Origin of the sequence: Pseudomonas sp. NDM (assembly GCF_003105095.1) — a bacterium.
In the GTDB taxonomy this organism is placed as follows: Bacteria; Pseudomonadota; Gammaproteobacteria; order Pseudomonadales; family Pseudomonadaceae; genus Aquipseudomonas; species Aquipseudomonas moraviensis_A.
Genome location: NZ_QETJ01000010.1, coordinates 1 through 57,671 on the forward strand (window position 1 = coordinate 1; position 57,671 = coordinate 57,671).

40 protein-coding genes and 4 pseudogenes (1 of these 44 running past the window's edge) are annotated in these 57,671 nt (G+C 57.2%); 26 read left to right on the forward strand and 18 right to left on the reverse strand.

The annotated features are described in order from the left end of the window. Positions 1-81: 81 nt before the first annotated feature. On the reverse strand, positions 82-567 hold the full coding sequence (locus tag DCO47_RS04415) for a YajQ family cyclic di-GMP-binding protein (protein WP_042607296.1): 486 nt from the start codon (positions 565-567) through the stop codon (positions 82-84). A gap of 140 nt (positions 568-707) precedes the next feature. Here DCO47_RS04415 and DCO47_RS04420 point away from each other — a divergent pair, with 140 nt between their 5' ends. The 3 genes from DCO47_RS04420 to DCO47_RS04430 are packed head-to-tail and all read left to right on the forward strand — an operon-like array spanning position 708 to position 4,295. Continuing rightward, positions 708-1,625: a putative 2-dehydropantoate 2-reductase gene (locus DCO47_RS04420; protein ID WP_116657555.1), complete on the forward strand. Its 918-nt coding sequence runs from the start codon at positions 708-710 to the stop codon at positions 1,623-1,625. 45 nt (positions 1,626-1,670) lie between these two features. Further along, positions 1,671-3,707, forward strand: a complete 2,037-nt coding sequence (locus tag DCO47_RS04425; RefSeq protein WP_042607298.1) for a HAMP domain-containing sensor histidine kinase — start codon at positions 1,671-1,673, stop codon at positions 3,705-3,707. Positions 3,708-3,710: 3 nt separating this feature from the next. Further along, positions 3,711-4,295, forward strand: coding sequence for a cob(I)yrinic acid a,c-diamide adenosyltransferase (locus tag DCO47_RS04430; protein WP_065616722.1), 585 nt, complete (start codon positions 3,711-3,713; stop codon positions 4,293-4,295). 111 nt (positions 4,296-4,406) lie between these two features. Here the strand turns inward: DCO47_RS04430 and DCO47_RS04435 are convergent, their stop codons facing one another. The 4 genes from DCO47_RS04435 to secA all read right to left on the reverse strand — a co-directional run bounded on the left by DCO47_RS04435 (position 4,407) and on the right by secA (position 10,224). Further along, positions 4,407-5,354, reverse strand: a complete 948-nt coding sequence (locus DCO47_RS04435; protein ID WP_116657556.1) for a Nudix family hydrolase — start codon at positions 5,352-5,354, stop codon at positions 4,407-4,409. Then, positions 5,351-5,983: a glutathione S-transferase family protein gene (locus tag DCO47_RS04440; RefSeq protein ID WP_083353445.1), complete on the reverse strand. Its 633-nt coding sequence runs from the start codon at positions 5,981-5,983 to the stop codon at positions 5,351-5,353. Before DCO47_RS04440 ends, DCO47_RS04435 begins: the two co-directional genes overlap by 4 nt. Before the next feature lie 159 nt (positions 5,984-6,142). Next, a complete protein-coding gene (gene argJ / locus DCO47_RS04445; RefSeq protein WP_065616720.1) occupies positions 6,143-7,360 on the reverse strand; it encodes a bifunctional glutamate N-acetyltransferase/amino-acid acetyltransferase ArgJ in 1,218 nt (405 codons plus the stop codon). Between the two features lie 122 nt (positions 7,361-7,482). Beyond that, positions 7,483-10,224, reverse strand: a complete 2,742-nt coding sequence (gene secA, locus DCO47_RS04450; protein ID WP_042607303.1) for a preprotein translocase subunit SecA — start codon at positions 10,222-10,224, stop codon at positions 7,483-7,485. Positions 10,225-10,531: 307 nt separating this feature from the next. Here secA and DCO47_RS04455 point away from each other — a divergent pair, with 307 nt between their 5' ends. Beyond that, positions 10,532-10,987 (forward strand): DUF721 domain-containing protein, encoded by a 456-nt coding sequence (locus DCO47_RS04455; protein WP_042607304.1) that lies wholly within the window; start codon positions 10,532-10,534, stop codon positions 10,985-10,987. A gap of 90 nt (positions 10,988-11,077) precedes the next feature. Here DCO47_RS04455 and DCO47_RS04460 read toward each other — a convergent pair whose 3' ends face one another. Further along, the gene (locus DCO47_RS04460; protein WP_116657584.1) at positions 11,078-12,562 is read right to left on the reverse strand and encodes a helicase HerA-like domain-containing protein; all 1,485 of its coding nucleotides are present in this window, start codon (positions 12,560-12,562) and stop codon (positions 11,078-11,080) included. A 186-nt stretch (positions 12,563-12,748) separates the two neighbouring features. On the opposite strand from DCO47_RS04460, the gene DCO47_RS04465 reads away from it, so the two are divergent. From DCO47_RS04465 to DCO47_RS04485, 4 genes are all read left to right on the forward strand, one after another. Continuing rightward, complete coding sequence (locus tag DCO47_RS04465) at positions 12,749-14,638, forward strand: methyl-accepting chemotaxis protein (protein ID WP_083353447.1); 1,890 nt, start codon at positions 12,749-12,751, stop codon at positions 14,636-14,638. Positions 14,639-14,926: 288 nt separating this feature from the next. Then, on the forward strand, positions 14,927-16,018 hold the full coding sequence (locus DCO47_RS04475) for a glycosyltransferase family 1 protein (protein WP_173867404.1): 1,092 nt from the start codon (positions 14,927-14,929) through the stop codon (positions 16,016-16,018). Positions 16,019-16,022: 4 nt separating this feature from the next. Next, a complete protein-coding gene (locus tag DCO47_RS04480) occupies positions 16,023-16,781 on the forward strand; it encodes a DUF2334 domain-containing protein (protein ID WP_371919858.1) in 759 nt (252 codons plus the stop codon). Then, complete coding sequence (locus DCO47_RS04485) at positions 16,778-17,776, forward strand: lysylphosphatidylglycerol synthase transmembrane domain-containing protein (protein ID WP_116657559.1); 999 nt, start codon at positions 16,778-16,780, stop codon at positions 17,774-17,776. Before DCO47_RS04480 ends, DCO47_RS04485 begins: the two co-directional genes overlap by 4 nt. Before the next feature lie 240 nt (positions 17,777-18,016). On the opposite strand, the gene purU is transcribed toward DCO47_RS04485, so the two are convergent. Then, positions 18,017-18,865: a formyltetrahydrofolate deformylase gene (gene purU, locus DCO47_RS04490; protein ID WP_016773477.1), complete on the reverse strand. Its 849-nt coding sequence runs from the start codon at positions 18,863-18,865 to the stop codon at positions 18,017-18,019. Positions 18,866-19,201: 336 nt separating this feature from the next. Between purU and mvaT the strand changes: the two genes are divergently transcribed. Then, on the forward strand, positions 19,202-19,579 hold the full coding sequence (gene mvaT / locus DCO47_RS04495; protein WP_016773476.1) for a histone-like nucleoid-structuring protein MvaT: 378 nt from the start codon (positions 19,202-19,204) through the stop codon (positions 19,577-19,579). Positions 19,580-19,676: 97 nt separating this feature from the next. Here mvaT and sbcB read toward each other — a convergent pair whose 3' ends face one another. After that, entirely contained in the window at positions 19,677-21,107 is a 1,431-nt protein-coding gene (gene sbcB / locus DCO47_RS04500) for an exodeoxyribonuclease I (RefSeq protein WP_116657560.1), read from the reverse strand. Positions 21,108-21,374: 267 nt separating this feature from the next. Here sbcB and DCO47_RS04505 point away from each other — a divergent pair, with 267 nt between their 5' ends. The 12 genes and pseudogenes from DCO47_RS04505 to DCO47_RS04560 all read left to right on the forward strand — a co-directional run bounded on the left by DCO47_RS04505 (position 21,375) and on the right by DCO47_RS04560 (position 34,566). Further along, entirely contained in the window at positions 21,375-22,091 is a 717-nt protein-coding gene (locus tag DCO47_RS04505; protein ID WP_042607310.1) for an RDD family protein, read from the forward strand. Next, complete coding sequence (locus DCO47_RS04510; RefSeq protein ID WP_116657585.1) at positions 22,088-23,065, forward strand: stage II sporulation protein M; 978 nt, start codon at positions 22,088-22,090, stop codon at positions 23,063-23,065. Before DCO47_RS04505 ends, DCO47_RS04510 begins: the two co-directional genes overlap by 4 nt. Further along, entirely contained in the window at positions 23,052-24,590 is a 1,539-nt protein-coding gene (locus tag DCO47_RS04515; protein ID WP_116657561.1) for a DUF4129 domain-containing protein, read from the forward strand. Before DCO47_RS04510 ends, DCO47_RS04515 begins: the two co-directional genes overlap by 14 nt. Next, positions 24,587-25,750, forward strand: coding sequence for a DUF4350 domain-containing protein (locus tag DCO47_RS04520; protein ID WP_064365037.1), 1,164 nt, complete (start codon positions 24,587-24,589; stop codon positions 25,748-25,750). The genes DCO47_RS04515 and DCO47_RS04520 overlap by 4 nt, the downstream gene beginning before the upstream one ends. Positions 25,751-25,910: 160 nt before the next feature. Continuing rightward, positions 25,911-27,059, forward strand: coding sequence for a site-specific integrase (locus tag DCO47_RS04525; protein ID WP_116657562.1), 1,149 nt, complete (start codon positions 25,911-25,913; stop codon positions 27,057-27,059). Beyond that, positions 27,059-28,738, forward strand: a pseudogene (locus DCO47_RS04530) (hypothetical protein). Before DCO47_RS04525 ends, DCO47_RS04530 begins: the two are co-directional and overlap by 1 nt. Continuing rightward, entirely contained in the window at positions 28,735-30,633 is a 1,899-nt protein-coding gene (locus DCO47_RS04535; protein ID WP_116657563.1) for an integrase, read from the forward strand. Before DCO47_RS04530 ends, DCO47_RS04535 begins: the two are co-directional and overlap by 4 nt. After that, the gene (locus tag DCO47_RS04540; RefSeq protein WP_116657564.1) at positions 30,630-31,052 is read left to right on the forward strand and encodes a TetR family transcriptional regulator; all 423 of its coding nucleotides are present in this window, start codon (positions 30,630-30,632) and stop codon (positions 31,050-31,052) included. Before DCO47_RS04535 ends, DCO47_RS04540 begins: the two co-directional genes overlap by 4 nt. Before the next feature lie 225 nt (positions 31,053-31,277). Next, positions 31,278-31,452, forward strand: a pseudogene (locus DCO47_RS04545) (inositol monophosphatase family protein); the annotation flags it as partial. A gap of 664 nt (positions 31,453-32,116) precedes the next feature. Then, on the forward strand, positions 32,117-32,848 hold the full coding sequence (locus DCO47_RS04550; RefSeq protein WP_116657565.1) for a hypothetical protein: 732 nt from the start codon (positions 32,117-32,119) through the stop codon (positions 32,846-32,848). Positions 32,849-33,089: 241 nt separating this feature from the next. Then, a complete protein-coding gene (locus DCO47_RS04555) occupies positions 33,090-33,443 on the forward strand; it encodes a hypothetical protein (RefSeq protein WP_116657586.1) in 354 nt (117 codons plus the stop codon). A 310-nt stretch (positions 33,444-33,753) separates the two neighbouring features. Next, complete coding sequence (locus tag DCO47_RS04560) at positions 33,754-34,566, forward strand: hypothetical protein (protein ID WP_116657566.1); 813 nt, start codon at positions 33,754-33,756, stop codon at positions 34,564-34,566. Positions 34,567-35,427: 861 nt separating this feature from the next. Here the strand turns inward: DCO47_RS04560 and DCO47_RS26895 are convergent. From DCO47_RS26895 to DCO47_RS04590, 6 genes are all read right to left on the reverse strand, one after another. Further along, a complete protein-coding gene (locus tag DCO47_RS26895) occupies positions 35,428-36,066 on the reverse strand; it encodes a hypothetical protein (RefSeq protein ID WP_133247392.1) in 639 nt (212 codons plus the stop codon). 49 nt (positions 36,067-36,115) lie between these two features. Continuing rightward, entirely contained in the window at positions 36,116-36,478 is a 363-nt protein-coding gene (locus DCO47_RS04565) for a DUF6173 family protein (RefSeq protein ID WP_116657567.1), read from the reverse strand. 98 nt (positions 36,479-36,576) lie between these two features. Continuing rightward, complete coding sequence (locus tag DCO47_RS04570; RefSeq protein ID WP_116657568.1) at positions 36,577-37,179, reverse strand: hypothetical protein; 603 nt, start codon at positions 37,177-37,179, stop codon at positions 36,577-36,579. Positions 37,180-38,516: 1,337 nt separating this feature from the next. Further along, positions 38,517-39,608 (reverse strand): hypothetical protein, encoded by a 1,092-nt coding sequence (locus DCO47_RS04580; protein ID WP_116657569.1) that lies wholly within the window; start codon positions 39,606-39,608, stop codon positions 38,517-38,519. Positions 39,609-40,211: 603 nt separating this feature from the next. Next, the gene (locus DCO47_RS04585; RefSeq protein WP_256590083.1) at positions 40,212-41,588 is read right to left on the reverse strand and encodes a multidrug DMT transporter permease; all 1,377 of its coding nucleotides are present in this window, start codon (positions 41,586-41,588) and stop codon (positions 40,212-40,214) included. Positions 41,589-41,653: 65 nt separating this feature from the next. After that, positions 41,654-46,075, reverse strand: coding sequence for an ATP-binding protein (locus DCO47_RS04590; RefSeq protein WP_116657571.1), 4,422 nt, complete (start codon positions 46,073-46,075; stop codon positions 41,654-41,656). Between DCO47_RS04590 and DCO47_RS04595 the strand changes: the two genes are divergently transcribed. Then, complete coding sequence (locus DCO47_RS04595) at positions 46,074-46,370, forward strand: hypothetical protein (RefSeq protein ID WP_116657572.1); 297 nt, start codon at positions 46,074-46,076, stop codon at positions 46,368-46,370. The two genes, DCO47_RS04590 and DCO47_RS04595, sit on opposite strands and share 2 nt — an antisense overlap. Here the strand turns inward: DCO47_RS04595 and DCO47_RS04600 are convergent. The 3 genes from DCO47_RS04600 to DCO47_RS04610 form a co-directional block, all read right to left on the reverse strand. Next, positions 46,348-50,166 (reverse strand): hypothetical protein, encoded by a 3,819-nt coding sequence (locus DCO47_RS04600; RefSeq protein WP_116657573.1) that lies wholly within the window; start codon positions 50,164-50,166, stop codon positions 46,348-46,350. The genes DCO47_RS04595 and DCO47_RS04600 overlap by 23 nt on opposite strands. 201 nt (positions 50,167-50,367) lie before the next feature. Continuing rightward, positions 50,368-52,611: a hypothetical protein gene (locus DCO47_RS04605; RefSeq protein WP_116657574.1), complete on the reverse strand. Its 2,244-nt coding sequence runs from the start codon at positions 52,609-52,611 to the stop codon at positions 50,368-50,370. Between the two features lie 58 nt (positions 52,612-52,669). Next, positions 52,670-53,527, reverse strand: coding sequence for a HEPN domain-containing protein (locus DCO47_RS04610; RefSeq protein ID WP_116657575.1), 858 nt, complete (start codon positions 53,525-53,527; stop codon positions 52,670-52,672). A 336-nt stretch (positions 53,528-53,863) separates the two neighbouring features. Between DCO47_RS04610 and DCO47_RS27210 the strand changes: the two are divergent. The 4 genes and pseudogenes from DCO47_RS27210 to DCO47_RS04625 form a co-directional block, all read left to right on the forward strand. Further along, positions 53,864-53,947, forward strand: a pseudogene (locus DCO47_RS27210) (transposase); the annotation flags it as partial. 49 nt (positions 53,948-53,996) lie between these two features. After that, a pseudogene (locus DCO47_RS26995) lies at positions 53,997-54,332 on the forward strand (integrase core domain-containing protein); the annotation flags it as partial. A 302-nt stretch (positions 54,333-54,634) separates the two neighbouring features. After that, on the forward strand, positions 54,635-55,636 hold the full coding sequence (locus tag DCO47_RS04620) for a MoxR family ATPase (RefSeq protein ID WP_042607313.1): 1,002 nt from the start codon (positions 54,635-54,637) through the stop codon (positions 55,634-55,636). After that, on the forward strand, positions 55,633-56,964 hold the full coding sequence (locus DCO47_RS04625) for a DUF58 domain-containing protein (RefSeq protein ID WP_116657576.1): 1,332 nt from the start codon (positions 55,633-55,635) through the stop codon (positions 56,962-56,964). The genes DCO47_RS04620 and DCO47_RS04625 overlap by 4 nt, the downstream gene beginning before the upstream one ends. On the opposite strand, the gene DCO47_RS04630 is transcribed toward DCO47_RS04625, so the two are convergent. After that, positions 56,965-57,671 carry the final stretch of a hypothetical protein gene (locus DCO47_RS04630; protein WP_116657577.1) on the reverse strand. It continues 3,334 nt past the right edge of the window, so only the last 707 of its 4,041 coding nucleotides appear in the window; its start codon lies beyond the right edge, outside the window — the gene reads right to left on this strand; its stop codon occupies positions 56,965-56,967.

Below are 57,671 nucleotides of genomic sequence, written 5' to 3' on the forward strand. Positions count from 1 at the left end.
GCGGTGTGTCAGTCAACTCATCGCTGAATGAAACACCGCATTCGCGAGCAGGCTCGCTCCCACACAGCATTCAGACCAGGCTTAGTCGCGGAAGTTGTTGAACTGCAGCGGCATGCCGAATTCCTTCGCACGCAGTGCCGCGATGGCTTCCTGGAGGTCGTCGCGCTTCTTGCCGGTGACACGCACCTGCTCGCCCTGAATGGCGGCCTGCACTTTCAGTTTGGCCTCCTTGATGTGGCCGACGATTTTCTTCGCAAGTTCTTTGTCGATGCCTTCCTTGAGGATGGCGTCCTGCTTCATCAGTTTGCCGGAAGCGTAAGCCTCCTTGACCTCGAGGCACTGCACGTCGATCTTGCGCTTGGTCAGCGCCAGCTTGAGGATTTCGATCATCGCTTCGAGCTGGAAAGCGGCTTCGGCGGTGAGGCTGACGGTCAGGTCTTTTTCCTTGAACTCGAAGCTGCCTTTGCCTTTCAGGTCATAACGACGATCGAGTTCCTTCACGGCGTTCTCGACCGCGTTGGTAAGTTCGTGTTTGTCCAGTTCGGATACCACGTCGAACGACGGCATGTAATCTCTCCAATAAAAAGGCGCGCTCGATGTGGATGGAGCGCGCTTGGCTTGCGGTTAAAATCGGGCTCATTATAACGGGTCTTTTCCTACCGATACGGCGAGCCGCACATGCCTGCAAGCAATCGAGCAAAAAACTGATGTCGACCATCTGGCATGTCTTGGGCGCCGGCAGTCTCGGCACACTCTGGGCGACACGGCTGGCCCGCGCCGGATTGGCCGTGCGACTGATCCTGCGCGACCCGTCACGCTTGCGCAGCTATGCAGCTGGTGGCGGATTAACCCTGGTAGAAAACGGACAAGCTCATACCTATGCAGTTCCCGGCGAAACCCCGGACAGCCCCGAGCCGATTCGCCGTCTGCTGGTCGCGTGCAAGGCCTATGACGCCGAAGAGGCCGTCGCCCGCCTCGCTTCACGCCTCGCTCCGGATGCCGAATTGATCCTCCTGCAAAACGGTCTGGGCAGTCAGGACGCCGTGGCCGCGCGCCTGCCGCAAGCGCGCTGCATCAGCGCGTCCAGCACCGAGGGCGCGTTTCGCGATGGCGATTGGCGGGTGGTGTTCGCCGGCCACGGTTTCAACTGGCTGGGCGATATCGGCAATCCGCTGGCACCGGTCTGGCTCGACGATCTGCAAGCGGCAAATATTCCCCATGAATGGAGCGCCGACATCCTCACTCGGCTGTGGCGCAAACTGGCGCTGAACTGCGCGATCAACCCGCTGACCGTGCTCCACGACTGCCGTAACGGCGGCCTGACAGCGCATCACTGCGAGGTCGCTACGCTCTGCGCCGAACTGACTGAACTGCTCGAACGCTGTGGTCAGCCGACAGCGGCAGACAATCTGCAAGCGGAGGTCGAGCGGGTGATCCACGCCACCGCCGCCAATTACTCTTCGATGTATCAGGACGTCGCCAACCAGCGCCGCACCGAAATCAGCTATCTATTGGGCCACGCGTGCAAAGTCGCTGAGCGCCATCAGTTGAACCTGCCGCACCTGCACCAGTTGCAGCAACGTCTGGTCGCTCATCTGCGCAACCGTGGATTGCCCAGCGACTGAGCAGCCGCTAGGCTGACGGCTTGTTCCCCTGCTGCGATAAACCCGATGCCATTGCGCCAGCGCCTCGAAAACCTGCCGGTTGGCCAGAAACTGCTGGCCGCCCTGCTGGTGTTGTTGACCACGGTTCTGCTGGTCGCCAACCTGACCTTTATCAGCGCCGCCTACTACATTTCCCAGGAAAGCATGGCGCCACAGGCCCTGCAGACCATCGGCCGGCTGATCGCCAATCCGAGTCTGGTCAGCGACGCGCTGGAGTCGCCGCGCAGCGCCGAGCGCCTGCTCAAGGAACTCGACAGTTATTCACCGTTGCGCGCCGCTGCCCTGTACGACGGCAAGGGTGAACGTCTGGCGCAGGTGCAGCGCGGTGAAAAGCTCAGCCTGCCCGAGCGCTATCGCCATGTCGAAGCCTGGCAACTCACCGAATTTCGCAGCAATCAACTGATCACCCTGCCCCGCCCCGGTGCCGCGCCGGGGCATCTGTTGCTGGTCGCCAGCAGCGAATTGCCGATGGCGTTCTACACCGGCACCCTGACCGCCAGCCTCGGCATCCTGATCTTCAGCGTCTTGTTGTGGCTGGTGATTGCCCGGCAGATCAAACGTCTGATCACCCGCCCCATTCATCAGCTCGAGGAGCTGTCCCGCCAGGTCACCCGCGAAGAGAACTACGCGCTGCGCGCTGCACGGGGCAATCACGACGAAATCGGCAGCCTGGCCGAGGCGTTCAACACCATGCTCTCGCGCATCGAAGCCCGCGAGCAGCAGCTCAAACGCGCCCGTGATGACTCGCAAGCCGCCTACGATCAGGCGCAGGGGCTGGCCGAGGAAACCCGCCACACCAATCGCAAACTGGAGCTGGAAGTCCAGGTGCGCAGCAAGATCGAGAAGAAACTCACCGGCTTCCAGAATTACCTCAACAGCATTATCGACTCGATGCCTTCAGCGCTGATCGCCCTCGACGAGCAGCTTTACGTCACCCAGTGGAACCAGGAGGCCAGCGCGCTCTCCGGCACGCGCCTGGACGAGGCACTGAACCAGCCGATCTTCCTCGCCTTCGAACCGCTCAAGCCGTTTCTGCCGCAGCTCAAGGCTACCGTCGAGCAGCACACCGTGGCGAAAGTCGATCGGGTGACCTGGTTCAAGGACGATGAACCGAAACATTACGCGCTGACGTTTTATCCGCTGATGGGCGGTGCCGGGCGTGGCGTGGTGATCCGTATCGACGACATCACCCAGCGCCTGTCGCTGGAAGAAATGATGGTGCAGTCGGAGAAGATGCTCTCGGTCGGTGGCCTTGCGGCTGGCATGGCCCATGAAATCAACAACCCGCTTGGCGCGATCCTGCACAACGTGCAGAACATCCGTCGGCGGTTGTCGGCGGATCTGCCGAAGAACATCGAGACCGCCGAACAACTGGGCATCGAACTGGATGCCGTCAACCGGTACCTGCAGGGCCGCGAAGTCCCGCAATTGCTCGATGGCATTCAACAGGCGGGCGCCCGCGCGGCGAAGATCGTCACGCACATGCTCAGCTTCAGCCGTCGCAGCACCCGGCAGATGGCGCCGTGCGATCTGCCGGCGCTGATCGATCAGGCGGTGGAAATCGCCGGCAACGACTTCGATCTGGCGATTGGTTTCGACTTCAAGGGTCAAGCGATCATCCGCCAGTTCGATCCGGCATTGGGGCCGGTGCCGGGCACCGCCAACGAGCTCGAACAGGTGCTGCTCAATCTGCTGAAAAACGCCGCCCAGGCGATTCATCAGCGCGAAGACGACAGCGAACCGGGACGGATCATTTTGCGCACCAGACTCAATCCGCCGTGGGCCGAGATTCAGGTCGAGGACAACGGCATCGGCATGAGCGAGAACGTGCGCAAGCGTACCTTCGAGCCGTTCTTTACCACCAAGGAAATCGGCCAGGGCACCGGCCTTGGCTTGTCGGTGTCGTACTTCATCATCACCAACAACCACAAAGGCCAGATGGAAGTGCAGTCGGCGCCCGGTCAGGGCACTTGCTTCACCCTGCGTCTGCCGCTGGTACAACCGGCGCCGTTGACCGCCGAAACCAATTCACTACCGAGGTAACCCATGGGCTTTCGCTTGTCGAAGATCTACACCCGCACCGGCGACAAAGGCGAGACCGGCCTCGGTGACGGCCGTCGCGTCCCCAAGGATCACCCGCGCATCGAGGCGATTGGCGAGGTCGATACGCTGAACAGTCAGGTCGGCGTGTTGCTGGCGGGCCTGCTCGCCGAGCGTGAAGTGCATCCGGGGCTCAACGAGATCATTGAGGTGTTGGCGCCGTGTCAGCACCGCTTGTTTGACCTTGGCGGCGAACTGGCGATGCCGGCGTATCAGGCGCTGAACGAGGCTGAAATCCAGCGGCTGGAAGCGGCGATCGATGTCTGGAATGAAGAGCTGGGGCCGCTGGAAAACTTCATCCTGCCCGGCGGCTCGATGTTGATTGCGCAAGCGCATGTCTGCCGCAGTCTGGCCCGCAGCGCCGAGCGCCGGTGTCAGCATTTGAACGCGATCGAACCGTTGGCCGGGGTTGGCCTGGCGTATATCAATCGGCTGTCGGATTTGCTGTTTGTGGCCGCGCGGTTGATTGCGCGGCGGCAGGGAGTGGCGGAGATTTTGTGGCAGCCGGCGGCAAAACCTGAGAAGAAGTAGCGCCTGTCAGGGCGCCTTCGCGAGCAGGCTCGCTCCTACAGTGACCATATTTCTTCAGTTGAAACGCGGTCATTGTAGGAGTGAGCCTGCTCGCGATAGGGTCAGTAGCCGCTATACAGGATCAGGCCAGAACGCCCGAATCCCCGCCACACCCTGCGCCCCGACATCCCAAGCCTTCTCACGCTCCGCCGGCCCTACCCCACCGAGCAGGAACACCGGTTTGCTAAAACCGTCAATCAACGCCGCAGCCTGCTCCCAGCCCAACGGCTGTGCATCCGGGTGCGTCAGCGTCGGCTGCACCGGCGACAGGGTGACGAAGTCGACGCCCATCTGCTCCGCCAGCGCCAATTCCTCAGCGTTATGGCACGACGCCGCGAGCCAGCGCTCCGCCGGCAACGGACGCCCTGCCGCCGCGTATTTCCGCAGCTGGGCGGCGGTGATGTGCCAGCCCGCCGACGGGAAATCGCCGAGCCACTCGAACGGCCCCTTGATCATCAACTGCGCCTTGCCCGCGCACAGGCCAACCGCGTCCACCGCCAGATCGCGGTATTTCGGGTCGTAGCCATTCGGTGCGCGCAGCTGGATCAATTTGATGCCGCCAGCAATCGCCTTCTGGATGCCGCGCAACAACGCCGGGCCTTCGAGATCTTCCGGGGTGATCAGGTATTCGGCAGGCAAACGCGCCGCCGCGACGATTGGCTGGTTAGCCGCCGGGAATTCATAGTTGACCAGCTCTCTGGCGCTGACCCAGGCCAGTGGCTGGCCTTCAGCACCGTGGGGTTCGTCGCTGAATGCCGAAACTTCCCAGACATCCAGCAACACCTGTTTGTCCGGGTAGTCGTGGCGAACCTTGATCAACGGACGGGCAGCATCAACGACGATGCCCAGCTCTTCGTGCAGCTCGCGAGCCAGTGCCGATTCGACTGATTCGTCAGCCTCGACCTTGCCACCGGGAAATTCCCACAAGCCGCCCTGATGCTGAGTGTCGGCGCGGCGGGCGATAAGGATTTTGCCGGCGCCGTCACGAATGACGGCAGCGGCGACGTGGACGCGTTTCACGGGTTCAATTCCTCCAGTCCAGCCTTTTGCCACGCCTTGAAGGCGGGCCATTGGTAGACGGTTTCAACATAAGCTTCGTCGATCGCAGGCAGCTTCACCTGATAAGTGCGCAGGCGCACGGCGATCGGCGCGAAAAAGGCATCGGCGAGGCTGACCCGCCCGAACAGGTATGGCCCCTCTTCCGTTGCCGCCGCACGGCATTCGGCCCAGAGCGCGAGCATGCGTTCGATATCGACCTTCACTTCTGGCGGCACCGGGTTCAGCGGCGCGTCCTGGCTGAGGTTGAACGGCATGTGGTTGCGCATGGCGAAGAAACCGCTGTGCATTTGTGCGCAGGCCGAGCGGGCCTGGGCGCGGGCAAAAGTATCGCTCGGCCAGAGCTGCTCGGACGGAAACTGCTCCGCGAGGTATTCAGCGATGGCCAGCGAATCGGCGATGGTGCCGCGGGTGGTCTGCAGCAGCGGCACCTTGCCGGTCGGCGAATGCTTGAGCAGGCGTTCGCGGGTGTCGGGCTTGCCGAGTTTGATCAGCTCTTCGCTGTAGGGTGCGCCGGTCAGCTCCAGCGCCAGTGCCGCACGCAGGGACCAGGAGGAAAGCAGTTTGTCGCCGATGATCAGGTGCAGGGACATGGTGTGGCGCCTTTTCGTCAGAGGGAAAACTCTAATTTTGTAGTGTCCGGACTGGCGCTATCGCGAGCAGGCTCACTCCTACAGTGGATGTGTGAAACGACACATATCTCTGTGGGAGCCAGCCTGCTGGCGATGCAGGCGACTCGGTCCCAGGCTGGATCAGGTGCGGTATTCAGCGTTGATCTTCACGTATTCATGCGACAGGTCGGTGGTCCAGATGGTTTCGCTGCAATCGCCGCGACCCAGTTCAATGCGGATGGTGATTTCTTCCTGCTGCATCACTGCCGAGCCCTGAGCTTCAGTGTAGGTGGCCGCACGGGCGCCACGGCTGGCGATGCACACGTCGCCGAGGAATACGTCGATCTTGCTCACGTCCAGGTCCGGCACACCGGCGCGGCCCACGGCGGCGAGGATGCGCCCCCAGTTCGGGTCGGAGGCGAACAGCGCGGTCTTGATCAGCGGCGAGTGCGCCACGGTATAGCCGACGTCCAGGCATTCCTGGTGGTTGCCGCCGCCATTCACTTCAACAGTGACAAACTTGGTCGCACCTTCGCCGTCACGCACGATGGCCTGCGCCACGTCCATGCACACTTCGAACACGGCTTGTTTGAGCTTGGCGAACAGCTCGCCTTCTGCGCGGGTGATTTCCGGCAGCGCGGCTTTGCCAGTGGCGATCAGCATGCAGCAGTCGTTGGTCGAGGTGTCGCCGTCGATGGTGATGCGGTTGAACGACTTGTTGGCACCGTCGAGCATCAGGTTGTGCAGCACGTCGCGGGAGACTTTGGCATCGGTGGCAATGTAACCGAGCATGGTCGCCATGTTCGGACGAATCATCCCTGCGCCTTTGCTGATGCCGGTGACGGTGATGGTCACGCCGTCATGCTCGAACTGGCGGCTGGCGCCCTTCGGCAAAGTATCGGTGGTCATGATGCCGGTGGCAGCAGCTTCCCAGTTGTTTTCCGACAGGTCGTCCAGCGCGGCTTGCAGTGCGCCTTCGATTTTCTCGACCGGCAGCGGCTCGCCGATCACACCCGTGGAGTACGGCAGGATCTGGCTGGCGTCGACGCCGGTCAGCTCAGCCAGTCTGGCAGTGGTGCGCTCGGCGGCGGCCAGGCCTGGTTCGCCGGTGCCGGCGTTGGCGTTGCCGGTGTTGGTCAGCAAGTAACGCACAGCGTTGTTCACGCGTTTTTTCGCCAGGATCACCGGCGCGGCGCAGAACGCGTTCAGGGTGAACACGCCAGCCACGGTCGAACCTTCAGCGCAGCGCATCACCACCACATCCTTGCGCCCCGGGCGCTTGATGCCGGCCGAGGCGATACCGAGTTCAAAACCGGCAACCGGGTGCAACGTTGGCAAAGGACCAAGACCAACAGCCATGAATGCGCTCCTTACTCAATGATGTCAGCACCGCCACGGGAAAGGACGGTGGGATAAATGGCAAAACGCCGCGACGGCAGGAGCCGGTCGCGGCGCGGGGTGTTCAGCGATTGAAACGGGTTTTACTGGATCTGCCCGTGGCAATGCTTGTATTTCTTGCCCGAACCGCAGAAGCACAGTTCGTTGCGACCCAGCTTCTGCTCGTTGCGAACCGGAGCAGCGGCGGTGGCCAGCGCCACATCGACCTCTTCACCCAACGCTTCCGGCTGATCCAGCCCAGGGGCTTCGGCGTGTTCGAACTGCATGCGCGCCGCCAGTGCTTCGGCTTCCTGACGCAGGCGCTGCTCTTCGGCTTCCGGATCTTCGCGGCGGACCTGAACGTGCGAGAGCACGCGGATCGAGTCGCGCTTGATCGAATCGAGCAGCTCGGAGAACAGGGTGAACGACTCGCGCTTGTATTCCTGCTTCGGGTTCTTCTGCGCATAACCACGCAAGTGAATGCCGTGACGCAGGTGATCCATGGTCGACAGGTGGTCTTTCCACAGGTCGTCGAGTACGCGCAGGACGATCTGCTTCTCGAACGAGCGCAGCGCCTCGGCACCGGCCTGGTCTTCTTTCTCGTTGTACGCCGCCATCAGCTCGGTCATGAGCTTCTCGCGCAGGGTTTCTTCGTACAGGTGATCGTCTTCGTCGAGCCATTGCTGGATCGGCAGCTTCACGCCGAAATCGCTTTCGATGGACGCTTCCAGACCGGCCACGTCCCACTGCTCTGGCAGCGATTGCGGCGGAATGTGCGCGCTGACGGTAGCGTTGAGCACGTCCTGACGGAAGTCGGCGATGGTTTCACCGATGTTGTCAGCGGCCAACAACGTGTTACGCATGTGATAGATCACTTTACGCTGTTCGTTGTTGACGTCGTCGAACTCGAGCAATTGCTTGCGGATGTCGAAGTTGCGGCCTTCAACCTTGCGCTGCGCCTTCTCGATCGCGTTGGTCACCATGCGGTGCTCGATCGCTTCGCCCGGCTGCATGCCCAGGGCTTTCATGAAGTTCTTCACCCGGTCAGAGGCGAAGATGCGCATCAGGCTGTCTTCCAGCGACAGGTAGAAGCGGCTCGAACCGGCATCGCCCTGACGGCCGGCACGGCCACGCAGCTGGTTGTCGATACGGCGTGATTCGTGACGCTCGGAAGCGATTACCTGCAAGCCGCCGGATTCCAGCACTTGTTGGTGACGCTTCTGCCAGTCGGCCTTGATCTGGGCGATCTGCTCAGGGGTCGGGTTTTCCAGCGAAGCGACTTCCACTTCCCAGTTGCCGCCCAACAGGATGTCGGTACCACGACCAGCCATGTTGGTGGCGATGGTCAGCGCACCCGGACGACCGGCCTGAGCGATGATTTCGGCTTCTTTCTCGTGGAACTTGGCGTTGAGAACCTTATGTTCGATGCCTTCTTTGACGAGCAATGCGGACATGTGCTCGGAAGTCTCGATGGTCGCGGTACCCACCAGCACTGGACGACCGGCCGCCATGCTTTCCTTGATGTCCGCCACGATTGCCGCGTATTTCTCTTCGGCGGTGAGGAACACCAGGTCGTTGTAGTCTTTACGCGCCAACGGTTTGTTCGGCGGGATGACCATGACTTCCAGACCATAGATCTGGTGGAATTCGAACGCTTCGGTGTCGGCGGTACCGGTCATGCCGGACAGCTTGGTGTACAGACGGAAGTAGTTCTGGAAAGTCGTCGAGGCCAGGGTCTGGCTCTCGGCCTGAATGTTCAGGCCTTCCTTCGCTTCGATCGCCTGGTGCAGGCCTTCGGACAGACGACGACCCGGCATGGTCCGGCCGGTGTGCTCGTCGACCAGTACGACCTGGCCGTCCTGCACGATGTATTCGATATTGCGGTTGAACAGTTTGTGCGCACGCAGACCGGCATAGACGTGGGTCAGCAGACCGAGGTTGTGCGCCGAGTACAGGCTCTCGCCTTCGGCCAGCAGGCCGACGCGGGTGAGCATGTCTTCGATGAACTGGTGACCGGCTTCGTTGAGCTCGACCTGACGGGTCTTTTCGTCAACGGTGTAGTGTCCGGCCTTGGTGACCTGGCCTTCGACTTCCTCGACGTGCAGTTCCAGCTGCGGGATCAGTTTGTTGATCTCCATGTACAGCTTGGAGCTGTCCTCGGCCTGACCGGAAATGATCAGCGGGGTACGCGCTTCGTCGATGAGGATGGAGTCGACTTCGTCAATCACGGCAAAGTTGAGTTCGCGCTGGAATTTTTCATCCATGCTGAACGCCATGTTGTCGCGCAGGTAGTCGAAACCGAATTCGTTGTTGGTGCCGTAGGTGATGTCGGCGGCGTAGGCGGCACGCTTCTCTTCCGGCGGCTGGAACGGCGTCACGACGCCGACGGTCAGGCCGAGGAATTCATACAGCGGGCGCATCCAGTTGGCGTCACGGCGGGCCAGGTAGTCGTTCACGGTCACAACGTGCACGCCCTTGCCGGACAATGCGTTGAGGTAAACACCCAAAGTGGCCACGAGGGTCTTGCCCTCACCGGTGCGCATTTCGGCGATCTTGCCTTCGTGCAAGGTCATGCCGCCGACGAGTTGCACGTCGAAGTGGCGCATGCCCATCACGCGTTTGCCGGCCTCGCGGGCTACGGCAAAGGCTTCCGGCAACAGCTTGTCGAGGGTTTCCCCTTTGGCGATACGGGCCTTGAACTCGGCGGTCTTGGCACGCAATTGATCGTCCGAAAGGGCCACCATTTGCTCTTCGAAGGCATTGACGAGCTGCACCGTCTTGAGCATGCGTTTGACTTCACGCTCGTTCTTGCTTCCAAAAAGTTTCTTTAACAAAGGCGCAAACATATCGGCAGGATCTTCCACACTAAAGGGATGGAGGGCGGCCCCGTGAGTCGCCCGTGCAGCCCTCATGGCCGCATGCGAACGAGCATTCTACCCGGAAACGGTGGTGAGGAAAGTGGCGATGTTCCACGATGCTGGCACTGCGCTTTGACGGGGCTCACTTAAAATAGGGGCGTTTTGCTCAACTTCAACCCGTCGGGGAAAGAAGTCAGGCGTTGATTTAATGAGCAAAGCAGGGACAAAAGCAATGGGCCAGTGGTTCCACAGCTTTCTGCTAACATGGCGCCTCTGTTACTTCAGGTGTTCGATCATGGCGTTTCGCCCTCTTACGGCCAGAGCACCCGCCGTCCTGTTACGCGAAGCCAGGCCGCTCAAAGCCATCCTCGGCCATGCCCAGCGCCTCGAGCATTTGCAGCGCCTGCTCGAAAGCCAGCTGCAACCGGCCGCCCGCGAGCATTGCCGGGTGGCCAAGTGGCGCGAAGGCGAACTGTCGCTGGTGGTCACTGACGGTCACTGGGCCACGCGCCTGCGCTACCAGCAAAAACGCCTGCAACGGCAGCTGCAATTGTTCGAAGAGTTCGCCAGCCTGACGCGGATCAAATTCAGTGTGCGCCCGCCGATCGTCCAGCATCGGGCGACTGGGCACACGATGGATTTGTCGAGCAGCGCGGCGGAGACGATTCAGTCGACGGCCGACGGGATCAGCGATCCGGGATTGCGCGCGGCGCTGGAGCGGTTGGCGGCGCATGCCAAGGGTAAAGCCTGAAGCAAAATCAAAAGATCGCAGCCTTCGGCAGCTCCTACAGAATGAATGCATTTCAACTGTAGGAGCTGCCGAAGGCTGCGATCTTTGCTTTTAGCGGCGCTTGCTGCCGCCGAGCAGCGACCCCATCAACCCGCGCACCAACTGCTTGCCGAGGTTATTGGCCGCCTGGCGCATCGCCGATTTCAGCGCCTGCCCTGCCGCCGTGCCGAGGAATTCCCCCGCGCGATCAGCGAGGCTTGGCCCTTCGGCCTGTTTACCTGCCGGCGTTTCGGCCTCAGGCGCCAGCCCTTTGCGACCCATCAGGATTTCATAGGCCGACTCACGATCGATCGGCTTGTCATAGCGGCCCCTGAACGGCGAGCCGGCGATCAGCATGGTGCGTTCGGTTTCGGTCAACGGCCCGATCCGCGATTGCGGCGGCGCCACCAGCACGCGCTGGACCATTTCCGGCGTGCCCCTGTCGGTCAACGTGCCCACCAGCGCCTCGCCAATCCCCAGTTCGGTCAGCACCGACAGGCTGTCGAACGCCGGATTCGGCCGAAAGCCATCCGCCACGGCGCGCAGGGATTTCTGTTCTTTTGCGGTGAACGCACGCAGACCATGCTGAATGCGCAAGCCCAACTGCGCCAGTACATCGTCCGGCAGATCCGCCGGCGATTGGGTGACAAAGTAAACCCCCACACCTTTGGATCGGATCAAACGCACCACTTGCTCCAGACGCTCCTGCAAAGCCTTGGGCGTGTCGCCGAAGAGCAAATGCGCCTCGTCGAAAAACAGCGCCAGCAGCGGCTTTTCGGCGTCGCCGCGTTCGGGCAGTTGCTCGAACAACTCGGCCAGCAGCCACAGCAGGAACGTTGCGTAAACCTTCGGCGCCTCGTGCACCAGCCGGCTGGCGTCGAGCAGATGGATGCGGCCACGGCCATCCGCCCCCGGTTGCAGAATGTCCTCGAGTTGCAGCGCCGGCTCGCCGAACAGCGCTTCGGCGCCCTGCTGTTCCAGCGTCGCCAAGCGGCGTAACAGTGCCTGGCTGGAACCGGTGGTCATCAGCGCCGCGTCTTCGCCGAGCAACTGCGGGTTGTCCTTGAGGTGATTGAGCAGCGCTTTCAGATCCTTGAGATCCAGCAGCAACAGCCCTTCGCGATCCGCCACTTTGAAGGCCGCGTAAAGCGCCGACTGCTGACTGTCGGTCAGCTCGAGCAGGCTGCCGATCAGCAACGGGCCCATTTCGCTCAGGGTGGTGCGCAGCGGATGACCGGATTCACCGTGGATGTCCCACAGCGTGACGGGATAAGCCTGAGGCGTGTGACCGAGCCACGGCATGCCGGCAATGCGCTCGGCCACTTTGCCCTGCGGGTTGCCAGCGGCGCCGAGGCCGCACAGGTCGCCCTTGATGTCGGCGGCGAACACCGCCACGCCAGCATCGCTGAACGCTTCGGCCAGACGCTGCAACGTCACGGTTTTACCGGTGCCGGTGGCGCCGGCGATCAGTCCGTGGCGGTTGGCCAGGCGCATGGCCTGAGCAATGGGTTGCGCGGCCGGATCAGCGCCGATAACGAGTTGCAAGGAGTCAGGCATTTTCTCACCCAATGGTTAATCTTTGATGACACATGGCCGATACATAAATTGGACAGACCCGTCAGAAATTCGGGTCGGACATTTCCCTAAGGAGAGCCGGAAATTTCAGTTTTTCAACCTTGCCCATAGTGCGCGCCTCTATCAAAGCACGCCCAGGACATTAAGACCTTAGCGGAACCCCAAGCCATGAACAAAAACCTGCGCTTCAGCCATAAGATTTTGCTTGCCGCCGCCCTCATCGTCATTGCCGCTTTCGCCTCGTTCACGCTGTACAACGATTGGCTGCAGCGCAATGCGATCCGCGATGATCTCAATAACTACCTCAATGAAATGGGCGAGGTCACCGCCGGCAATATCCAGACCTGGCTCAGCGGGCGCATCTTGCTGATCGAGAACGCCGCGCAGAACATCGCCATCAACCCGGAACCTGCCACGGTCGCCAGCCTGCTGGAGCAGAAAAGCCTGACCTCGACGTTCATGGCCACCTACCTGGGCGATGCCACCGGGCACTTCACCATCCGCCCGGACGTGAAGATGCCGGACGGTTTCGATCCGCGCGTACGCCCTTGGTATAAAGGTGCCGAAAGCAGCAGCACGTCGACCCTGACCGAACCCTACATCGATGCCGCCACCGGCCAGTTGATCATCTCCATCGCCACCGCGTCGAAAAAGGCCGGGCAGAGCGTCGGCGTGGTCGGCGGCGATCTCAGCCTGCAATCGCTGGTCGATACCCTCGCCGCGCGGGATTTCGACGGGATGGGCTATGTGTTCCTGGTCAGCGCCGACGGCAAGATCCTCGTCCACCCGGACAAGGCTCTGGTGATGAAATCGCTCAAGGAAGCCTACCCGCAGGACACCCCGCGCATCAGCAGCGACTTCAGTGAAGTGACGGTGGATGGCAAAACCCGCATTGTCACTTTCGCTCCGATCAAAGGCCTGCCGTCGGTGAACTGGTACATCGGTTTGTCGATCGACAAGGATCAGGCCTACGCGATGCTCAGCCAATTCCGCACCTCGGCGGTGATCGCGACCATTATTGCCGTGGCGATCATCATTGCCCTGCTCGGCATGCTTATCCGTCTGCTGATCCAGCCGCTGCACGTGATGACCCGCGCCATGGAAGACATCGCCGACGGTGAAGGTGACCTGACCAAACGTCTGAACATCGTCAATAACGATGAATTCGGCATCCTCGGCACCGCGTTCAACCGTTTCGTCGAGCGTATTCACGGCTCGATCCGCGAAGTGTCCTCGGCCACCGGCCAGGTCAATGAGGTCGCCCTGCGCGTCGTTGCTGCGTCGAACTCGTCGATGTACAACTCCGACCAGCAAGCTTCGCGCACCAGCAGCGTCGCTGCCGCGATCAATCAGCTCGGCGCCGCCGCGCAGGAAATTGCCCGCAATGCCGCGCAAGCTTCGAATCAGGCCAGTGACGCACGGGGTCTGGCCGAGGATGGCCAGCAAGTGGTCGAGCGCAGCATCAAGGCGATGAATCAATTGTCGAGCATGCTCAGCGCGTCGAGCACCAACATCGAGTCGCTGAACAGCAAGACCGTCAACATCGGTCAGATTCTCGAAGTGATCACCAGCATTTCCCAGCAAACCAACCTGCTCGCGCTCAACGCTGCCATCGAGGCGGCACGTGCGGGTGAGGCAGGTCGCGGCTTTGCGGTGGTGGCCGACGAAGTGCGCAACCTCGCGCACCGCACTCAGGAATCGGCGCAACAGGTGCAGACCATGATCGAGGAGCTGCAGGTCGGCGCCCGGGAATCGGTGAGCACCATGAGCGACAGTCAGCGCCACAGCCAGGACAGCGTGGAGATCGCCAATCTCGCCGGCGAACGCCTGAACAGCGTGACCTTGCGCATTGGTGAGATCGACGGGATGAACCAGTCGGTGGCGACCGCGACTGAAGAGCAGACTGCGGTGGTCGAGTCGATCAACGTCGACATTACCGAGATCAATACATTGAACCAGGAAGGCGTGGAAAACCTGCAGGCGACCTTGCGCGCGTGCTCGGATCTGGAGCAGCAGGCTTCGCGTCTCAAGCAACTGGTGGGCAGCTTCCGCATTTAAGATCAAAAGCCTAACCCCCTCACCCCAGCCCTCCCGAAACGTCGGACCGCCCCCAAGGGGGCGAGGGGGAAAGGGAGCAGACCTTCAAGCTTTTCAATGCCTGTGTTCGACTGGATATCGCAGGACATCGCAACAATCCCAAACACCCCGATCAATTCCCTCTCCCTCTGGGAGAGGGCTAGGGTGAGGGGCGCGCAATCCCGACCGAACATCTATTCTGGATAACGGTCAACCAAGGGAGAACAACACAGCGGAGGGTTGCTCACCGTGCATATCGCCGACATCACCATGTTCTACGCCCCGGCCAGCGGAGGCGTGCGTACTTACCTGGATGCCAAACACCGTCGCCTCGGCGACCGCAACGCCATTCGTCACAGCCTGCTGATCCCCGGCGCACGACTGGGTGAACATGACGGCATTTACACGGTTCCAGCGCCCGCCCTGCCCTTCGGCAAAGGCTATCGCTTCCCGCTGCGCCTGGCGCCGTGGCGCAATGTCTTGCAGGATTTGCAGCCGGACCTGATCGAAGTCGGCGATCCCTACCTCACCGCGTGGGCGGCGCTGGATGCCCGGCGGCAGCTGGATGTGCCGGTGATCGGCTTTTATCACTCGGATCTGCCGCTGCTGGCGGGCAATCGCATGGGCCATTGGGTCACGCCGAATGTCGAGGCCTACGTCACCCGTCTCTATGGCAATTTCGACCGGGTGCTTGCGCCGAGCCAGGTCATGGCCGACAAGCTCACCGGGCTTGGCGTGCGCAATGTTCATGTGCAGCCGCTCGGCGTGGATCTGCACACCTTCCATCCTGACGCCCGCGACCCCGGCCTGCGTGCCGAACTGGGCATTGCCGAAGACACCCGCCTGCTGATCTTCGCCGGGCGCGGTTCCAAAGAGAAAAACCTGCCGGTGCTGCTCAAGTGCATGCAACGCCTCGGCCCGCGCTATCACCTGCTGCTGGTCGGCTCGTCGATGCCCGCTGCGGTGCCGGACAACGTCAGCGTCATCGACGAGTTCTGCCCGGCGCCAAAAGTCGCGCGGCTGATGGCCAGCGCCGATGCGCTGCTGCATGCCGGTGATCAGGAAACCTTCGGGCTGGTCATCCTTGAAGCCATGGCTTGCGGCATTCCCGTGGTGGCCGTCGCCGCCGGAGCGTTTGAAGAAATCGTCAACGATTCCTGCGGCCTGCTCTGCGCGCCGAACAATCCGCAAGCCATGGCCAATGCTGTGCGCGAACTGTTCAGTCGTGGCTGTGATCGACTCGGCCGCCAGGCACGCCAACATGTCGAGCGGCACTACGCTTGGGATACCGTGGTCGACAGCCTGCTCAGCCACTACCACGCGGTGCTTGGCCATACGCTGCCACGGGTGGCCAATGGCTGAGCAAATGAAAACGGTTTGTCTGGTGTTGCATGATGTGGCGCCCTCGACCTGGGCGGATTACCAGCCCTTTGTCGAGGCCGTCGATGCGTTGGGCAATGTACCGATGACGTGGCTGGTGGTCCCGGATTTCCATCGCCACGATGCCCTTGATGCCAACCCGGCGTTTCGGCAAGTGCTCGATGCCAGGGTTGCCCGAGGCGATGAACTGGCGCTGCACGGTTACTACCACGACGATCAGGAACCCATGCCGAACACCCCGCGCGACTGGTTCATGCGTCGGGTCTACACCCATGAAGGCGAGTTCTATCGGCTGTCCCGCGAAACAGCCCTTGACCGCCTGCACGCAGGTCTGGAGATGTTTCAGCGCTACGACTGGCCGGTGCACGGTTTCGTCGCCCCGGCCTGGCTGATGAGCGACGGCACCCGCCACGCCTTGCGCGAATTACCGCTCAGCTACACCAGCGATCCGCAACATCTTTATCGCTTGCCCGATTTCACCGCCATTGATGCACCCGGATTGGTCTGGAGCGCACGCAGCGCCTGGCGGCGCGGCTTGTCGAAAATCGTCAGCGACCAACGTCAACAGCGCTGGCGCGACGCGCCGGTGATTCGCCTCGGCCTGCATCCGGTCGACATGCGCCATCGTTTCTCTCGAGATTATTGGTTACGCACACTGGAACGCCTGCTGGCAGACGGACGCGTGCCGCTGACCAAGATCGACTGGCTCGTCCGACAGCACGGTCAACTGGAACGCGCAGCATGAAGCGCAGCCTGTTGTTGCTGATCGGCCTGCTCGCCGCGGTGCTGATACCGGTGCTGCTTGGCGGCGGCGAAACCTGGGCACGCCTGCGCAGTTTTCCGCTGAACTGGCTGTTGATCATGTTCGGCATGATCCTGCTGTGCTGGGGCATCAACACCCTGCGCCTGCGGTTGTTGCTGGGCGATCAGCGCGAAAAGGTCGCGCCGTTGAAAAGTCTTGGCGTGGTGATGGCGGCCGAGTTCGCCTACTGCGCTACGCCCGGGGGCAGCGGCGGGCCGCTGACCATCATGGCCTTGCTGGCCCGGTGCGGCGTGCGTCCGGCGCGGGGCAGCGCGGTGTTTGCCATGGACCAGCTCAGCGATCTGCTTTTCTTCCTCTGCGCGCTGAGCGGAATTCTGATCTACGCGCTGTTCCAGCACCTGAGTGATCGCCTCGAGTGGCTGCTGACGGTCAGCGCCGTGTCGCTGTTCGGCGGCTTGTGCAGTTGCGTATTGATTGCGCGCTATCACCGGGCGTTGATTCGCCTGAGCGGCCGGCTGTTGGTGGGGATGAACGTCACGGCGCGCACTCGCCGCCGCTGGGCGCGCAAGTTGCTGCACTTTCTCGCGGCGTTTACCGATACCTTGAAACTTCCTTGGCAGACGCTGGTTCAAGTGTTTGCCCTGACCTGCGTGCACTGGCTGCTGCGCTACAGCGTCTTGTATCTGGCGCTACGCGGGCTCGGTGCCGACTTGCAGTGGGCATGGAGTTTTCTGGTGCAGATGCTCTCGCTGGGCGCCGGCCAGTTCAGTCTGTTACCCGGCGGCGCAGGGGCAGCGGAATTGACCTCGGCCGCGCTGCTCGCGCCGATGGTGGGCAAATCCACCGCAGCGGCGGCGATCCTGATCTGGCGCGTAGTGACGTATTACTTCTATCTGCTGGTCGGCGGCCCGGTGTTCGTATTGATGCTGGGCAAGCCGTTGCTGAAGAAGCTGATGAACGTCAGGCAGGCTTCTTAGGTTCGTCGTGCTCTTGCTGCAACTGCTCCCATAACTCGGCGGCGCCGGGGAATTCGGTGCCGTCCTCGGGGCTCATGTCGTCGGGGTCGTAGCGACTGAGGCACCTTCACCGAGGGTGGCAGGTGCTTTGGAGGTGGCTTTGTCCAGTGGATCGCTCATGGCTTTTCCTCGGGCTCAAATGACAAGGGCCTGAGCGATTCAACGCCCAGGCCCTTGGTTTTTCAAGCAGGTCGTGTGCTATCAGAACACGACCGTCTTGTTGCCGTGCACCAGCACACGGTCTTCGAGGTGATAACGCAGGCCGCGGGCCAGCACCATCTTCTCGACGTCACGGCCGAAACGCACCATGTCTTCGATGCTGTCGCTGTGGCTGACACGCACCACGTCCTGCTCGATGATCGGGCCGGCGTCCAGCTCTTCGGTCACGTAGTGGCAGGTCGCGCCGATCAGCTTGACGCCGCGCAGGGACGCCTGGTGGTACGGCTTGGCGCCGACAAACGAAGGCAGGAAGCTGTGGTGAATGTTGATGACCTTGTGCGCATATTCGCGGCACATGTCCGGCGGCAGGATCTGCATGTAGCGCGCCAGCACCACCACTTCGGCGTCGTGCTGTTTGACCAGGCGCGACACTTCGTCGAACGCTGGCTGCTTGTCCTGCGGATTGACCGGTACGTGGTAGTAAGGAATGCCGTGCCACTCGACCATGCTGCGCAGGTCGTCGTGGTTGGAAATCACGCAGGAAATTTCGCAGTCCAGCTCATCGCTGTGCCAACGGTGCAGCAGGTCGGCGAGGCAGTGGGATTCGCGGCTGGCCATCAGCACCACGCGTTTTTTCTGCTCGGTGTCGGTGATGCGCCAGTCCATCGAGAACTCTTCGGCGATCGGCGCGAACTTCTCGCGCAATTCTTCGATACCGAACGGCAGCGAATCGGCACGAATTTCGTGACGCATGAAGAACCAGCCCACTTGATTGTCAGAGTGGTGGCTCGCTTCGGTGATCCAGCCGTTATGAGAGGCCAGAAAATTACTGACTTTGGCAACGATGCCAACGCGGTCCGGGCAAGATATCACCAGCCGAAAAGTGCGCATGAGGGGGAAACTCCAGAACTTCACAAAGGCCGCCATTCTAGCGACTGTGCAGGAAAACTGCAGTACGCATGCGTGCCGGGCGAAACGAAGCCCGGCGAAACGGCTTTCTGACGCAGGTCTTCGTCAAGACCGTGACGCTTTAGCGAGGCGTTTGTCAGACAACTGTAAATATCTGTGCTGACTGCATCACATTATTTAACGGAACATTCAATTGACGGCTAATTCCTGTAACTCATTTAAATAAAAAGCCCATCTAAATGTTTACTTGATGAAACAGCCTGACTATTATTGCGGCACTGTCCCCTGTCATTCAGCATTCTACAAAAGGTAGTACTCATGTCCTTGATCAACGAATATCGCGCCACCGAAGAAGCCATCAAAGAGCTGCAAGCCCGTCTGAAAAACCTGTCCGAAGACGACAAACTGCAAGCCGAACTGGAATTCGAAGGCAAATTGCGCACGCTGATGGGTGAATACTCCAAATCGCTGCGTGACATCATCGCGCTGCTGGACCCGGAAGCCAAATCCAAGGCTCCACGTGGCGGCGCAGTGAAAACTACCGGCACCAAGCGTGCACGCAAAGTTAAACAATACAAAAACCCGCACAACGGTGAAGTCATCGAAACCAAAGGTGGCAACCACAAGACTCTGAAAGAGTGGAAAGCCAAGTGGGGCGGCGACGTGGTTGAAGGCTGGGCTACCCTGCTGGGCTAAGCCGCGACACCTTCGCCGAGCGATCCGCGAACAAAAAAACGCCAGCTTGCGCTGGCGTTTTTTTATGCCGGTGAATTATTACCGGGCATGTTCGATTTCACAGATTCAAACGTTTGCGTAATGCCTGGACATAGTTCTGCCAGTCATTGAGCACCTCTCGCTGCATTGGCGTCGCACTAAGCGACCATTGCTCGGCACTCTCGATAAATGACTGCACGGTATTCGGCGCGCCTGCCTCGGGTTGCGTCAGACGCTGCTGACAAAATAATCTCCAGCGTTCCTGCTCGGCAACATCCAGGGTCTGCGGAAAGTTGCGTGCTCGATATCGAAAAAGTAATTCGGGCAAACGTTCATCATCGAAAGGCCACGGCTCTTGCGCTAGTTGCGCAGGATCCGCCATTCGAACTTGCTCACATAGGCGGCGGTCACGATCGCCGATAAATCCGTCGTACAACTGCTGCTCGGGATCTTCGTTGGGGGTGAAATCTTCGCTGGCATAAATCGCCGCGATTTTATCTTTCCAGACTTGTTGTGCGTCAGTTAGTCGCAGTGCCCGCTCCTGATAAAGCGCCATATCCAGCCCAAGGCGTTGCTGATCTTCTGCACGCAATACCGCCAGCGGCGCTACAACCGGACAACGATTGATGTGAATCAGCTTGAGCGGCACCGGCAACTCACCTTCGGCCAACTCATCGCGGCGGGTATAAAGACGCTGGCGCAGGGCCTGCGCGTCCAGGTCCAGCAGCCCCTGCGGATCGAGATGCAAGTCACAGACGATCAAGGCGTTACGGTTCTTCGGGTGCCAGGCCAGCGGCAGGACCACGCCGACATAACTGCGCACCGCCGAGAAACGTCCGGACACATGCACCATTGGCTGCAACAGGCGGATCTGATCCATGACTTTCTGTTTGCTGCGCAACTGGAACAGCCAGTCGTAGAGTCTGGGTTGTTTCTCGCGAATCAGCCGCGCCAGTGCGATGGTGGCGCGCACGTCCGACAGCGCCTCGTGGGCATGGCCGTGATCGATATTATTGGCCGCCGTGAGGCGTTCGAGCTTGAGGGTCACGCGGCCCTGGTCATCCGTCGGCCAGACCAGACCGTCAGGACGCAATGCGTAAGCGGCGCGCACCACGTCGATCAGATCCCAGCGACTGTTGCCGCCCTGCCATTCCCGGGCATAGGGGTCGAAGAAATTGCGATACAGGCTGTAGCGAGTCATCTCGTCGTCGAAACGCAAGGTGTTGTAGCCGGCGCCACAGGTACCCGGTGCGGCCAGTTGCGCATGCACACGGGTCATGAAATCGGCTTCGCTCAAACCCTTCTCGGCAAGCTGAGCGGGCGTGATTCCGGTGATTGCGCACGCCGCCGGATGCGGCAGGATGTCTTCGCTGGGCTGGCAATACAGATTCACCGGCTCGTCGATTTCGTTGAGCGCATGGTCGGTGCGAATCCCGGCCACCTGCAGCGGACGGTCGTTGCGCGGATTGATGCCAGTGGTTTCGTAGTCGTACCAGAAGATTGAAGTCACGGGCGAATCCTGAACAGAAGATCGGCGAAGTCTAGGCGCTCCAGGGTTACCACGGCCAGCCTCGGAGCCCTTGAACAGCAATTTCTCCAGATTCCTACAGCTGAATTGCATTTCCCTTGTGGGAGCGAGCCTGCCCGCGAAAGCTTTCTGTCAGTTGCACATGGGCTGACTGATCCACCGCATTCGCGAGCAGGCTCGCTCCCACACCCGAGAGACTGCTAGCATCAGCCGCACTTGCATCCCGAACAGGCGAACATCAGGTAGCCCATGCTCGAGCCCACAGCACCGCCAAGGAAAGCACCGCTGGATACGCGCCATCAGGTCGAAACGCCGGAAGGCATCGACCTGCCGTTACGCCCCGCCGGGCTGATGGTGCGCGCCGTGGCGTTTGCCATCGATCTGGGCATTCGCGGCTTGATTCTGGGCGTGCTGTTTATCGCACTGGCATTTCTCGGCAAGCTCGGCATGGGCCTCGGTTCACTGCTGCTATTTGCCATCAGCTGGTGGTACATGGTGCTGTTCGAAGTGCTGCGCCAAGGCCGCTCGCCGGGCAAGCAATGGCTGGGTTTGCGCGTCGTCCATGACGACGGCACGCCGATCGGCTGGTCGGCCTCACTGCTGCGCAACCTGCTGCGTGTTGTCGACCTGCTGCCCTTCGGCTATTGCCTCGGTGCGATCAGTTGCCTGCAACACCCGACCTTCAAACGCCTCGGCGACATTGCCGCCGGCACACTGGTGGTCTACAGCGAACGCCCGCTCAGTCGCCCGCAATTGCCTGAGGCCGAACCTCGCCGCTGCCCCGTCGCTCTCACGCTCAGCGAACAACGCGCGGTGCTCGGTTTCGCCGAGCGTCAGGCCGAGCTGTCGCCGGCGCGAGTCAATGAGCTGGCAGCATTGCTGGCGCAGCCGCTGCATATTTCCGCGCCCAGGGCCGTGTCCGAACTCAATGGCATCGCACGCGGACTGCTGGGGCCGACCCCATGAAGCAGAGCCTGTTCGAAACCCGCCACAAAGCCGAATGGGAGCGCTTCGCCCTGGCGCTGGAACGCCTCGAACATGGCAAGGACACCGCGCAGGTGAGCGCTTTTCCCAAAGCCTATCGACGTCTCTGCCAGCATCTGGCTCTGGCCCAGGAGCGCGGCTACAGCAGTTTTCTGATCGATTCATTGCAGCAGCAGGTGTTGCGCGGCCATCAACAGCTGTATCGGCATCGCAGTCGCCTCGGCGCGCAAATCATCAGTTTCATCCTCGCCGACTTTCCGCGACTGGTGCGCGAAGAGTGGCGCTTCGTTGCGGTTGCCAGCCTGCTGTTCTTTGGCAGTCTGATCGGTTTCGCAGTGCTGGTTTATCTGTTTCCGCAGCTGATCTACAACCTGATCCCCGCCGAACAGGTGCGCGAGATGCAAGGCATGTACGACCCCGTCGCCGGCCACCTCGGACGTTCGGCGGAACGCGCAGCGAGTGAAGACTGGGTGATGTTCGGCTATTACGTGATGCACAACATCGGCATCGCCTTCCAGACCTTCGCCAGCGGTTTGCTGATGGGCGTGGGCAGCGGTTTTTTCCTGCTCTACAACGGCATGATCATCGGTGCGGTGGCCGGACATCTCAGCGAAATCGGCTTCGGCCAGACGTTCTGGTCCTTCGTGATCGGCCACGGCGCATTCGAACTGACCGCCATTGCCCTCGCCGGTGCCGCGGGCCTGAAGCTGGGCTGGGCGCTGATCGCACCGGAACGCCTGACCCGCGGCGAGGCACTGCGCCTGGCCGCGCAAAAAAGCGTGCTGCTGGTGTGCGGGGTCATGCTGTTCTTGCTGATTGCAGCCTTCATCGAGGCTTACTGGTCGTCGAAGACCAGTGTCGCACCGCTGACCAAATACGCCGTCGGCGCCGCGCTGTGGCTGGCCGTTGCGGTTTATCTGCTGTTGGCCGGAAGGACCCGCCATGCGCCTGAGTGACGCCAGTGTGGTGATCCGCCCGCGCACGACCTGGGAAGCGATGGACCTGGGCGTGTTGCTGAGCCAGCAGCATCGGCGGTTGTTGATGACCAGTTGGGCGCTCGTCACCCTGCCGCTGTTCGCCCTGCTCAGCGTGTTGCTGTGGGATTCGCCATCGCTGGCGGTGTTTGTGTTCTGGTGGCTGAAACCGGCGTATGAACGCCTGCCGCTGTACATCCTCTCCAAAGCGCTGTTCGGCGAGACGCCGACGCTCAAGCAGGCCTTGCGTGAATGGCCGCGCCTGCTCAGGCCGCAACTGCTGGCCAGTCTGACCTGGCGCCGGCTGAGCCTGAGTCGCAGCTTTGTGCTGCCGGTGACGCAACTCGAAGGCCTCGACGGCGAGGCCAGACAACAACGCCTGCAGGTGCTGCTGCAACGCAACGGCGGCGCCGCGCAATGGTTGACGATCATCGGCGTGCATCTGGAAACCGCACTGTGGATCGGCGTGATGCTGCTGTTCTACATGTTGCTGCCGCAGCAGATCGAAACCGATTGGGACTGGCAGTCGCTGCTGCTTGCGGCCGATCAGGACTGGCGTTGGCTGGAACACCTGACCAACGCGTTTTATGCGCTGATCCTGGTGGTCTGGGAACCCGTCTATGTTGCCTGCGGTTTCAGCCTGTACCTGAACCGCCGCACGCAACTGGAAGCCTGGGATATCGAGCTGGTCTTCCGGCGTTTGCGCCAGCGTTTGAACAACAGCGTGCTCGGTGTGTTGCTGGCCGTGTGTCTGCTACTGCCGAACCTGCAACCGGTGTGGGCGGCTGATACGCCGGACGCGCCACGACTGCTCAATCAACCGCTGACCAGTCAGGCCTCGCGCAACAGCATCCAGTCATTGCTTGAACAGCCGCCGTTCAAGAACAAGGAAAGCGTCACCCGTTACCGCTTTGGCGAGGATCCGGCGAGCCCGGCGAAAGACGCGCAACCGGGTGAGGCGCCGCAGTGGCTGAAGACCTTGCTCGGCTGGCTCGACGGGCAACGCCTGAACGCCGTGGCCAATGTCATTGAAGTGCTGTTGTGGGGTGCGTTGATCGCCGCGCTGGGCTGGCTGGTCTGGCGGTATCGCGAATTCTTCCGGACCTTTGTCAGTCGTCGCCCGAACCTGCCATCGCGCAGCAAACCACCGGCGCCACCGCAAGTTTTCGGCCTCGATCTGAACCGTGAAACCTTGCCTGACGACATCGCCGCCAGCGCCGAACAATTGTGGCTCAGCGAACCTCGCGCCGCGCTGGGCCTGCTCTATCGCGGGCTGCTCAGCCATCTGCTGCACGATTTCGACCTGACGCTGAAAGCCGCCGATACCGAGAGCCAGATCCTCGAACGCATCGAGCAATTGCAACGTCCCGACCTGCTCGCCTACAGCCGCAACCTTACCGGCCACTGGCAGAACATGGCCTACGGGCACCGGGTTCCACCGGCACATTTGCAAGCGGAGCTGTGCAACGGCTGGCGTGCATTGTTTGCCAAAGGTGCTGCGCATTGAACCGGCGCATCGGCTGGTCGATCGGTGCGCTGGCGCTTTTGCTGCTCGGCGGCTTGAGCCTTTTTCTGTTTCTCAAAGCCCGGCCGTATCAGGAAGTTATCGATCACGGCCCCTCGCCCACCGCGCAAGCCAACCCGTATCTGGCCGCAGAAATGTTCCTGCGCGAGCGCGGCCTCGCGGTCAATCACGCCGACACCCTGGCGGTGCTGCCGCAGATCGATCCGCACAACCACACCTTGCTGTTGTTCGGTGAACGCGCGCGGATGACGCCGCGTGAAGTCGATCAGGTGCTGAACTGGACTCGCGCCGGCGGGCGTCTGGTGTTTGTCGCCGAGTCGCTGTGGGATGCGCAAACCCGGCAAAGCAACGATCTGCTGCTCGACCGCGTGCAACTGCACCAATCGCTGAGCAAAGACTTGAAAGATCCTCCGGCAGAAGTGGAAAAGGATCGCTTCCCGAAACTGACCAAGCTGTATCTGGAAGACGAAGACGCGCCGGCCTACGCCGGTTTCGACACCGACTTCCACCTCGATGACCCAAACAACGTAGCCCAGGCCTGGGCCAACAGCGCCAAAGCCACGCACATGATGCAACGGGTATACGGCCTCGGCACGGTCACCGTCGTCACCGATGCCGAGCTGTGGAAAACCCCGGCCATCGGCCAATACGACAACGCCTGGCTGCTCTGGTACCTGAGCGCGGACACCGACGTCACGCTGATTTACAGCACCGCCCACGATGGTCTGTGGACGTTGCTCTGGCGCTACTTCCCGCAGGCTATCGTCGCCCTGCTCGCCTTGATCGGTCTGTGGTTGTGGCAGGCGAGTGTGCGCCACGGGCCGGTGCAAATGCCGGCGCCAGCGGGTCGCCGTCAACTGCTGGAGCATCTGCGCGCCAGCGCCGATTTCCTGCTGCGCCACAACGGCCAGCAAGCGCTGTTGCAAGCGCTGCAGCAAGACATCCTGCGCCGTGCCCGTCGCCGCCATCCCGGTTTCGATCAATTGAATGTGGCCGAACAATGGCTGGCGTTATCGCGCCTGACCCGGCAACCCACCCGCGCCATCAGCCAGGCCCTGAGCCCACGACCGAAGCAGCGCTTGTCCAGCGCCGATTTCAGCCGTCAGGTCGCTCATCTGCAAACCTTGAGGAACGCGTTATGATCCGGCGCCTTGCAAGCGTTAGATATCCACTATATTAAAAGCAGCCACTTACAAGCTCATAGCTAGAGCTGAGATTGTGCTTGAGGGGGCGGTCTAATGACCCTCACTCCGTCAGAGCGGACAAAGGGTTCGGGCGTCTGGTCAGTGCAGGGAATGGCAGATGGAGCTTGTGTGGGCTAATGAGGATTTGGTGATCGCTGGGCGACCTTTCTCGCGGTTTCCCATTCTGCTATGGGACTCGATGGACAGCTGTATCCCGGCTAATCAGTTCTTTCGTCACTACCTGCTTCGTGGGGCAATTGGCTCTAAGCGTTCATGGCCCAGTACCGGACGCGCACTATACGACTTCTTCGGTTTTCTCCAGGCACATGAGATTGACTGGCGGGACGTGGATCGTGGAGAGGCCAAAAGCCTTGTGGCGGCCTATCGGGACTATTGTCTAGTGGCGTGCAAGCTGGCACCGAATACCACTCGCCAACGCTTGCATTACATTTGCAAATTCTACGAGTTCGCGCTGAAGGAGGGGTGGGTAAAACGACTACCCTTCGACTACGAAGAACGCACTCTAAGGCGCGAAACAGGTTTCCTTGCGCATGTCGATTCTAGTGGCGGGAAAGCAATCGCAAACGATGTAATGCCGCGTAGTCACAAGACCATCCCCAAGTTCCTGAGCATGGTCGAGATCAAGGGGCTCCTGGACGCAGCGGAGAATCCTCATCACCGGATAATGATGCGACTGGCTCTGCATACGGGTCTGCGTCGTGAAGAACTCGCCGCATTCCCGCTCACCTACGTTTTTGACCCGAACGAGGCTCGACGATCTGAATGCAACCTTCGCATTCGGCTCGATCCGTTCGACGGCAGCGGCATGGTGACCAAGGGTAGCAAGCTACGGGATATCTACGTCAGTCGCCAGTTCATGTCCGAACTCTATCGTTATGCGACGAAGCTACGCGGCGAGCGCGCCTCGCTTAGCCCCCCCCTGCAAAAGGCGCTGTTGTTAAACCAATCCGGGGAACCCTATGGCAGCGACGGCAAGAGCCTCAACCGGATTATCAGCCACACTGGGAAGAGAGCTGGAATCAAGGTGAATACGCACATGCTTCGGCATACGTATGCCACCCATACCCTTATCAGTCTTCAACGTAATCCTGCGAGCGGGCTGGAGCCCTTGGTGTTCGTTCAGCGACAACTCGGGCACAGCTCGATTCAGACGACCATGGTGTACCTGCACCTCGTCAATGAAATGGCCGACGAGGCGGTGTTCGCATACAACGATGAGCTGAACGCACTGTCAGGGGCCATCTGATGGGCAAGCGCAAGGTATTTACTAAGACCGACCTCAGCGTTCCGCAAGTCGATTACAGCCGCGACCAAGCGGGTAATGTGGTCATTGTGCCCGAGGCCATCCCTCTGGCGAACACCAGGGTTGAGTTCGGGCGGAACTCTACGAGAGGCCGAAGCTTTGATTTTTCACGCTGGTACGGCGTAGGCATTAACGCCATCACCTATGCTTGCCAGCGCCAGATCGAACGCTTTCTCGCCGGCCAAGAAGGCGCCATCGCGGCCAGCACTATAAGTGGCTACTGCTGGAACGGGCTGCGCAACTTCCTCGACTAATGCGTGCTACGGTCGAGGGCTGTTGGCCGCAACTTGTTTTTGGATGATGTAGGACGGGACCTGATCGACGGTTATCTCGGCCATCTAGCCGGAAAGGGCGTCACGACTACAGGTCAGAAATCCCTCTACACGCACACGAAGCCCGTACTACTAGCCTTAGGGCGCCGTGGATTGATCTCCTTGCTCACCTCCGGCGATGCGGCCACGTTCCCGCGCAATCCGTTCCCGAACAGCAACCGCAAGGCCAAGGGCGAGACGGCGCTGACCAAACGCGAGCGGCAAGCATTCGCGGCGGCGCTACAACTGGCAATTAACCATCTCTGGATCGACAACACTCCTGTAACCGGTGAACTTCTAAGCTTAGCTCTGCTGGCCGTAGCGCTGCATACCGGTCGCAACACCACACCACTGTTGGAAATGACCCGAGATTGTTTGCAGCCGCACCCCAAGGAAAACAGAGTGTTTTTAGTTCTGTGGAAGAGACGCGGCTATAACACCAGCAAAGTAGCCCTGCGCGCCAAGTCGGATGCCGAGTGCGTTCTGGAGTCCACACTGAGCGTGAGAACTAACGTCGAACGTCTGATTCGCCGCGCGATAACCCTAAGCGAGCCTTTAATTGCCGAGGCCCCGGATGATCTAAAGGACCGAGTGTGGCTTTATCGCATACGTACTAACAAACGTGTCAACCAAGTCACAGCCCTGAACGACCAAACGTTATTTTGGGCTATAAGGCGCCTTGTAGCCGAGCATCGGCTGACCGATAGCAACGGTGAACCGCTACGGATCAATGTGTCGCGTCTACGCAAGACGTTTGCCAATCGCATCTTCGAACTAACCAATGGTGATCTGGCGACTACCGCCGCGGCACTCGGCAATACCCCACAGGTGGCCGACCAACACTATCTCAGACCCGACGAAAATGCGCGTCGGAACTGGCGGTTTATGGGCGAGGTGATGGTGCAAGAGTTGCTATCTCGAACTGTAGGGACGACCTATAAAGATACCCCTATGGGCCGCTGCTCAGACCCTGCGAATGGCCAGTACGCTCCGAAACACAATGGCTCCACTTGCATGAACTTCATGAACTGCCTGCGCTGCACACACTATGCGGTGACCGCCGAGGACTTGCACAAGGTGTTCAGTTTTTACTTCCGCGTGCTGGCCGAGCGTTCGCGCATGGACAAACGGCGCTGGGCACGAGAGTACGCCCACATTCCTCGTTTGATCGACCACTACATCGTTGCCGAGGGACTACGACGAGGCATCTTTAAGCCCGCAGCCGTAGTGGCCGCACGTGAACGCGCTCGCACTCTACCGCATTCATTTTGGTCGGTTGACTGGATTGATAGCCTGGAAGTCCTTGTATGAGCGAAATCACCTTAGCGACCGTCAGATTGGCGCCCGTTGACGTTCAGCCGGACGATGTACGTGAACTTCCCGAGTGCGAACGAAACTCCCTCATTATCAGCGCTACTGAAGTGGATAAGCATTGGGTGATTCTCAGCCGCTATGGTGATGACATTTGGCAAATCGACGGATTCACCAGCAATATCCCCGCCAACAAGAAACAGCTGGACTTCAGCACTGTGCCCTCGGCATTTCGGTCGGTAATGAAGGCGATTCTTTACCGCTATTTACGGCGTGGAAGACTTGAGGCTGGTCGCCCTAAAGGCGGCATAGTGCGACAATATTTCTCTGATGCAATGCCATTCCTACGCCACCTGGATGAGCTGAAGCTCGACTGCTTGGGAGCGGTAACACCATTGGCCTGCGCGACATATGTAACTGCCTGCAAGGCGCACCGGCAGCCACGCAGATCCAAGGGCAAGCCGCTATCGCAGGAGGGCCTGCGTCGTCGTTTCGCTGCCGTCGAAGCTATCTATGAATTGAGCAAGTACACCGCCGACCCTATGCCACAGCATCCTTGGCCTGAAACTTCCGCAACGACGATGGCAGGGCTTACGGGCAGCGGCAGCCGCCTGAAGCAAGGCGCCAAAACACCGCTAATCCCTGATGATGTGTTTTGCACTCTATTCGAGCGGGCCCACTTGCAGGTTGAATGCGGCCAGCAACTTCTTGATTTGCGCGATGCGCTTGATGCTCTCGCTGGGAAGTGCAAGGGTCAGTGTCGAGAAACCATCATTCGCGCTAAGAATAATCACTTGAGCGCAATGGGTCGAAAAGGCGGATTGAGGGCATTTAACAGGGCGTTAAACGACTTGCGTACCGCGTGCTATATCGTCTTGGCCAGCACCTCTGGCTGTCGCCATCATGAATTGGCGAACCTCCAAACAGGAGCTCACAAGCGCACCCAAGACGATGAAGGCAGCGTTTACCACTGGATGCGCTCTAGGTCAGAAAAGACCGATGCCGGTATTCATGATTGGATGATCCCCGAGGCTGGCGTGCGTGCTCTGCGCGTGATGGAACGTTGGTGCGAACCCTACCAGACCATGATCACGACCGAGATTCTTAAGCGTCGTCGCGCCAACCCTCAGGATCCAATCATTACCGAGGCGCACAATCACCGCCGTGCACTCTTTCTCGGCCTATACCCAAGAAAGCGCAACCAAGTAAGGACGCTTACCAGTTGCTCGTTGGGGACAAACCTCAATGCTTTCGCCAAGGATTGCGGTCTGAGCTGGAAATTCGCCAGCCACCAGTTTCGGCGCAAATTCGCCAACTACGCAGCGCACAGTCGTTTCGGTGACCTGCGCTATCTTAAGGAGCATTTTGCGCATTGGTCGCTGGACATGACCTTGGGCTACGCCATGGATGAAAGCTGGGGACAGCATCTAAACCTAGAACTGTACGCCGATGTACTGGGGGAATTGGAAGATATAAAACTGGGCGTCGTCGATAGCTGGCTGGGTGACGACTACTTGGCCGGAGGCTATGGCCGCGCACTCAAGCAGTGGCAGCGGGAGCCGAAGAACCTGCTGATCTTCAAGGATCACGCGTCGATGCTGAAATCCATAGCTGAGAGCACTGCGATTCGAAGCAACGGCCATGCCTGGTGCACAGCAGACAATAACGGTTGCGTAGGCAATAACCTTGAGCGCAGTCGCTGTAGCAACTGCAACAATGCCGTCATCGGAAGCCGCCACTCGGCTATCTACCAGCGACTCTATGATGATCTGAAAGGGCTACTGCATTGCCAGGACATTGGAGAGAGTGGCCGCCAACGTGTTGAGCGCGACCTCAATCGCTGCCGAGACGTACTGGTCCAGTTAGGCATGGACTCAGAGACGCTGATCGCATGAAGCCCAAGGACAAGACAACCAAATACAAGCCGGCTGAAGACCGTGAAAAGGATCTGAAGCTAGCCCTCCACCGCATTCAAAAAGGCCGTGCACACACTGGGGAAACCAAGGTAACCATTGCAGCAGTCGCCCGCGAGGCGGGCGTATCGACGGCACTGATCCACAATCACTACCCAGTTATTGCTGAGGCTATCCGAGAGGTTCAAGGCCGCTCAAGTCGCGTCATGCGTGACGTGAAACAACAAGACTTGGTTACGGAACGCAGAAAGTCCGCGGCCTACCGTCTGGAAATCGAGGAACTGCGAGCTAAGATCGCCAGTCTCGCGTCCGTCAACGAGGTGCTTTTAGACGAAAACCGTGTACTTAAGGCTAAATTGGCCGACCGTAAGGTGATCGATCTGCCTTCAAGAAAGGGATAGGTCGTTTCCCAAGGATCGGTGGTATGACTTATTTGCTGCCCAACGGTTGCAGACGCAATCCTTGTCCGAATCGTACTCAAATCTCATTTTATTCAGCCTAGCGGAGCGTGTTTGCCTACGGTCAGAAGCTGAAACCGCTGAGATTTTCAGCAAGCGTGAAGTTTTCGCGGGTGATGAATGCGTCGACTGCAACGTGTCTGGTCATGCCAATGAGACTGTTCAAATCGAAGTGACAAGGCCGTGATTGATTTGTAGATTGAAGAGATTTTGAGGCCTGGGATTCTCAGTCTGTTTAGCTGCGATTTTTGGGGGTGAGGAGACTGGGCACGCTCTCACAGGGCATGCTTGGTGTTGGGTTGTGGACCCTAATGATGGCACAAGTGACTTTTTGAAAGGCCTTTGGGTAATTGCACAGACTTGCCCACCCATTTGCATTCGAAGTGACCAGTCATTTGCATCGGATTTGACCGGTACGAGCCGTCGACATGACCGGTAGAAAACGCCCCATAGCAGCCCTTCGCTGCGGGCAGCAGTCGGCCAGAAATATTCAGTCAAGACTTGAAAGTTTCTGTTTTTTTACTTCGTCGGCAAAAGTACATAATTCTACCGATACTTTTGCCACGGGTATGTCTCCGCACATAAGACACTCCATATGATTGAAATTCATAGGCTAATCTGGAAAATCACGCCGGCATTGACCAAATGCCGTGGTGTTATAAATAAATTCAGTAGGCTCGTTCATCTGACAGCGCTCGGCGGTAATGGGTCATCCAAGCATAGATGATTAAAGATCGCTTGAGATGGTGCGGTTGATGTCATGCCAAGCCCACTCTTTAGGATTGGTGCGATCCTGAAGCTCCAGATAGAGCTGACCAACAGCTGGTTGTGGTGACAGGCAGAAAACGGCCAAAAGCTGCCATTCAGGATGGCTATAAAAGTGAGGTCGATTGAACAGCGTTTAAAACCCCGTTGAATTCAAATCCCGTTCGCTTGTGTTGAAAAATAATGGTGTGATTGCGATTGGGCCAAAAGTGTTGGCCTAAGCAAACAAGCTAAGGATGGCAATGAGCAAAAGTACGGTCCGTTTTGCACCATGGGTCGGTCCACACTACGAGCGTGGCATTCACGGTCTACGCATTCTCATGGTCTGCGAATCTCACTATGGGGCCAAGGAACATGAACGCCCGACAGTCACACCCGAGGTATTGAAGGCCCTGGCTTTAGGCCAGAAACACCCTGAAGCCACAGCTAAGCTTCGGAAACATGCGCATTTCACCAAAATAATGGCTTCGATCCTGAATGCTAGGAAGCACTTTTCCAAAGTAGATAGGAGTGATTTTTGGCATTGCATTGCCTACTACAACTTCATCCAAGAGTTTATACCCAGTATCCGCAAAGCACCGTCGAGCGCAGCTTGGGAGAAAGGTAAGCAGCCTTTTACTGAAGTCTTGGAGGTATTGGCACCAGAGCTGATTGTCTGCTTCAGCAAGCGCAACGGTGATCGAGTTACCGCGTTAGCGGGTGGTGTGCCTGTGGCGGTGGCTAATCACCCGTCATCGCAGTTTGCTTATTCCAAAGTCAATCCCATTATCGCTGAACAGATCGAGCGGGCATTAACGCGCAAGGCGCAAGTAGCAGATTTTGATAGTACCAGCGCTCTATATTTACGCTGGTGCGAGGCCACAGCTTCTGCCTTGCCCACACCAGGACAATATCTTTCGGATTCGGATAGGCTTGAGCTTATTGCGAAGCGGATGGAATGGATGTCTGCGCTCGACAGAGCTGCATTGGCGTAGGTCACGCGTTCGCTTCAACAGAAAAGGAAAGAAAAGGGGACCAACCAGAAAAGGGGACTAGTAGCTGAAGTGTGACCTGCGCGCCGCCCGTCTTAGCGACGCACGTGTGCGTTCAATCATGCATGCCTGAATAGCCGATTGCACAGTTGTATTGCTGCTCGCCGGGCAAGATGCCATCATTAACTGAACCCTGGAGCTTCATGCAATGCTCAGGATCTATACCGGCTGCAAAAGGAAATATATGAGCGTCGTGACTGTTAGAACAAAGGACGAACTGGCTAAAGCTAGAAAGTCGGGCGTGGAGCAGATTGTTGTCCAGGGAGAGCTCGCCGACAAGGTCAAGCGTGGAAAGAAGATTGCTTTGGCTGGTTCTATCACCGTCGCAGCTTTGGCGGCAGCGCTTGCTGCCACGCCAATGACCGGAGGCCTCTCATTTCTCGCAGCAGCCCCAGTTGCCGCGCTGACCGGGCTTGAAATCGCCGCCATTATTGCAGCTGCGTCGATTGGACTAGCACTCATAATTGCCTTGTTTAAGGACTATGAAGAGATTTCATACGAAAACGGTAAGCTTGTGCTTAAAAAGAAATCATCATGACTGTATTCATACTAGGCTCCATACTTTTTTAGAAAACAAAGGGGACTGATTTATTTTCTGAGAAATAAATCAGTCCCCTTTTCTTTTGTGTCGGAGTCGATTTCGCCTTTGACGCTGCATGAGCTGGGCGCTTGACCTTCGCCTCAAGATTTTTCATACAGACCCTAATAAGAGCTACGGCATGGTGTAGGAGTTCTGTGACTGCCTTTTGACATTATATTTAATCGCGAAGATAACGTTTCTGTCATTGCTGCCGATAGATGAAATGCCGATGCTATAGATATTGATAAATATGAAGTGGAGAAATTTCATGACGAATAAGTGGGCGTTCCGTTCACTCGTGTCAGTAGGGTGTATTACCATTTACGGCGCTTCGATAGTTTTTTTTGTGCTGCCTGCACTATTGTTCATGCCAAAACTGAAGGATCAGATCCTGGAACCAGCAAAGGGACTATACCGATATGTGCATGCGAATGATGACGTCGATCTGGCATATGGGCGAGCCTGCACGCAAGATCTTAGCGTTTGTATTGATTCTTTCAACTTTCAAGGGGACGTAAAAGAAGGTAGTTACAAGCCTTTCCTGCGTCAAATAATAACTTTGATGAAACTTCACCCAGAGGTTAATACCCTCTGCCTTAACTCAGGAGGCGGCAACCATGAAACGGCTGCGCAAATTGCTGGCTTTATCAAAACCAACCAGTTGAATACGTGCGTGGCTGATACATTGCTCACTGATGAAAAACCACAGGTAGGAGGTGCGCGTTTCACTGCTTCGTGCCAGTCTGCATGTGTATTTATCGTCTATGCGGGCATAAAGCGCTTGGCCCTTGGTGATCGGTTCGTTGTGGGGCTGCACTCATCGAAAAGAAAATTCGAAAGCAGCGACGATGCTGACCGCAGGGTGCTGAATCAGGCTGCCGGCTCTGCTGAGCGCGTAACTTTCATGAGTGATGAGAGTGAACGAAACGTCTTGCGCGAATATAAGGGAAAGTTATCGATTGCTGATGAGGCATTCAAAAAATTTCTGACAGCTACTGCGCTGACTCCAGCCAGCCGCATGTACTATGCGAGCGAAGTGGAACAAATGGAACATCAAATATTTACCCAGCGTTTACACTGATTAAGTTAGCTTGTAACAACAGGTCAAGTGCTGAGGCAATTCTGAGCGGTTGGCCAAACGTGCATGACGTGGCTTGAGCTTGTATTGCCGCTTATCGGTACCATGGCGGAGTTGGCAAGGACGCGTAAACCAAAGCAAGAAGTGATGATTCACTCAGACCAAGGTAGTAGTTCAGCAACTCAGACTGGCAAAGTTTCCTGAAGGCTAACAATGTGTATGTCGGCGAGGAAACTGCCATGCCAACGCCGTTGCCGTAACGAGCAATAGAGCCAGCGACAAAGAATTTTAATACTCACATATGAAGAGTGAATAGATAGTTCAATTTGCTTTATAACCAATAGCCTCAAGGGCTTGCCGGACAATCGCGCTAACCGACTTCGATGCGACTCCTTTACGCATGTTTTTATAAGCAATTTTAGAGAATTCGTGTATTAGATCACAAGATAGGCTTATCGAAACACTTTTACATTCGACACTTTTAATGTCAGGGGTGGATAGCCGAGCAGTCAGCGCAGGGGGAGGTCGTTGCTATGTCCAGACGTCTCCCCAGCCTATGCGACGGACCACTGAGATTGAGCAACTGCTTCTGCATTAGTGGAAACCATCCTTACTTAGGCAAGGTGAGTTGGCCGGACGCTTATCCCACAGGTACAGCGCAAGCCTGAATGCTGTTCATATTCCAGTGGGAGTTGGCTTGCAGGCAATGCGGCCGGTACTGACTACAGCACCTTGGATCGGTGTCTGCTATGGGTCGTTTGCAGCCCATCTCGACAGGCAGCAATCGGCCAAAAGCGGTCGCTCGCAACTGGTTATTACCAACGCTTAGCTGACGGTAGTGACAAGTACAAAGCGACCACAATTTTAGGTCAGCAAACGATGGAAAAAGTTAAGACTTCTCTGAGATGGTGGAAGATTGCTTCCGTAAATATCTGTGAAATTTACGCAAATTTCCAAATCGCCTAAGATCTTTCGAATTTGCGAAGATGCTCTCTGATATTCGGACTCGCAAAATCCTTCCTGAAAAGTAAAATCTACCAAGTCTATTTCGCCCCCTACTGGGACACTACGACCTGAACAATCTTCCACGAAGTTCGTCCATGCAGTTTTTGGCCCAAGCAATGGCATGGATTGTATAAGCGGCTTATTAGGGTCCGCAGCTCCGATTACCGTCACCGAGTTAATAATCATTGGTCCTGTTCCGTGGTTACGAATTTTTACAAAAATACGGCCATCATAGTCGCCAATCATTATGTAGGCGAGCGGCCTAACAGACAGTTTGTTATGTGCTTGCTGACTTTTAAGTGTGGATCGAGCAATCCAGATGGAGACGACAGACAAAATAACTGCTGCCAAAGCGATAGATGCGCTCGCGATTGTAGCAATTGAATTTGCAGTTTCTTTGTTTGCTATGAGCCATTCGAATGCATCTTTAATAACCATTTTTTCACTCAAAAGTCCTAAAAAGAATGAAAATATACCTTGATTCGTCCTTGTGGTCATCTGTCGTCGGCGGTGCGTAGCGCCAAAGTCGGTTAGAAGGGCCTTTTAATTATTTATCCCATATGAAACCAACGCGGAAGGGCTTTTCCTGAAGTTTTGGAACCGCCACCAGCAAAAAGCTCAACTGTGACACATGTTGAACGAGCTGCAGCTGGCTGCCAGTGCTATCGACACCGGTAAAAGTAATCAGAAATGGCGCTTTGTAGCCAATGTTCTGAACGTGAATTTGAATTGACTGACCAAATGTCACGAGTCTTGCGCCTACCTCGTGATCGTCGTCTAGGTTGGATTCAAAAGATATGACGTATTCGTGCAAGCCTTTGAAAACAGCTATGACTGGGTTGTCTCTATCAAATTGCTGCTTGTTTACTACTCTGTTCATCTCGGCTATGAGCGGAGTTCTGACTTCCATCTGCTGATTTCGCCATTAGTTCGCGTAATTCGAAAAACGACGATATACACCAATCCAAAAAACATTTCCGCCATGTGGTTGGGCGGCTTGATCGTTCTTTACATATATCCGGAGCCTCTTACTGGAGCCCCGAGAGCAACACCATCCCATAGAGGGTTATGAAACTCAGGCCCGATGGCTCCCAGACTTGAAACATCATGACAAATTTGATATCGAGCGCCGTCAGCTGAAATCAACTCGACGCTAACTAGTTCATAAGCATTAAAGGCATAGTCGAAATCACTGGGAAGCTTAAATTCAACGGGATGATTTATATAAATTGGCAGAATCTGCCCCGGATCGAGTAGGCAGGAAGTCATCTCTGCATCGTATAAAACTGTGAATGAGTGACTTGATCGCATATGACCAAGCTTGTCAGGACCTCTCAGAATCTCTACAGACTTTACATACAGTGCCTGCTTGCCGTTATTGCTCAAGGTGTATCTGAGGTGTCGCATTGCAGGACTAACAGCACGATCCTTAGTTATATCGTAAATACTGTCTCCAATTTTCAATAAAACAGACTCAGGTGTAAATGTTCTTTCGAGAAGGATCAACATCGCGTTAGAAGGTTTGTGTAGTTGTGAAAAATACAACGCTGCGAATGAAACGAGTAATGCCCCGCCTGAGAAACCCAACGTCATTAAGTCTTTCACTTCCATCTATCAGCTCCATCTGCACCCTGCTTATCACACCCGATTCCAAACAAAATTGCCAGCACGATTTACCGAGGACTGAATCTGCCCCTAATTTAGTAGAGACCCTGAATACCCGCTTTTGGCCGGGAGCAGCCGTTTTTCCAGACGTCCGCTTTTGGCCGTTTTCTGCCGGTTATAGTTACGGAGCGTGCTGGTCAAGTCCGATACAAATGGGTGGTTAGGTCCATGCAATTACGCAGCCTGAAAGGTCTGATACATCGGCGGGCTACAACATAAAACTATACCGGTATTAGGAGTCGTATAGAGTCGCCCGCAGAATTCGGACAAAATCGTACAATAAGTAAATGTGGAACTCCGGCGCAGCCGGATCCCCCTGCAAAAATATCCGCGTCAGCAGGCCTTAAACTGGGTCTTACGGACGAGGTACTGACGATGTGGAATTTTCGGAAAAAGCGGCAAACCGCCGAATAGCAGCGCCAGGTAGAGCGCTCCCTGAACGCCAAGGTGCAGTTTTCGGCCTTGTCTGAGTAGCCTGAGAGGTCTGCCAGCCTGGCGATCAACTGGACGGTGCCAGGGCAGTTCTGAACGGGGCTGAGGGATGATCGGGGGTGAGTCTAGGTGATCCAGTAGGTGACAGCATGATTGACATAGTGATTATCGATTGACTATTGTTCGTCTGCGCCTAAGCGTGAACCACAGGGTGGTTACAGGGATCTTCGGATCGCACCCCGCTTCTGATGTAAGTCAGATGGCCCAGTGCCAGGCAACAGCGCCCTGCCCCGTCGAACGCATGCAGTCGACGGCTGAGAATCCCGCCTAGAGCGGGATTCGTATTTCTGGCCCTTCAATTTTGCGGCTTCGGCCGATTCTGTACTTCCTTGGAGCATTGATCCTTGGGCTTTCTTTGCGTGTCCATCGCGACCATGAAGACATTGCCCCTCTTTTTGTTGATCGGGGTATCCGGGGGAGCCTTCGCCAGTGCGTGCGAAATATGCGCTGGTGACGTGAATCCGCAGCAAGCGGTGTTCGCGATAGAACGCTAGGCATACTTTGTATGGCTCCAGCAGGCCGGTAGCGCTACTCAACACGCGAATGGTGAAAACCGCTCGCCTTCCGTGTGGTGGATCGTAGCGGCATCCAGCTTCTCTATGATGCCCTTGAACTGCTCTGAGGCTTCGTAGCGTTCGACGACTAAGGATTCCGGTTCACTGTTGATGTAGAAAACTTCTCCAATCGACTAAGAAATCCGGGCGACCTAAATCGCCCCGAACCTTCTAGACAGCGAAGCCCAACCGATAGCCCTCAGCGTTTCCCCGAGTTCCGACATAGGCTCGGTGCAGTCAGGCACTGCGTAGGTCCTTTTCTACGCGCTGCAAGCGTTTCAGATCCAACAGCGGGTTGCCGTAAAGAAAGCTTGGTGCGATCTCCTCATTTTTTTTCGAGGGCCGCTCATGTTCATGATCGGGAAAAAATGGCAAGTCAGGATGATCGGGCGCCGAGTCGGCACGGTAGATCTCCTTGCTTGCACCCGGCGGGTACAACATGTATGCGTAGTCCATTAAGGTATTCAGGCGCAGCAACCAATGCCAGCCATCCGATAGAGCAATGCGCAGGTGCCAGCCGCGCTTTCGTTTCAGCGCAGTGCCAACCGTGCCGCCCAAGGCCTCGGCGACCATGGCGTGCAATGATGCGATTAGCTCATCCGGGATAGCATCCCGTCGCTCGACCTCCGGCAGTCCAAGCGAGATCGAGAACAACGTTTCTAGAAAGAGCGCGACACACGGATACTCTTGGGCGGCCTGCAGGTGTTGAGCACATAACGGCAATTGAATCAGCAGACCATTGTCGGCGGCGCTGCTCAACGTAGTGCGTGCACTGGCGACGGAAGGCGCCTTACAAGCCAAACAACTGCCCACTCCAGTAAAAATTACCGATCGGGAGACTGCGGTGTTCTCAAAGCGTCCTTCAGCCATTGCGGCCTGATCTGCAGTCGTGCGGGTCATCCAGGCCTGCCAGGCGTGGAACACAGCCGCAGCCGCCGGCGTGTCGAGTTGTGCGTAAAACGTCTCAGGGGTCGACACAGCGCACCACCCCGTGCCTGCCGCATCATGTTCGCCGATGCCCTGTGCACGCCGATATCGATAGGTTCGCACGCAGCCGCAATGTTCGGTCTGTGCAAAGACTAGAACCTCTTCTTGGGGCTGGCGGATCCTAAACTTCGCGGGGGCAGCGTCCACCAACGTCTGCCACGTCGCGGCCTTATAGGTCACGCTTTCAAGCACGAATGGTAGTCGCCGGGCAAAGCCGTCGAAGTTCTTAAAGGCGAGTGACGCAACGAATAGATCCAGGGTCTCGCCCGTGACCACTTCGTCTCGAAGCTCCTCGAGCAACGAATCGATATTGAATAACTGTGACGTCTGAACGTATGGCACGGCAGTTTCCTTCTGCTAGATAGATATACAGCGTTGTTGCTTAGAGATCCTGCAACTCACTCTTGAATAGCAGCTCATATTTTTTATGAAAAAAACGATCACGACTTTTTTATTTCGGTCGCTGGGCCGTTCAGATGTAACGTCGGCCTCTTCGAACCTGATTGTATCCACATGGGGGAACCAGTGTCCCCCTACCGCTCTTGAGTGGGACGTCGCGGCCTTCAGAGAGCTCCTGAATGACTAAAGTGGGTCAGTGATTACTTTTCCCGCAAAGTTCTTTAATGCAGTTAAGTCGAAGTCTCCCCCAGCTCAGCACTCTCCAAATCGACCGGGACTACTTCCATGATATGAGCCATCGAATAACTAATTTCGACCTCTCCTTGCCTTACCCAATTTATTTACTTGGATCGATGTTTTCGTGTCGGAGCTGCGTTGGCTTCGGTAGGTCGAGAGAGATTGGAGAGGTCACTACTGTCCAAGTACAAGCGGATAGGATTGTCATTTGGTTAGAAAATCCATAAATCCGTCCATAAAACACGTTAGCCAGATGAGCGTTCACCGGGCGCTTACAATCATCCAGCGGTTTCTTGAATTAACAAGAAACTAAACGAACATAGCTCCCGTCGTCAGAGTTTGATTGAAGGGGTCGAAAGTGTTGGATCGGTGCAGTGTTTTCACCTGCCAAAGATAGAATGATCGCACCGCACCTTCCAGTGCGTCCTCCCCCTCCCGATAGCCCCTCCCTCGTGAAGTAAGTGCCGTACCGCAGTTACCACTGAACTGCATGGGGCGCGCAATTCCCCAACCCGCATTCCAGTAACAGAGGTCCGCGATGACGTGCTCCTCAACCTTAATCTCCAATTGTCCCCCGCGAGGAGTAAGTTCGGCTTGGTCGGCGCTAGGAAGCGTCGGAAGAAAAAGCCTTCCAGGATATAGATCGTGTTGGAGATATCCCAAACGGTCAAAACCAAGCGGCGCCGCAAGTGGCCAAGCCTTGCATTGGTCCTCCATCAGCCTATCTAGCGGGGGAGAAGCGAATACGGTTGTCGTGCTCAAAGGTTCATGAGATGCACTACGAAGCATCCAACCGTCGGCCCAGAATTCCTCTAGATTTGCGGCTAAGTCAGCGTCGGCAATACTACTCTCCTCAGTTTGTGACCACCGGACGAGTGAAACCTCCACACACCGCTCCATCGAAATAAATATTGGAGAAGTGAACGCGATCAGTTCGTCATCCGGCCGCGCTGTTTTTACTCGGGCTACCAAGTCTCGCACAGATGATTCGATCGCCTCTCTATCACCATCGAAATCAGTTTTCGCGGGAAACCAAACCGGGCGCTGCGGTCTGATAAAGGCCAAGGTCGGATGAACAGGCAAAGCCAAGAGAGCCTTCGCTTCCGCTCGATCTGTTGGCATGACCCAGAACTTCTCAGCCACCGCCAATGTGCGAAGATATGCGGAAATGCCGCGAAGGGTTGTTCGCGAGGAGATCTGTCCGACGAAACCATCGCCAAGGGGGCGCGAGAAGTGCCAGTGATCCCCTTGGAACGGGGCGTCTGGGTAGGCGGATCGATTCGCCGTCCATTCAAAGGCCATCTGCCGGACGAATGGAAACCCAGTACGGTTCTCGAGCTCGCCCATGGAGGTCCGAAACATCCGGGGCAGATCTGAACCTTGCACGCCGTCAAAGTCTTGGGGGATCTCGAACTCCTCGGGCACCTCCTCTAGTTCTTCATAGTCCCCTTCGGCAAACATGCTAAAGCTATCCAGTAGCAGGTCCGAAAGGATGGATGACCTCGGGATCCTCTCAGCTAGCTTGGAAGTGGGTGAATAGTCGTACGCTTGTGCCGCCATCCAGTAGATGCACAGAACCTCGATCACTTCGGCCTCAATCTTGCGCGTACTCAGCAGTTGGAGCAGTGCGGACTCTGTTTCGGCCCTTAAATCTGGCTCATTTAGCCGAGCGGCCAGTTCCTGCATGGTCCACCACCTTGCAGACGTCGAAGGCCAACCAAGCCGAGCGATGAGAATGCGAAGTTCGTCCATCAAGCCTCCAGTCCCATAGAGAGGCTCAATTCCGCCGCCCAGCGCGGCCGCTCAAGTGGAAGGGTGCGGGTGTCTTCAATGACGCAGTTGACCATCGTCTCGGCGAACCTTACTGCCTCCGCGATCCGCTTTTGCCGTGCATAGAAGTAGGCCATCAATTCCGTCGGCGCCACACGTGGCGGTTCGGGGTGGCCGAACATGCCGTATGTCGTCACAGTGACAAATTCGTCGCTGCGTTTTGGATAGTACTTGACGACTAGATCGAGCCTTCTGCACGTAGCCTCTTCTCTCTCCATAAATCCGACCCAGCCACCGTTATGAATATGCGCTTGGACGAGGTACTTCCATGCCGCCTTCGCGCCACTCAACTTGCGTCTTGTCTGAAATGCTAAATCAGACAGCTCCAAGACGCCTTGGAGCCTTCCCTCTCCCGATAGAAGGAAGTTGTCGAGTGCCGCAAGCAGTCGCTTACCTTGCCCAGCCTTTTCCCAATGTTGATACCAGTCGCGAAGCAGCCTCAATTTTTCGTTGTAACTGGTCGATAGACTGTCGAGCAGGTCGCCGATACGTTCGGGTGCAAAGGTCGTGACATCTCCCGTGTACGGTTTGCTCTCGCTATCGCTGCTAGGACGTTCCGTTCGCTGTAGCAGGCCGATGTCCCAACCAACGTGCTCCCGAAGTACGCGAAGTCGCTCCAAAGCGCTGGAGTTACCTTCCCGTGCAATTCGATTCAGCGCGTCATGGATCTCCGGATGCAGACCGGTTCGCATCAGCGCGTCCAGAGGCCAACCATCCCTGACACCCTGCTCCACGTATTCCCGCAGACTGTCCTCCGCCTGCGACCAGTCGCCCGCGTGAGTATGCTCCTCGTACTTGGTCACCAAAGCTGAGGGACTCAGCTTTGCAAGCAGCCGATCGGCGGCGGCCAGAACATGCCTGGTGCCTTTTCCATCGGTGTAGTCCAGGATGTGGTGGACCTGCGGCGCGATAAGGCCGAGCAATCGGCGAGCGTCATTGGGTGCGACATCGACCAGATAGCCAATGGCATCGATAGTGTTGTTCAGCGTAGGGTCCTTGCGATGCGCATAACCGGTTGTCAGCTCCCACGTCTGCTTGCATAACTCACGTGCGCTGGAGCTCAACCCGTGGGCTAACGCAATGGCACACAACTGGAGCGGTATCTGGAGATGCACGCTAGTTTCATGGCGGACTTCTGCATCAAGCAGGCTACGCTGTGATTCGACGAAGGCCACCGCCGCATTGTCGCTCATCCTCGTTAACATTCCGGTCGAGTACTGGATGCGAAAAGATGTGCTATCAAACCAAGCCTGCTTCCCGGCGGCTTCCATGGTTTCCTCGGTCAGGGCCACATCGTCGAAGTTACTCAGCAGAACGCTACCCAAACGGATGTCGCAGGCAATGCGATGCAGCGCACTCCGGAAGTCCTCGGCCGCAGAGCTCGCGTCATGGCTTTGCCTAAAACGCCTGAATTCGACCGTATTGAGCAACTCGAACAGCTCATGGAAGTCAACGAAATCTCCCCGCCACCAATGATGCGCAACTTGCGTCGCGGCCACAGAGAGCGCATTGAGGAAGTCGGTGATGTTCGTTCTGCCTTCGTAGACGGGAGCACGCATGAGCTCGAAGGCAGTCTCACCTTCAGCTGTCATACACAGACTCAGATGTACGGCGCTGAAAAACCAGTGGTGCGCGAGTGTAGCCAGATCTTCCTTACGCTCGTAGTAGTTGCCCTTGAGCCACTTAATGGGAATAGGCGCATTCAACGGTTTGGAGACTCGCGTGCTAGCTACGTCTAAGGCAGCGACGAGGGGAGTTCGCTCAAGATAGTTGAAGTCATCGCGCTCTGTGATACTTACGCCAGCAGTCGCCGCCGCACGGACGCATGCATCGCTGATAATCCTCTTACTTTCACCAAGGGCGAGCGAAGCAGCGACCTGCATCAAGTCATCCAAACTTCCTTCTTCAACAAGCATCTGGACTCGCGGCAGCCAGACCACCGACCCGTTTTCAGAAACTAGCTGGGCCAATGCTGTCGGGGTTGCACCAATGGCACCGAGCCGCGCAAATGCGTCGATGAGGAACTGGAACTCATCTGACCCGGCGCTCGACGAGTACCTGTCGGAGAACCGGCTGAGGCCTCTGAACCGTCGAAGCGCCTCTTCTCCACACGCTTCGGCGACAGTTTCGTCGCCCCGCGCACGCAAGGCCAGTCCGAGCGCGGAAAGCCGCAATATGTCCGCCTCATGCCTGGAAGCCACAGCTTCTCGTACGACACCATCCTCTTCGGTCAGGATCAACGTGAACGAGACCAGCCTGGCCATGTCGTCATTCTGCATCTGGTACTGACTGCCACCGACCATTCGCGCCCTAAGGTGCTCTAGGCGATAGGCTTCAGCGAACTCGCTGGTGTCCAGCGCCGCGACCAGAGCATCGGACAGCAGCGTATCAAAGAGCGGTTCCGGATATCCCTCCTCCAGGCGGAGCATGATCCAATCGCGGGTAAGGCCTCTGATGAGATTCCTTGGGTCACCCAACTTCGCCTGAACCGTCCAGAGCCAATTCACGCGTAGCGAAACGGGCGCAGTGCTCTCCAACCAGCTTGCAACAGCAGGCATCAGTTCGTGGATACGGTCGGCGTAGCCTACGGTAGCGCGCACGAAGACCGCCAAACTCTCGTGAAAAACCTTCAGGCCAGCCGCCGACGAGTGAAGCAGGTGCTCCACTTTTGCAACGTCCGGCTCCGCCGTACCGACTTTCGCAGCGATCTCTCCGAAGGCAGCCCTAGGCCAGAAGAACGAGAAAGCACATACGAGACGTAGCGTATCCTTAAGACTTGGAGGAAGGACTTCCCAAAGCGATGCGTAGTAGAACTTTGCATCTTTGCTCAAGTCTCCCTTCAGTTGCTCGACATCCCACTTCGACAAGTTGCGACCGGCATGCTCAAGCTCCGCCGTAGCATAGATGACGTGCAGAGGATGGCCATTGGTCTTCGTGCGAAGCGCGGTTGCAGCCTCCTGCAGTTGAGCTTCCGCAACATCCTCGCCCTCAAAGCCAATCGTAAGCCTGCCTTCCTGAAATGCTTTGCGCAAATAGGACAGAACTGCATTTTCGGACATCGCCGGCAGCGTGCGCCACTCGGCCTTGGGCACGAAGGCAAGCAGATCCGTCGGCAATTGAGCGTCGTCCACAGGTTGTGTGCCAACCAGCAGCACCATATTGTCAGGGCATGGGATTATTTGGGAAAACACATCATCTAGTGGCTGCTTATCCTCAGCGTTAATGCGCCAAACGTGGTCTAGTCCGTCCAGGACAAGAATGAATGGCTTGGCCAATTTCTTGTAGTGGGAAGCACAGGCTTCAAGGAGCCCGCGCAGATCGCCCGCAGGGGCCTGAACATCAGGATGGAACCGTTTGACTTGTGCTTCGATGGACTGCTCGACCACGTAACTGTGCAACCGGTCGCGCCCCCGTTCCGTCGTTGAGAGAAAGTAGTGGTGTCGGACCGTGGGAATGTCACGCTCGGCAAGCGTATCGCACAGCGCGCTTAGATAGGTGCTCTTCCCACGACCTGGAGGCCCTGTGAGCACGATCGCGCTGCCCGTAGCGCCGACAGCGTCACGAACGAACTCCCGATGAAATGTCTCGTCGGGAACCTCATAACCCGGAGGTACGACAAAGTCCTCAGGTAAAGGTGCCGGAGGCGTTGATCGCAGGATGGAGCGGACCTGCTCCAGCTTGATCCAACCATCCGGGGGCGGAGAGTTCTTCCTCGTTGCCCAGTTCAACGCAACGTTCTTGAGCGTGGCAATACCCTCAAGAGTGCCATGCTTGCGAAGTCGTGCATCGACCTCTTGTTCCAGCGTATCGAACCCCTTATCGCTGTGACAAATTTGTAGCTGGCTGAAGAACGTCTCGCAGTCTTGCTCTCCCCCAAGCTCAGCGATAACCTCAGAACGCCTGTGCTCGGGAATCTTGGCGAAGAAGATCTTGCCGCCGTCTAGGCAAGCTTCGATATCGGCGTCTGGCCGACGGTTGGTTATCAACGAGAGCACGCCCCTACGCGCTGGATCTAGTGCCTTGAAGGCATCGAACCACTTGCGCAACATTGACCTCGATCGCGCCGTCTTGCCGGTTTTCTCGAGCATCCAGTTCCAGCAGAGCAAATGCACGTTTGGGTCTGGGGTGAACTTGACCTGCTGGAGGTCAAACAGGCCATCTGAGCGCTCAACGACGACGTCATCCAGCCCCTTCGGCGCGACGGCCTCGTCGTCGCACTCAAACCTCACTTGGGTGTAGCGGGACGGAGCGTCAAGCCAGTCACAGAGAGTTCGTAGGCCTTGCCGGTTCTGGTAAATATAGCCCGCAGCGGTGATAGCGGTGTTCTTGATGTCTTCAGACATGGTTGAACTCACCTTCAGAGGCAGCCACGATAACGTCAGCCTGTACCGAGAATTCAGTAATGCAACTGAAGACAACAATACGCGGATTGTCCGTTATCACAGGGAAACGCGAGATCAACATGTGCTGCACAAGCTCGACGCCCAACGTCATCCTCACAAGGTGCTCCCGATTTTGCTCTTTTATCAAAGCTTTCTCATATGCTCGCACGAGACAGCGATTTTGCGGGCAAAAGCGACCGCAGGGGCGAGGATCGTTGCGGCCAAGACCGAAGTCATTCAAGCCCCGGCGCAGTAGAAGCGACTGCTGGAGCGCCTACGACCTGTTGTGTGAGCCAGGCATCTAATGCATCGATTCGGGTAAATGCAGTCGGAACTTCGTATGGCGGATGCACCATCCAGTAGTGGATAACCCGACTGACGTAGATCTCTAGATCGCGAGGTTGATCGCCTTGGGGTGACGGCCAGCCCAGCAGCTCCAAAAGCCGCGACCTGTGCTGAAGAAGGAATTGTCTACGACGCAGAATTCGGCTGAATTGGCCATTTCTGTCGTCCTCACTCTTCCCGAAGATTTTATCTCTGAGTCGCCGGGTGTCCTTCATCGAGTACGCTGGCTGGTTGTATTTGCATTCGGCAACCAGCAGCGTATTCGTTTCCGGCCAATACGCAAACACGTCGAAATCTCCCACGTCGTCAAATCGTTCGCTGCGGAATTTGCGATAAAAATCCAGATTACGCATCACGTAGGGCGTATGCCGTAGAAGCACTTCTCCTGCCCGCGCCTCCAACTGTTTCTCAATTCCCTCCTTGATTTCTCTGATAAGGGGGTCAACGTTGGGCCACGAAAAATCGGCGGGAAGGTATCCATCCCTTACGGAAGCACTCCAGATATTCAGGGCTCGGCTGGCGGTTTCTGCCCCCCAGCGCAGAGCATCGCCTTCAGCGATTAATGGGCGGATTGCGTAACGCTGAATCCGTTTGCTGTGTTCCCAGTAAGGAACCTCTGACTCTTCCACGTCTCGTCCTGCAAGACGACGGATATTGGGGCCTGACAGCGTCAGGAACTCCAAAATTGCGGCGCTCTCGGAACGCTCCAGCCCTTCAATATTGTCCATCAGGAGCTGCGATAGTCTACCCGCCGTCGCAACGTATGAAAGCGCGAGCGTGTCAGTCAGCCCCAATTGCACGGGTTGGGAAAAAACTACTAACGCACTGAGTAAGTGCCGTAATTCAAATCCCACATCCTGTTTGAAGGCTTGGCGCATCCTCTCGTCAGCCATCAGCTCTTCTAAAGGACCTTCCACCTCGTCCTGATCATTCAGGTTGATACCCAGTCGAGACCTGGCGTACTCCAGAGCGTATTTCTCCCCCCTTTCTGCGGAGTCGGTTGAATAAAAAATCTGGGGGACGTGGAAGTCATCGATCTCAATACCCCCTACGTCTACACCGGTATGTAATACGTCGCCGGCGTCCGCCAATACTTTGTACCAATCGACCAATCCCACTAGCTCACGCAAGACTTCGCTAGTGGCCTGTTGCGCACCAACGCCCGTCGAACTCAGAACCTTTTCCAGAAGATATCGATAATGACGAGCCGCTGTTCCAAGGTCCTTACGTGCTTTTTCCACAGCCTCAAAACGATCGTATTCAACGTCATGCACAAGGCTTTGCTGGGCTCTCAGAACAGCAAATCTCTCAGCTGCGACAAGTGCGTCATGTTGCTCAATACACTGGCGAATAAGCTGATGCCGATCAAGAGAACCAAGTCGCTGTTCAATATGGCTCCGGAGAAAATCCCGCCCAACATCAATTTTCGTCTTCGCGTCTTTAAGCTCGTAGCGTCCCGGATTTAAACCTGAGCGCTGCATGGCAACAGCCAAATGCTTGCGAGCCTGCTTATAATCCATCGGGGATGGGACGACGGGATCTAAGAAATCCGGGACGTCTACGAGGCGCTGGGTGTGCTGTAGATGAAACCGAGCCGCAGCCGTGGCCCTAGATTGTAATGCCACCACCAAATCGTTTGAAAATGTTAACCCGTACTCCTCGTGGCAGCGCTGTAGTGCCTCGATTAGGCACCTAACCTCAAAAGACGCATCCTTGGAGTCATTCAAACCGGCCAGCACAGCTCGAGTGCTTATTGTGAGAAGGATAACGTGTGGCTGAGCTTCCGATCGCGACGTTTTGACGATCACTTCAGGGAACGTCGCCAGCGATTCAGGAGCCTGCTCAGGCTCGATAACATCGCGAGCATCTACACCACAGGTAAGAATCAGATGCGGTAGCTGTAGCAACGGCAGTGTTGACAGCAGATCGCGGTGTCGGAAGAACTGATCTGTTAGCAAATGTGCAAACATTTCCAGCATCCGCCCATCTATTTCCTGCAGATGAGGGGCGATAGGAACGAGGGTCTGGACGGTGCAAGCGTCCACTTGTGTTGAAAATCCTAACAGTGGCAGGCTGCGTGACTCCATTCTCGTGACACCCGAAGTCGCGGATGACAGTCTCCAACCAGCAGAATCCGTCGGAAACCTACTAGGAGCAAGGGCCCAGAATGAAGATAGCTCCTTAAAGCGGCGCGAGGTCCCCCAACTAGTGTCCAGCATCAGCATCGACGGTTCCATGGCACCGTCCACCAGAACTCCGTAGCTGTCTATGTACGAGGCAAATTGATCAGCAAGTCCGCTGGAAAACGGACTGAACATAGCTCGCTGGCCATCCATGAACTTCCAAAATGATTCAATATCATCCGGCTGATCCAAATCGTCGAAGATCGTGATGAAGTCTGCCAATGGCATCAGCCTCGCGGGCTGCACGACTGGATCAAGCATTCCCCACGCGGTGCCGGATTGAGTGAGCACAATCAGAACGTGGACTTCTTCAGCTTTGAGACAGCGGCTTCTGTCTCTGCCCAAATAAAATCTGCGTCCGTCTGCCAATTGGAAGTGTGCATGCTCACCACGCTTCAAAGCAGCGTATACATTCTGCGACGCATTTGAAGCTTGCGGATACGACTGATGATCGCAAGCGCAGATGAGGTATACACCTGATTTGCTGGGGATGAGGCAGCTGATGGGTAATTGATGTATTGCGATCTCGCCGACGAACAGAGTGATTGGACCAATACGACTATGCCTGAAGCGCTCTGCGATAAAGCGACCAAACCTCCTGTGTACCTCCGCACCGACTCCCTGAGCATGCAATGCTGCCCAATGGTCGATGACAACCCCCGGCATGTTCCGTACAGAAATAGGCACCCAACTGTCTCCGTCAGTCACAGCAAGGTATGGGAGTACCTCCCCGACCATCACGGCATTGCCGAATCCATCGTGGGTGAGAGGATCCTTTAGTACGCCAAAGCTGGCTTCAAGGTCTTTGCTGGCATGAGTACGTCGATTAGCCAGGTCTTGGCCCAGTTGAATAATTGTCGAGCGACACGCTAACCAGAACCTTTCAGGAGGAACCTCCACGTCTCCGGCGCCTGGCTGCGGCATCGACGCTGTAGCCAATTCAGGCATCGACTTGATGATACAAGTTTGCGCCGCGATGGCGAGATTCATGTCGACTTGGGCAGTCTCGACATCTGCATAAGAGATCCGGAACGCCTCCACAAAATCAGGTATGCGCTCGATGCAGCTGCCGTAAAAAATCGGAACGAAATCGGAATCCAGACGCACCCTGGTCTGGCCCCAATCCGCTTCGGAAGCGAAGTCTTCAAGCATCGGAAAGTCAGGCCAAACCGCATAAAGCGCATTGACGAAGCCTACAAATTCCTCATACGTTGCAATAGGCAACGTGCCTGAATTCGCCTCCTCCGTTCTCAACAGAACGGACCAGGCAAACATATGCTTGATGGGGCTGGCCACATTGGCTGGCCACAAATCGGAAATGCTCAGCGCCAAAGCTGCGTCAATGCGTTTGTACCGGCGGAGGACACTACCTGTTTGCTCGATGCGTCGTTGAAATTTGCTTTCTAGCTGAGAATCGGGCGCACCCCACCGGGACAAAGAATCAAGACCGGGAGGCCAAATTTCCGGCCCCATACCCAGTTTCGCCGCCTTGCGCTCACGCTTCTCTCGCGACTTCTTCCCCATCTAACTCTCCCTGTTTTGTATTTTTTGATACGTTGCGGCAGCTAGTTTTGGTGGTAACTGATTCTCCAGCGCAGCCCAAAACGCATCAGAAGGCAAATGCGTTTCCCCTCGGTACTGGCTTGAAGCTGACTGCTACTCCCATACCATGTACCTGACAAGAACCGAGCGTGCTGGCGACGGAGACCGAAGCCGGCACGCCATTTATGCCCTAAGGACCATCGCAGTAAACTGATACGGACGATGCCATTCTTCGATCATGCGGCCAACAACAATGCAACGTGTTTTCCCTGTCGCCTCCATGAGGTCATTGGCAAATTGTGCAGCCGCTTCGCCGCGGCTGGCCGACAGCACTTTCGGGAAAACATAGAAAGCGACCAAAGTATCGCTGTAGGAGGGAGGCAGGAAGGCAAGTCCCCGGGGCTGTAGCGGGTCATGAGGGTTAGCTGAAATACCAAGTTTGAGCGTCATCAGCTCCTCGTCCAAACCATCCGCGGCGTTGTAAGCGATGTCGAGTAGTGCAAGGCAAACCGTCACCCAGCCTCGGCCAGCCCGGCGCTGGACCTCCAAGATCATTCGTCGAAGTGTTTCGGGCAATTGAAGCGGCGGTTTAGGTACGCTTACCCCTGCGTCGTGGCTGTTGTAATAGTGATCGATCGCAGCAGACATCCCCACAATGGCAAATATCGCATCAGAGCGCTCTACATCCGGCATGCCAAATACGGTCTGAAGGTAGAACCCCAGATAATCCAACTCATCGCCGAGCAGACCAGTCGAACGTTGCACGTGGCCGCGATTCGACAGGTAATGCAGGATAAATGCGGGCTCCTCAAGGATATCCACGACGCAGCCCAAGTCCGCAAGATTCAACGTCGGCGCGAGCTCTAAGTCACTGGGAACCCACCCCGCCCCCTTCAACTCTTCTTCGCAACTGGCCAGGATTGAGAAGTCATCGAGTGTCACCGAAAGCCGGATTACCAGGTCTATGGCTTTTCCATCAATTCCCAACTGATCAAGTACTTGTTGGCTTGCAACGTCGCCACTGCCCGCTTCGCGTATGATTTTCGCCAACCGATCCGACTGCACGGCTGGGTCGACGAGCAGTTCCTGAACATGGCGCTTCACCCGATCCGGGGCGCCGCGTAGCCCTTGCGCTGTAAGTGAGGCTGACTTTGCTTCAACAATCAATACTGTGCCGTCAATTATCAATAGCAGATCAGTCTCGTAACGAGACTCCCCCACTGACCACATGATCCCCGTGTTGAGGCGGGCCATGGGAAATGCCTTTCGCAGCAAACTGGAAACTTTCCCTTCAAGATAACCAGCACGCGTTCGAGCAAGTTTTTCCAAGGCGGACGGTTTCAAGTCACTCAGCAATGAACGCATGACGCTATGGACGTGGCTGAACACCAGTTGGGGCATCGGAAAAAAGTACGCCGAGCCGTCCTTAACACAGGGCGCGCCCCACACCGGATTGCCCATGAAAAATTTAGGTATGTCGTCGGAGCTCAAGCTACCTGGTGTCAGGGACAAACGCTCAAGCACTCGCACCACAACATCAAGATCACTTGAAACCGCATGCGCTATACGGTCGGGATCAACGGTGGCAAGCGTTGGAAGCTGCAGGTCCGCATGAGCCATCAGCATGCATGCCAACTGCTCGAGCCCCACCGCTGCCGGAAGTCGGCGCAGAAACTCCTCAGGATCGCCTTGAACAAAGGTACATTCCCGAAAATAGGTGTGGACCATGTCAGTGCGGGTTTGGCAACGAGTAACACGTGCGAGGATCATGAAGCGTTCTGACGCCTGTTTCTCAGTACAAACGAGCATAGCTTGAGCGAGATCGATAACCTCCGTCGCACCGAAACCGTAGACCGCATTAAGTTCGCCGTCCAACGCGCCGTAGAGTTCTCGCGAAATCTCTACCACCGAGCCATGGTAGCCCCAATTTCGCACGAACTGGGTATGTCCCCTCAAGCGCTCCTGAAGCAACAGCACGGCACGCTGCTCAGCATCAGCTTCCTTAGCTAACGCTAGAAAACGCGAGCGGTAAAAAGCGTCCGCGAGCTCTCCCAGCTTATCAATCATTTGCTGAATTTCGTCAGCCTTAGCGGGGAGTTGCCCCCATTGATCCCGCGATACAGTTAGTGTGAGCGCCTGCAATAGTTCGACATGATGCTGCTCGATCCCTGACATGATCCGTACAGGAGAGACCCCCTCGGCAGTAACCGTAGATTGCAGTCCATAACCTGCCAAAACAGCAAGCAGATGAAGCGGATAACTGCGTTGCAGCATCTCGCGAATCTCTTCGCACAGTTCTGGCAATTTCCTTAGGCTATCTGCGCCTTCGGCAACAAGCTTCGCCTTTAACTGTTCACGGTTTATGTGGCTGTAAGGGTGCATAGTCCATCCCACCCCACTCAACGCCGATCCTGCTTCATCATTCATCACTTACAGGTTCCATCGACTGATTGTCGTTCACTGGCGAGCAAGCCGATGTCTGTTTTTACGCATCGTTGAATTCCCCTTCTTCCAACACCGCGCGGTCAAGGTAGTGCTCTTCGAGCTCGTCAGCAGCGCCTTCGTCTAGCACATTAAAAATCTGAGCGAAGGCTTCTGCCGCCTCTTCTATTTCTTCCGCCTCCTCTACTTCTGCCTCATGTCCGCCAAGAACTACTGGGGCATCATCTATCCCCGCGGCGGGCTGGGGAACTACCACGATGGCATGGAGGTTTGCAGCCCTAGCTACCGGAGTTGGAATTTTAAGGCAGATGATTTCGTCCATCGCCTTGACGAGGTCCTCGAGCGCTGTCAACCAAACCTTAACCCTGGCGTGGTCAATATCTTGAATGCGGTTGTGTTTGTTGTAGTCCCCAGCATGCGCAATCTCATGACGGCGGTCGATTAGGTCCTCTACTCGACTTAGCACATGTGCCTTGGCGGTCTTTTGGGCCGCGTTTTTGGTCAGGTTTTTCAGTCCATACACCTTGAATACGGAATCGATGACATGGAATTTTTGGGTCGTGTACGTGGCGTAATAAGTACGGACGAGATTACGAATACGGCTGTATGGACGCTTGTTGGTAAGAAGGCTCAAAGCTTCCTTGGTGTCCAAACCCGCAGCAAAGAGAAGGTCAATGAGAAGTTCACCGGGCCTGTGCTTTTTCAAATAGGTCGCGAGTTTTTCAACGAAAACGTCTGTTACATAAGCGTCCAGAGCCGCTACAGCGAGAACTACAGCTCCCCGAACAATGTCTTTCGGAGCTTCGTTTCCATTGAGCGCGTGCAGAGTGGTGTAGGCAGAGACCAACGTGTCGCAGCGACGAGCAGTTTTGTGAAACTTGGCATACGCATTTGATGGCATTTTGTTCCCTCCGAAGGCCTTGGGCAAGGCAGTCTGCCACTATTGAGAACGTTGTGTAAAAGGTCAAAAAATCACCAATTCATGTCGCTTAGTTGTTGACAAGGCCGGAAGGACGCTAGGTGGTCTTCGAGGTGGAGCCCGCGTGAGCCATTTGAATGGAGTTGGCGCTGAGCAGGGGTGCAGGTTGAACGAGCCCCATGAAAGACAGGACACCGTTTCCCCCTTACGATAAGGGATAGGCAAGCGGTTATGTTTATGACTAATAGCAACGATAAGAGTGGGGAGCTTTTGGGCCAGGAGCGGCGGCGCCGCTGGAGCCCAGAGCAAAAACTGGCCATGGTTCGCGAGAGTCTTGAGCCAGGGCAAAGCGTTTCGGTGGTGGCTCGGCGCAACGGCATCAATGCCAACCAGTTGTTCCTGTGGCGCAAGCTGTACCAGGATGGCAGCCTGTCGGCGGTCAGTGCCGGTGAAGCGCTTCGGCAATCAACTGCCCGCCACGCCGGTGCAATAGCTAAGCGACAACGGTTCGGCGTACACCGCCGAACAGACACGCCTGTTTGCTCGACAGATCGGCTTGCAGCCGGTGGCCACACTTGTGCGCAGCCCGCAGAGCAACGGCATGGCCGAGAGTTTTGTGAAGACGATCAAGCGTGACTACGTGGCGCACATGCCCAAACCGGATCGGGAAACGGCGTTACGTAACCTGGCAATTGCCTTCGAACATTACAACGAGCAGCATCCGCACAGCGCCTTGAACTATCGCTCGCCGAGGGAGTTCAGGCGCTTGGCAGCAGCATCAATTTAACGGGGAGTTGGTGTCCGGTTTTGTAGGGGCAAGTCCGCTGGCGAGGCCCCGTCCTTTACAACACTCTCCTAACGTCACGAACCTGCCTTAGGGTGCACTACCCGAAACGTTACTGGCCGTCATGGCCCAACCTCCACTTCAGACGAGCTCAAAAATGAGAAGTTACTCGGGATTGCAATTGTTCAGGCTGGCATACACTCACTTGGTCCATGCGTAAAAATTCATGAAAAAAGTTAGATTAGGTAAGCGACTGATTTATGGAAAATAAAACGAATGTAACTGTTAATAAGGCTCCAGAAGTCGTGACTGAACAGATCGAGCCCGGCAGCGCGACTCACGCCGCCCAGCAACGCCAGCGTGCCAGCCAGTTGGCGCAAGCGGTGCGCAACGAATTGAACAAGGCGCTGATCGGCCAGGAGGCGGTGGTCGATGATGTCCTGACCGCACTGATTGCCGGCGGCCATGTGCTGCTCGAAGGCGTCCCCGGTCTGGGCAAGACCTTGCTGGTGCGGGCGCTGGCGCGTTGCTTCGGCGGCGAGTTTGCGCGCATTCAATTCACCCCCGACCTGATGCCCAGCGACGTCACCGGCCATGCCGTGTATGACTTGCAGACCGAGCAGTTCAAGCTGCGCAAAGGCCCGTTGTTCACCAACCTGCTGCTGGCCGATGAGATCAATCGCGCCCCGGCGAAAACCCAGGCGGCCTTGCTCGAAGCCATGCAGGAACGCCAGGTGACACTTGAAGGTCGCGCCCTGCCCATCGCGCAACCGTTCATGGTCCTGGCCACGCAGAACCCGATCGAACAGGAAGGCACCTATCCGCTGCCGGAAGCCGAACTCGACCGGTTCATGCTCAAGGTGCGCATGGATTACCCCGATGCCGATCAGGAACTGAACATGGTCCGTCAGGTGTGTCGTTCGACCCGCGCCGACATGCTCGACGTGCAACCACTGCGCACCGTGTTGCAGGCCAAGGATGTGCAAGCCCTGCAACGGATTGCCAGTGATTTGCCGCTGGACGATCAGGTTCTCGATTACGCCGTGCGCCTGGCGCGCAGTACGCGAACCTGGCCGGGGTTGACCCTTGGTGCCGGGCCGCGCGCCTCGATCGCCCTGGTGCGTTGCGCCCGCGCCCGGGCGCTGTTGCGCGGCGGCGAGTTCGTGATTCCCGATGACATCAAAGGCTGCGCGCTGGCCGTGCTGCGCCATCGCGTGCGCATCGCGCCGGAACTGGATATCGAAGGTCTGCAGGTCGATCAGGTGCTCGCGCAATTGCTCGATCAAGTCCCGGCGCCACGCCTGTGAAACCCTCGCGGCTGCTGCTGGGCTGGCTCGCCCTGTTGCTGGTCGTCAGCCTTGTGCTCGGCGTTTTTCAGGCACTCGGCAGGGAGCTCCCGTCGAGCCTGATTGCGATCAACTGGGGTTTACTCCTGGCTCTGTTGGCGTTGGCAGTTATTGACGCACTGCGCCTCAAACGCCTGCCCTCGCCACGCATCAAGCGGCAGATGCCCGGCAGCCTGGCATTGGGGCGCTGGGCAGAGGTGCAGCTGGACATTGCGCATGACTTCGCCGAGGCGCTGAACGTCAATCTTTTCGACCACGTTCCCGACGGCCTCGCGTTTGAACATCTGCCATGGGTCGTTGAGCTTCAACCCGGCCATTCGAGCCAGATCCGCTACCGTCTGCGCCCGGCCAAACGCGGGCATTTCCGCTTTGAACAGTGCGAAGTCAACCTGCCGAGCCCGTTCGGATTATGGTCGGGAAAACGCCTGATCGAGGTCGCCGATCAGACCCGCGTCTATCCCGATTTCGCCCGGCTCTACGGCGCAGAGTTACGCGCCGTCGACAACTGGCTCAGCCAGCTTGGCGTACGCCAGCGGCAACGTCGCGGTCAGGGTCAGGAGTTCCATCAGTTGCGCGAATTTCGTGAGGGCGACAGCCTGCGCCAGATCGACTGGAAAGCCACTGCCCGCCAGCGCACACCGATTGCCCGCGAGTATCAGGACGAGCGCGACCAGCAAATCATCTTTCTCCTCGATTGCGGCCGACGCATGCGCAGCCAGGACGATGAACTGTCGCACTTCGACCACGCGCTCAATGCCTGCCTCTTGCTCAGTTATGTGGCGTTGCGTCAGGGCGATGCGGTGGGATTGAGCACGTTTGCCGATGATCAAACGCGCCATGTCGTGCCAGTCAAAGGCAGCGGGCAACTGAACGTGCTGCTCAACGCGGTTTACGACCTCGACAGCACGCAACGTCCGGCTGATTATCAGGCCGCCGTCAACCAACTGCTGACGCGCCAGAAACGCCGGGCACTGGTGGTCATGGTGACCAACCTGCGCGATGAAGACGATGAGGAGCTGCTGAGCGCGATCAGGCGTCTGAGCGCACATCATCGGGTAATGGTCGCCAGTCTGCGCGAAGAAGCGCTGGATACATTACGCCAGTCACCGGTGCAAACGCTGCCAGAGGCGTTGGCTTATTGCGGCACGGTGAACTACCTGAATGAGCGTGCAGAACGCCATGAGCGATTGAGTGTTCATGGCGTTGCCGTGATGGATGTTCGGCCCGCAGCGTTCGGCGCCGAGCTGGTGACGCAGTATCTGAGCTGGAAAAGTAGTGGGGCGCTTTGATCACTCCAGAATCGGCACATACACCGACCCACTTTCGGAGGTGCCGTCAGCATTTTCCACTTCAACCTCAAGGGAAACGATTTCCGACGGGGACATCACTTTCCAGCCAGTCTTGAATTCACCCTTGCTGTCTGTAATGGAATCAATGAAAGGCTTGCCGTTGACGCGGACCCGAATTTTTCTTTGAGGCACCGGTGCTGCCGACGTTTTGTCCACGACCAATGCAGTCATCGATACATAGGCGCCCACATAGGCAGGATTCGGCGTCGCAACAACAGACGCCACAACAGCTGGACGCTCAGTGACAATCAGTGGCAGCGACTTCATATCCCATCCCGCCACGCCCCCCTTCACCGCCGCCCACACATGCCCCTCCCCCGGAACACCCAGCGACAAGCGAAGCTTTGCGTGCCCTTGAGCGTTGGTACGGGTTGACGGCAAGAATTCATCCGCGTAATTCCACATGACCTCAACGTCACTCTGCGGCTGACCATCGAGTGCTGACACGACGCTGGCTTGAAGCTCTACCGGTTCACCCGGATAGCCAGCGGACTGGATAAGGACCAGTTCGTTGATTTCAAGCGGCGCATTGAGCGTGAATCGATAATGAATGGAGCGTGCGCTCGCGCCTGCTCCCACGGTCGCAGTCAACTCGTTCAATCCAGGGCAGGCAGGGATAAAACCTATTTTCGCCCTTCCGTAAAAGT

Excerpts from the sequence above, each read along its gene's own strand:
- DCO47_RS04415 (WP_042607296.1), bottom strand. The coding sequence starts at position 567 with ATGCCGTCGTTCGACGTGGTATCCGAACTGGACAAACACGAACTTACC.
- DCO47_RS04420 (WP_116657555.1), top strand. The coding sequence starts at position 708 with ATGTCGACCATCTGGCATGTCTTGGGCGCCGGCAGTCTCGGCACACTC.
- DCO47_RS04425 (WP_042607298.1), top strand. The coding sequence starts at position 1,671 with ATGCCATTGCGCCAGCGCCTCGAAAACCTGCCGGTTGGCCAGAAACTG.
- DCO47_RS04430 (WP_065616722.1), top strand. The coding sequence starts at position 3,711 with ATGGGCTTTCGCTTGTCGAAGATCTACACCCGCACCGGCGACAAAGGC.
- DCO47_RS04440 (WP_083353445.1), bottom strand. The coding sequence starts at position 5,983 with ATGTCCCTGCACCTGATCATCGGCGACAAACTGCTTTCCTCCTGGTCC.
- argJ (WP_065616720.1), bottom strand. The coding sequence starts at position 7,360 with ATGGCTGTTGGTCTTGGTCCTTTGCCAACGTTGCACCCGGTTGCCGGT.
- secA (WP_042607303.1), bottom strand. The coding sequence starts at position 10,224 with ATGTTTGCGCCTTTGTTAAAGAAACTTTTTGGAAGCAAGAACGAGCGT.
- DCO47_RS04455 (WP_042607304.1), top strand. The coding sequence starts at position 10,532 with ATGGCGTTTCGCCCTCTTACGGCCAGAGCACCCGCCGTCCTGTTACGC.
- DCO47_RS04460 (WP_116657584.1), bottom strand. The coding sequence starts at position 12,562 with ATGCCTGACTCCTTGCAACTCGTTATCGGCGCTGATCCGGCCGCGCAA.
- DCO47_RS04465 (WP_083353447.1), top strand. The coding sequence starts at position 12,749 with ATGAACAAAAACCTGCGCTTCAGCCATAAGATTTTGCTTGCCGCCGCC.
- DCO47_RS04475 (WP_173867404.1), top strand. The coding sequence starts at position 14,927 with ATGTTCTACGCCCCGGCCAGCGGAGGCGTGCGTACTTACCTGGATGCC.
- DCO47_RS04480 (WP_371919858.1), top strand. The coding sequence starts at position 16,023 with ATGAAAACGGTTTGTCTGGTGTTGCATGATGTGGCGCCCTCGACCTGG.
- DCO47_RS04485 (WP_116657559.1), top strand. The coding sequence starts at position 16,778 with ATGAAGCGCAGCCTGTTGTTGCTGATCGGCCTGCTCGCCGCGGTGCTG.
- purU (WP_016773477.1), bottom strand. The coding sequence starts at position 18,865 with ATGCGCACTTTTCGGCTGGTGATATCTTGCCCGGACCGCGTTGGCATC.
- mvaT (WP_016773476.1), top strand. The coding sequence starts at position 19,202 with ATGTCCTTGATCAACGAATATCGCGCCACCGAAGAAGCCATCAAAGAG.
- DCO47_RS04505 (WP_042607310.1), top strand. The coding sequence starts at position 21,375 with ATGCTCGAGCCCACAGCACCGCCAAGGAAAGCACCGCTGGATACGCGC.
- DCO47_RS04510 (WP_116657585.1), top strand. The coding sequence starts at position 22,088 with ATGAAGCAGAGCCTGTTCGAAACCCGCCACAAAGCCGAATGGGAGCGC.
- DCO47_RS04515 (WP_116657561.1), top strand. The coding sequence starts at position 23,052 with ATGCGCCTGAGTGACGCCAGTGTGGTGATCCGCCCGCGCACGACCTGG.
- DCO47_RS04525 (WP_116657562.1), top strand. The coding sequence starts at position 25,911 with ATGGAGCTTGTGTGGGCTAATGAGGATTTGGTGATCGCTGGGCGACCT.
- DCO47_RS04535 (WP_116657563.1), top strand. The coding sequence starts at position 28,735 with ATGAGCGAAATCACCTTAGCGACCGTCAGATTGGCGCCCGTTGACGTT.
- DCO47_RS04540 (WP_116657564.1), top strand. The coding sequence starts at position 30,630 with ATGAAGCCCAAGGACAAGACAACCAAATACAAGCCGGCTGAAGACCGT.
- DCO47_RS04550 (WP_116657565.1), top strand. The coding sequence starts at position 32,117 with ATGAGCAAAAGTACGGTCCGTTTTGCACCATGGGTCGGTCCACACTAC.
- DCO47_RS04555 (WP_116657586.1), top strand. The coding sequence starts at position 33,090 with ATGAGCGTCGTGACTGTTAGAACAAAGGACGAACTGGCTAAAGCTAGA.
- DCO47_RS04560 (WP_116657566.1), top strand. The coding sequence starts at position 33,754 with ATGACGAATAAGTGGGCGTTCCGTTCACTCGTGTCAGTAGGGTGTATT.
- DCO47_RS26895 (WP_133247392.1), bottom strand. The coding sequence starts at position 36,066 with ATGACCACAAGGACGAATCAAGGTATATTTTCATTCTTTTTAGGACTT.
- DCO47_RS04565 (WP_116657567.1), bottom strand. The coding sequence starts at position 36,478 with ATGGAAGTCAGAACTCCGCTCATAGCCGAGATGAACAGAGTAGTAAAC.
- DCO47_RS04570 (WP_116657568.1), bottom strand. The coding sequence starts at position 37,179 with ATGGAAGTGAAAGACTTAATGACGTTGGGTTTCTCAGGCGGGGCATTA.
- DCO47_RS04585 (WP_256590083.1), bottom strand. The coding sequence starts at position 41,588 with ATGCAGGAACTGGCCGCTCGGCTAAATGAGCCAGATTTAAGGGCCGAA.
- DCO47_RS04595 (WP_116657572.1), top strand. The coding sequence starts at position 46,074 with ATGGTTGAACTCACCTTCAGAGGCAGCCACGATAACGTCAGCCTGTAC.
- DCO47_RS04590 (WP_116657571.1), bottom strand. The coding sequence starts at position 46,075 with ATGTCTGAAGACATCAAGAACACCGCTATCACCGCTGCGGGCTATATT.
- DCO47_RS04600 (WP_116657573.1), bottom strand. The coding sequence starts at position 50,166 with ATGGGGAAGAAGTCGCGAGAGAAGCGTGAGCGCAAGGCGGCGAAACTG.
- DCO47_RS04605 (WP_116657574.1), bottom strand. The coding sequence starts at position 52,611 with ATGAATGATGAAGCAGGATCGGCGTTGAGTGGGGTGGGATGGACTATG.
- DCO47_RS04610 (WP_116657575.1), bottom strand. The coding sequence starts at position 53,527 with ATGCCATCAAATGCGTATGCCAAGTTTCACAAAACTGCTCGTCGCTGC.